Origin of the sequence: Borrelia sp. P9F1, from assembly GCF_030436115.1 — a bacterium.
Classification (GTDB): Bacteria; Spirochaetota; Spirochaetia; order Borreliales; family Borreliaceae; genus Borrelia.
This window is the reverse complement of the sequence record NZ_CP129407.1, coordinates 643,845-701,515: the sequence shown is the minus strand read 5'-3', so window position 1 is coordinate 701,515 and position 57,671 is coordinate 643,845. Positions and strand designations below refer to the sequence as shown.

The following is a 57,671-nucleotide window of genomic DNA, read 5'->3' as shown; positions in this document are numbered from 1 at the left end:
GAATCCCCCTGAATTGAAACATTTCCACCAGCAATAGCATAACTAATACTAGCTACCGACTTAATCTTGCCCTCCATGACCACAGCCAAGGCCTTTCCAATGTTCTTTTGAGTAAATCCAAAAAATTTTTCACTGCCTTCATTATCTAAGCTAAATGTAACCATATCCCTACCGGTTCTATGGTCACCTGAAACCCCAGCATCCCTAATGTGTGCACCATCAAAGGAATTTTCAACACTAGAGTCCACAACATAGTAGCGAACACTAGATTCATCATCAACACCATAAGAATCTTTAAAATACCAAGGAAAAATTTTCTTATTTTCACCAAGATTCATATTATCTTTAATCTCAGAAATAGAAAAAAGAGGCCCGGCTTTCAAGATTTTATCATTAAGCACAGAAGTACTCTCATCGTCAACAACATAAAAGTTTAAACTGCCTTTACCACTTAAAAGAGAATCAACACGACTCTCATCCCTTTCCCCTGGGATATCCAAGAAAATTCTACTACCACCTGCTTCTCTTATAATTTTAGGCTCTGTAAGCCCGAAAGTATCCACTCTCTCTTTCAATATTTGCATTGTACGCTCAATGGATTCTTCCCTTTCCAAAGAAGTCAAACTCCGCCCCAACTTTTTCTCAAGATCTGAATAATCAAGAGAGATAGTAATACTCATTCCCCCAGATAAATCAAGACCAAGCTGTATTATTCTACTCCTATCTCTCTTTACATTTTCATAACGTTTGTAAATTTCAAGACTGAGTTCCTCAATATCGGAATCTGACAAAAACCCATCTCGCAAAGCCTTAACACTTAAAGACCTAGGAAAAGTTCTCCCATAAACCTTGTAGTTTTTCTTTGCAACTGGTATTAAATGCCTCAAATCATCTGGAATATTCGCATCTGGATCCTTTCGGTATAACTCCTTAAGTCTAACAAGCGCATCAAAAGCCTCTTTCCTAGAATAATCCCTTAAGGCTTCCTTTGAATACGAACTAATTTTCTTATCTTCCCCTCCGGTAAAAAAATACCACCCCAAGGTAGGAGACACCAAAAGATACGAAAAAAACGTTACCATCACTATTAGTACAAATTTAGAGAGCTTACTCATCCTAACACACCTATCCTAATTGAGAATGTAATAATCAGGTCGAGATCCTACCGTTCTTAATTTTTATCTTCAACTTTTTCAGAAATAACTTTTTCGATTGAAGTTTTCACAAACCTCACGTCAGAAGCCGAATTCAGCTCGAGAACAACTTCAGCATCACTAATCTTTTTAACAACGCCAAAAATCCCACCCACTGTTAAAACCTTATCACCCTTTTTAAGGTTTTGTATCATTTCCTTTTTCTTCTTCTCTTCCCTACGTTGAGGAGATATTACTAAAAACCAAAATATAGCAACCACAGGAACAAAGACCAATAAACTCCTAAAAAAACTACTACTATGGCTAAATTCTTGTAATATAAACATAAAATCTCCTACCCCTTAGACATACACAACTCTTATCCTTGAAATATCATCCGGATACACTACTCCAAAGAGGAGCTTAAGCTCCTCTACTTTACTGTAATCAGACTTGCTGATCTTATTGTATCCCTCAATTAAATACTCAATAAGAGAACCATCATTTTCATAAAGAGCTTTACTAAAAGCACTCCTGTAAAGTCCAAGCTCAAAAAGCTCCTTAACACCCTTATCCTTGTGTTGCCTTAAAAGCTCTTTATCTATTATCGCCCTAGAGCCATCATACCCGATACAAAACACAAACTCACTTTCGCTCAAATCCAGCAACCCCTTAAAACAACACCGACATTGAAAAATACAAAATTAAGCCCAATCTACATCATTCCCATTCCAGGATCCATAGGGTACCCACCACCAGCACCACTCTTTTCTTCCTTAACTTCAGCAATAGCACATTCCGTTGTTAAGAGTAGTCCCGCAATTGAGGCTGCATTCTGAAGAGCACTTCTTGTAACCTTAGCAGGATCAATTATCCCACTATCAATCATATTTACCCACTTAAATCCAGCTGCATCAAAACCAAGTCCCTTCTTTTCAGTCTTAATCTGGTGAATATAAATAGAACCTTCAAACCCAGCATTAGAAATTATCTGTCTCATAGGCTCTTCAAGACTTCTCTTTACGATCTCAAACCCTTGCTTCTCCTCATAGCTAAGCTTACTTGTGTCAACAGTATCAAGATACATAGCCACCTCAATAAGAGTAGCACCACCGCCAGGAACAACACCCTCCTCAACAGCAGCGCGAGTAGCAGACAAAGCGTCCTCAACCCTATGTTTTTTCTCCTTAAGCTCTACCTCAGTAACAGCCCCAACATTAATAACAGCAACACCACCTACAAGTTTTGCAAGACGCTCTTGCAACTTCTCTCTATCGTATTCAGAACTTGTTTCTTCTATTTGCTTCTTAATAAGCTCTGCCCGCTCCTTTATTTGCTCTTTATTTCCAGTATTAATAATAGTAGTATTATCCTTATCTACCTTCACAGACTTAGCTTGCCCGAGTTGTTCAAGCTCAACGCTCTCAAGAGTAAGTCCCAATTCCTCACTAACAAGCACTCCCCCAGTAAGTATCGCAATATCCTCAAGCATAGCCTTTCGTCTATCTCCAAATCCAGGAGATTTAATCGCACAAACCTTCAAAGCCCCACGCACACTATTTAAAACAAGAGCAGCAAGAGCATCTCCCTCAATGTCCTCAGCAATAATTAACAAAGGTTTATTCGTATTTAAAACTTTTTCAAGAACAGGTAAAAGTTCCTTAATAGTACCAATCTTCTTTTCACATATCAAAATAAGAGCATCATCAAAGCTCACACTCATATTTTCCTTATTTGTAGAAAAGTAAGGAGAGAGATATCCTCTATCAAACTGCATACCCTCAACATAAGAAATCGTAGTATCAAAAGTCTTTGATTCCTCAACAGTAATAACTCCATCCTTTCCAACTCTATCCATCGCCTCAGCAATTTTCTCGCCTATAGAACTATCATTATTTGCAGAAATAGAAGCCACCTGCGCAATCTCTTCCTTGGTAGTAATTTTCTTTGCAGCCTTACGGATCTTGTCAGCAGCCAAAGATACAGCATGATCTATTCCCTTCTTTATTCCAATAGGATTAATGCCAGAAGAAACATTCTTAAGCCCCTCCCTAGCAATTGCATAAGCAAGCACAGTAGCAGTAGTAGTTCCATCTCCAGCTACGTCATTTGTCTTAATAGCAACCTCTTTTAAAAGCTGGGCACCCATATTCTCAAATGCATTTTCAAGCTCAATCTCACGAGCAACACTAACCCCATCCTTAGTAACCGTAGGAGACCCAAATTTCTTATCAATTAAAACATTTCTTCCCTTAGGCCCAAGAGTCACCTTTACAGCATTTGACAACTTCTCAATGCCGCTGAGTAAACTTTTCCTAGCATCTTCATTAAAATACATTTCCTTTGCCATAAATCTTACCCCTTTTTAAGTATCAAAATTAAATTTAAACCCAACACCGTAAATGTTAGCATAAACCTCATACATATCACCATAAGGATATAAAATTTTTTATTCATTAATCAAGACTCAAACCGCGGAAACTAACCAATAATTTACTGCTAAACAACTACCATTTACACTAATCTCATATATACTTATTATTAAGATCTTTATGTTGTTTAGAAAATTTAGAGGTTCAAATACCTACGTTGTGATTATCTCGATAACCACATTTGCTGAGAACAGGTTATATTCCATTTTATCAAACACAAGGTATCTAATTGAAAATAAAAAACTGAGCTATAAGATACACTGGACATTTCCGACATACTTTTTTGAAATTCTGAAATTAAATTCGGAATTAAATGAATGGTTTTTTAAAAGACTTAAAAATAATGAAGATATTTACATTCCAAGTACTTACAGTGGAAATCCTCATGAATACATGCTGCACGATGAGATCCATGTGGATCTATATTGGGCCTTAAAGAATCCATTCGGTAGTGGATATAAAGATTTATTTAAGAATAGTCCTCCTATGTTTTATATGTACAAGATGGAAAAACTAAGAAAAAAAGTGCTTGAACTATATAGAAAGCTTAATTTTAACTACATAGAAGGAGTGAGATACGCAAAAAATAAAAAAAAATATCTAGTTTTTTACAAAAATAATTGTCAATTTTTATCCGAAATTCAAGATCCTGGAATACATAAGAAGAACGTAAATACACTTCTTTACTTCCATGAAATTAAAGAAGTGTACAATAATCAAGAGTTAAAGAATTTCCTACTCTCCCTAAAAGGGCTGGATGCAAGCCTATATAGCATTAAGGTACAAAATCTAGAAGGAACCAAAATAGTTGCAGATTTGTTAGAAATTCCTGAGTTCAATTCACTAAGGGAACAAGCACTAATTCTACAATTCCAAAACAAAAGATTAAAGGAATATCAAATAAATGAAAATTCCTTAAAAGAATTTTTAACTAGTAAAAATTTTGAACAACACCCAAAAAACCCAGAGTCTGTTACAAGCAAAAACCTTGAATACAATATGGAAGGCAATTTTACGCTATCCCATTTGAAGTATAGTGTGAGATTTGAGGAAGGAAAACTTAACAAAATAAAACACAAGGAAAGACAAGTTGAATTTCTAGACTCTTGCAGAACTTACCTTAAAGTTTTATCAAAAAAGGACATCATCATAGAACCAACGATTGAAAGCTCATTCTCATTTTCAAATGATAAAATTCTAGGGGTTAGACAATATTTGAATTTCAACACAAAAGAAAAGTCGATAATTGATTTCTTCCTAGACGAAAATCTTGCAAGCTTTTTTATATCCATCAAAATAGTATGGCCTTCTGGTATAGCATTGGATGGCAAAACCCTAAAGACCGTCGACACAAATTATTTACTTGAATATTCAAGCTTAGAGATGCCCATCTTTGAAGTTGACAAAGAAACAAACCTAAAAATCACTGCAAGATACAATGACTATGACACTTATGAAAAAATTATTGAAACAAAAAGAGATACTAAAGGATATATTAACGGCACCGAATTTTTAATCTCTAAAGGAAGTGACCAGAGCAGCAATTTTTTTATTAGTTTTCTACATATTGAAAAATACATGATATACACAATTAATTACAAAATCGAAAAAATGAGTAATAAGAGATGGTTTATTTTAAACATAGGAGGATCTTACAATATGGTAAAAACCGAAGATTTGAGTAATTATTCTTTAAGTCTGAATTTATTATTACTCCCAATGAATAATAATTTTGATAATAAAATAAAGATAAATTCAAAAATAAAAAATCTACTCTTCTATCCAAACATACAAAATATGAAAATAAATAACCGACAGTAGTAAAATATTAATAAATCGTTATAAAATTATTCCATAAGGACGTTAAAGTACTTAATCTTACATTAATAAAAGGTTTATTATATGAACAATGACACAATGGAAGTGCATTCCACTTTAGAAAAGGTAGGTATTACCAATGACCCTATCCTGTTAAAGGCGTTAACAACAGAATTGGGAATGAAAGCTTCTCATTCAAGAAATAGAATAATTTTATACATAGCATCAAATCCAAAGGAATACTTTACAGCAAAAGAGATTTATAATAAATTGATAACGGAAATACCAAGCTTATCGAAAGCAACAGTATACAACACGCTCAACGTTTTAAAAGAACGCAACATTTTAAAAGATATAAAAACAACTGACCAAAAGGAAACAAGATTTTACCTAAGTTTGTCTTCTACAATAGCTCACTTTAAATGTAATAGATGCAATCAGGTCTATCCGATACAACTCGATGAGATTAAAGATATTTTGAAAGACAAACTTGGAGAGGAATGGAGAACTAAATCTATTGAAATTATTTATTCGGGAGCTTGCAACAACTGCTCTCAAAATTTGAGCGAAGAAAATGTAGACATTCTTTGCGATTCCAGCCACAAGGAAAACAATTTATGACCATAAAGAATGCTATTTTTGTTTTCATATTTTTACTTCTCCTAACACTAGTTAGCCCAAGGGTGAAGTTTAAGAATGAATTTATAAAGGTTAAGGTTCCTAATAAACTTGAAGAACTGGACCAGTACTTATTGATTGGCGAGTCCAAATTCAATTTAGAAGAAAACACAAAAAAAGAAATCATATGGCACGGAAACAAGGAACAAACAGAATACTCCGTTGTTTATTTTCATGGATTTGCATCATCTAAAAACGGAATTTACCCCGTTCCAAATAACATAGCCAAAGCTTTAAATGCGAATATTTTTTTTACAAGATTTAAAGGCCACGGAATTGACGAAAAAGATGCCTTCAAAGGTGTCCAAACTCAAGATTGGTTAAGAGATATTGATGAAGCTATTCAAATTGGAAAATTAATAGGAAAAAAATTAATAATTATTGGAACCTCAAACGGCGGAGCAGCTGCTATTTGGGCACTAGAAAATTATCCAAACGAAATACATTCTGCTACCCTAATATCTCCTAATATCTATCCTAAAGATAAGAGAACAAGCTTAATTTACTACCCTTGGGGGCGCCAACTTGCATATCTTGCAACGGGTGGATACAATAAGTTTGAAACAAAAGAGAGTAAGAAGATAGAGCATGAAGTGGTCAAAACTTTCCATACAGAGTGGCAACAAGTAGACTCAATAATCGCAATGATGGGACTTGTCAAGTTAATCAATTCGCATGGGTTTGCCAGGATAACAACCCCCATGATGATAATTTATCCTCCCAGAGACCCAACGGTAGATTCTAGTAAAATAAATCAGTTCATAAGCGAATATGGAGGATACAAGGAAGAAATACCAATTACCCTTGTTGAAAGCGATCACTCACACGTTCCGGTTGGAAACCACAGTCACAGGAGCGCCCAAAACACATCTTATTTCACAAAATATGTGGTTGCTTTTATTAAAAAAATAAAAAGCAAGTGATACAACACTTGCTTTTTATTTGCAAACTTTAATTACCAAGAATTTCTTCTATCTCATTCTTCAGCACACTTACCCCGGGTCCGTAAACCACCTGAATTCCATTACTCTTAATAATCACCTTCTTAGCCCCAGTACTGTCCAAAGTAGACTGTAAAACCTTCATAGGATCTTTTACGGTAACTCTAAGTCTTGTAGCACAACAATCAAGCTCAACAATGTTCTCAACACCCCCAAGACCTTCAATCACTTCAGATGCAACAGATTTCCCTTCTGATTCTCTAAAAGGAAGAGATACATCTCCAGACTCTAGCATATCTTCCCTTCCTGGAGTCTTATAATCGAATCTAGATATAAAGAAAGCGAAACTCAGATAATACAAGAAAAACCAAAAAACACCTACCACTGGAACTAATATCCAATTGGTCCTTGAATTCCCCTGTAAAATCCCAAAAAGAATAAAATCAATAAATCCCCCAGAAAAAGTCTGTCCTATTGTAATTTGCAAAATATGTGAAATCATAAATGCAAAACCATCAAATACAGCATGCATAACGTAAAGAAACGGCGCTACAAATAGAAAAGAAAACTCAAGAGGCTCTGTAATTCCTGTCAAAAAGGAAGTCAAGGCTGCTGATAGTAAAAGACCAAAAACTTTAGTTTTCTGACTAGGCTTTGCAAGTCGGTAAAGAGCAAAAGCAGCTCCGGGTAAGCCAAACATCATGGTAATAAACCTTCCACTCATAAAACGACTTGTTCCAACAAAAAATTTATCAGTACCCTGAGCAGCAAGTTCAGCAAAAAAAATGTTTTGTGTTCCCTCAACTAACCTACCATCCACAATTTCAGAGCCACCAATACCAGTTGTCCAGAAGGGTAAATAAAATATATGATGCAAGCCAAATGGACCAAGCATTCTTAAGAACACACCATAAATTAGAGTTCCAACATAACCTGTTGCTTCTACCAAACCACCCACTTTGCTAATACCAGACTGCATAAAAGGCCAAAAAATAAACATAAACACCGCTAGCAAAATGCTTGCAAAAGAAACCACTATCGGTATAAACCTAGAACCTGAAAAAAATCCAAGAACCCTTGGAAGCTCAACTTTATTTAACCTATTGTGAAGATAATAGGTTAATATTCCAACAACTACACCCCCAAAAACACCTGTCTCTAAAGTCTTAATCCCAAGTATTAGCCCTACAGCCCCACTTGAGAGGACCTCAGCTTTTCCTGACATATCAACTAAAATACCAACAGTAGCATTCATAACAAGATATCCAATAAAAGCCGCAAGCCCTGCAGTTCCCTTGTCTGATTTTGCAAGTCCAACAGCAACCCCAATCGCAAATATCGGAGCTAAATTCACAAAAATAATAGCCCCCGCTGTACTCATTATTTTAAAGGCTGCCTGCAAGAAAAATATGTCTAGAAAAGTATAGGCCCTAACCGTCGCCGGATTGGACAAAGCTCCTCCAATTCCTAAAAACAATCCCGATGCAGGGAGGATGGCAATAGGCAACATAAAAGAACGTCCAAATTTTTGAGCATTCTCAAAGAATTTCCCCATAAAAACTCCTATCTGTCTAAAAAGACACAAAAAACACTATAAATATTTTCAAAGTTCCACAACCTCATTTATTTTCAGGTTCCACAACTTCATTTATTTTTTCAACAAAACTTTTTGTAATCTCCATCGGCCTCGTAATCGCGCCTCCTACAACAACGAAAGAAACTCCCAGCTCAAAGCATCTCTTGGCCTTAAGAGGTGTATCAATCTTACCCTCAACTATTAATTTTGATTTAAAGTTAAACTCAAGCAATTTTTTTAAAAAGGAAAAGTCATCATCGGCAATATTTAACCCCTCAGTATCCTTTGTATACCCATGCAAAGTTGTACCAATAAAATCAAACCCAAGTTTATCGGCAATAACAGCTTCTTCCAAAGAGCCAATATCTGCCATTAGGGGTTGATTTGGATATTTATTCCTAATTCTATCAAAAAATTTAGCCAGTAAGATTCCATCCGGACGCTCTCTAAGAGTAGCATCAAGAGCAACAACATCAACGCCCTCACCACATAGTTCATCAATCTCCCTAATAGTAGGTGTAATAAAAACGGGAGAATTACCATAAACCCTTTTAATAATGCCTATTATTGGTAAATCAACTTCTGATTTTATTTTGCTAATATCTGAAATCCCATTGGCTCTAATTCCAACTGCCCCCCCCAACTTTGCTGCTAATGCCATCCTAGACATAATAAAACTACTATGCAATGGCTCACCCTCAAGTGCCTGACAAGAAACAATTAAACCCCTCCCAATCTCTCTATTAATACTCAACCTCCTACAACTAACTTCCTACAAAATTTAAATATTACCCATGCGTTCTACACAATTTTTTAAAAAGCACAATCCATTATAGATTTAAGAACAAAAAAATACAAAAAATTTTTAATTTTATTTGACACACTCATATTAAACTATAATTTAAACATGCCAAATAAAATAAACTGGTTTCCTGGACACATGAAAAGGGCTTTAAGGTTAATCAATGAGAACCTTAAAAGAACAAATATTGTATTAGAAATCCTTGATGCTAGAGCTCCGCTTAGTAGTAAAAATCCAATAACCGAGCAAATCATTAAAAATACAGGAAAGGAAAAAATAATACTTTTAAACAAGTCAGATCTTACAATTGAAAGAGAAATTTTAAAATGGGGGTCTTATTTTGCTTCCCTTGGTGATCACGTAATAATTAGCAATATTTACAAAAAAGGAATGAAGAAACAAATAATAGACAAAATTAAAAAAGTGGCAAGCGTGAAAAAGATTAGAACTTATACAGAAAAAATAAAAGTCTTAGTAATTGGAATTCCAAATGTTGGAAAATCATCAATAATGAATCTAATAGTAGGGAAAAAAAGCGCAAGCGTTGCAAATAAACCGGGACATACAAAAAATATACAAATCGTTAAAGCAAATGAAGAAATTAATATTTTTGATACACCAGGCTTATTATGGCACAACTTAGAAGACCAAGAAATTGCAAAAAAACTTGCAATCCTAGACATGATAAAAGAAGAAATAATAGACAGTATTGACCTTTCTCTCTACTTGCTTAAAGAAATGCACAATAATAACAAAAGTAACTTGTTAGATAGATATAAAATAATCTCAACGGATTCACTTCAAATCTTGGAAGAATTTGCAAGAGCAAGGGGGTTTATAAATAAAAAATGCAAAATAGACATACAAAGGGCATCAAAAACACTAATAAAAGAATATAGAGAAGGTAAATTTGGGAAAATAATACTCGACCTTAACATACCAAAACAACACTAAATTAAAATTATTTACATAAGAATTAATATAAAGTATAATCTGTCACTGTGCTGTTCGTTGGTGCATACGTAAAAAAGGAGGGTCCCATTAGTTGAATAATCTTATCCTAGAGATTAAGGACTTAAGTCATTACTACGCTGATGGTGGTAGTAAAACTCTAGATAAAATTAATTTAAAAGTTAAAAAAAATGAATTTATTACACTACTTGGTCCCTCAGGATGCGGGAAGACCACTCTCATTAAAATACTGGGAGGATTTTTAAGACAAAAGGAAGGCGAGGTCTACTTTTTATCAAGAGAAATTTCAGGAATTAGTCCTGATAAGAGAGAGCTTAATACTGTATTTCAAAATTATGCACTGTTTCCGCATATGAATGTTTTTGACAATATTGCATTCGGTCTTAGAATGAAGAAGATAAACAAAAATTTGATTAAGGAAAAAGTAAGGGCATCTCTTTCTTTGATTGGAATGCAAAAATACGCTTATAGAAACATTAATGAATTATCGGGAGGACAAAAACAAAGGGTTGCGATTGCAAGGGCAATAGTTATGGAACCTAAACTTTTGCTATTAGACGAACCACTCTCTGCACTCGATTTAAAGATGAGACAAGAGATGCAGAGGGAGCTTAAAAATATACAAAGAAAGCTTGGAATCACTTTTATTTATGTTACTCATGACCAAGAAGAAGCCTTAACAATGAGCGACAGAATAGTTGTGATGAATGAGGGAGCCATTCTTCAAATTGGAACTCCTGAGGAAATCTACAACGAACCTAATACAAAATTCGTGGCTGATTTTATTGGAGAAAGTAATATTTTTGACGGAACATACGAGGATGAGTTTGTTGTTAGTATGTTTGGAAAGAATTTTGAATGCCTTGACAAGGGGTTTCAAAATAAGGAACCGGTTGACCTCGTAATACGACCAGAAGATGTAAAGATACTTCCCAAAGGTAAGGGACACTTAAGTGGAGTTATAACTTCGGCAATATTTCAGGGTGTTCACTACGAAATGACACTAGAGATTGCAAAATATAACTGGTTAATCCAGAGTACAAAACTTACGAAAGTCGGAGAAGAAGTTGATATTTTCCTAGAACCTAATGACATTCATGTAATGGGTAAAGAGCAATAGTGATGAACAGAATAACATTGGGCATGTATATTATATTTTTATCAATCTTTGTTATAATCCCACTGCTCATAATCATAGCCCTTGGCTTCCTTAATGAGAATGACGAACTTACGTTTGCAAATTTTAACAGACTACTAGAACCAAGTTACTTAAGGATTTTTTCAAGAAGCACTAAACTCGCGTTAATTGCAACAATTTTCTGCATTATCATTGGGTACCCTACAGCATGGTTCATATCAATATCTAAGAAAAGTATTCAAAACATACTCATAATAATGATAATACTTCCTATGTGGGTTAATACCCTACTTAGAACTTACGCTTGGATAAGGATATTAGGAAGAAATGGAATTATTAATAACTTGCTTGAAACAATAGGACTTACCAGCATGGATTTGATATACAACGAGCAAGCTGTAACAATCGGTATGGTATATAATTTCCTGCCGTTTATGGTTTTACCTGTATATACAGGACTTTTAAAAATTAAGCCCGAATATATTGAAGGGGCAAGGGATCTTGGAGCAAGAATGTGGCAAATTTTACTATACGTAAAGGTGCCGTTGACATTATCTTATCTTGCAACAGGAATAATAATGGTATTTATTCCCTCAATTACAGTGTTTATCATCTCAGACTTGTTAGGTGGTTCTAAACAAATTTTAATTGGAAACTTAATCGAAAAACAATTCTTATTCGTAGAAGATTGGCATACTGGAGCTGCTATTTCTTTTATTGTTATGATAGTGATATTAATATTTAACCTCACAATACTTAAATTAATGCAAAAAAATAATGTAGAATAAGGAATCAATATGCTTAACATATTAAAAAACACTTTTTTATTCTTTACATTTGGGTTTATTTATGCCCCCATAATAATTTTAGTAGTTTACTCCTTCAATGCAGGTGACCATGGCTTTTTTTGGCAAGGATTTAGCTTGAAATGGTACAGAGAAGTTTTCGAATCACAGCAAATAAAAACCGTAATATACAACACTTTATCCGTAGCAGTAATATCATCTTTAGTATCTGTTGCAGTTGGTGTCCTGGGTGCCTATGGTATTTATAAAACTCAAAATAAAAGAATAAAAACAATCCTGCTATCAATCAATAAAATACCAATAATCAACCCTGATATTGTAACAGGCATCAGTTTGATGACATTTTACTCGGCTATAAAAGTACAGCTAGGATTCTCCACTATGTTAATGTCACACATAATGTTTTCAACACCTTATGTAGTAATAACCATTTTGCCCAAGCTATATTCACTTCCAGAAAATATCATTAATGCAGCTCGTGACCTTGGGGCTTCAGAGAGTCAAATATTTAAAAACATAATATTTCCAGAAATAATTGGAGGAGTAGCCACAGGCGGACTTATTGCATTTACATTATCCGTTGATGATTTCCTAATATCCTTCTTTACGACAGGACAAGGCTTTAACAATTTGTCAATACTTATAAATTCTTTAACGAAAAGAGGAATAAAGCCAATTATCAATGCAATTTCTTCTATTTTATTTTTCGTAATACTTAGTCTTTTATTTATTATTAACAAATTTGTAGGAATTAAAAAATTAACAACAGACACAGAAATTTAGATAAAAGGAGTTTTTTTTGAAAAAAATATTAATATTACTAGCTTTAATAGTTCTATCTTGCCATCCTGAAGAGAAAAAAGACACTCTCAACATCCTTAATTGGGCAGAATACATTGATGAAGACTTGCTAGCTCAATTTGAAAGAGACAATAATATCAAGATAAACTACGAAATCTTTAATAATAATGAAGAAATGATGGCAAAGTTTAACAGTACAAAGGGTTATTATGACATAATAGTACCCTCAGAGTATTTGATCGGAGAATTGGCAAGTGAAAATAGGATTGAAAAATTAGACCACTCAAGATTGCCAAATGTAAGAGATAATATTTTAGAAAAACTTAAAGATCTAGAGTATGACCCTGGAAACGCTTACTCCATACCTATGTTTTGGGGAGTGATGGGAATACTTTACAATAAGACAAAGGTTGATGTAAAAGACATGAATGGGTTTGATATCCTGTTTAATGAGAAATACAGAAAAGAAATTGCAATGCTAGATTCTCCAAAAGAAAATATTGGAGTTGCACTTAAACAACTTGGTTACTTATTTAATGAACACGACCTATCTAGAATAAGAGAAGCTGGAGAGATACTAAAAAAACAAAACTCCTTACTAGTAGGATATTTCTCAGATATTGCTGCAAAATCACTAATACTTAATGGAGAGGCGTCTATTCAACTAACATGGAGTGGAGAAGCTCAAGATGCCATGATAAAAGACGCAAATCTAGATTTTTATGCTCCTGAGGGAACAAATCTTTGGATTGATGTAATGGCGATTCCATCAGACGCACCCCACAAAGAACTTGCTTATAAATTCATAAACTTTCTTTATGAAAATGAAGCGTCCTACGCAAATTTTCAAGAAACGAGATATAATTCACCAAACAAAAATGTATTGAGCTGTTTAAAAGAAGAAGCCGTGCAAAATCCTGAAATGAAATTATACTTGGAAGAAAAATTTCTTCCAAAAGATTTTTCAAAATTGGAAGTATTTAAAACAGTACCTAGAGAAGTAAAAGAAGAACAACTAAGGATATATGTGGAACTAGCTTCCTAAAAAACATCTCATAGAGAAACAACCTTCTTCAAGGGTTGTTTCCTAGCTTCTAATGAAGCGCAAAATATGACTTTTTAAACTAACACCAATTATAGACAAAATGATGATAACGCCTAAAAAAGCTTGATAGAACAAAAATGAAATGATGTCAACGGGAGATATGGTTCCTTTTGCAAGATTTATTACACTTATCATGTGCATACCATATGGTAAGGCTCCTATTAAAGCACAAGAGGAAACAGAAAGCAAAGCCGAACATCGCTTAGGACATACCGAATTACTCTCAGATATTCCCCTAGCTACGGTTCCATTAACTAAAATCGCAAGACCACTATTTGCAAGAAACCCTGTAACCATAACTATCAAAAAAGTAATCGTAAATTCAGCGCTTCTCCTACACTTAGCTAAAAGCCTCACCTTATTTAAAACCCACTCAAATCCTCCGTGCTTAATAGCCATATAAGACATTCCTCCAGTAAGGATAACGAGAATAATCATGTCACTTAAATCCAACAGACCCCTATTGATATTTTTAGACATTGAAAGCAAAGTTAAATCGCCACAAAAAATACCAATACCACCAGCAATCAATATCCCAAGAAATAAAACCAAAAACACATCTACCCCTAGAAACGCAAAAACTATAACAAAAAGGTAAGGAAGAACCTTTAAATAACTAATATCCGTAAGATCACTTACAAAATTGACATTCTCAACAGACGAACCTACAATAGCAAACGCTACGGTTGCCATTGCGGCAGCAGGAATTGCAAACCAAGCTCCACTATTGAAAACATCTCTAATCTTAACTCCTTGCGTACGACTGGCGATAATGGTTGTATCTGATATTAAAGACATACTATCTCCAAAAGCACCTCCTCCAAGAACAGCGCCTGCAACCATTGGCAAAGGAATTCCGCTTTTATTTGCTATCTCAAGTCCGATTGGAGTAACAGCCACAACAGTACCCATAAAACTACCAGTTGAAGTAGAGAGAAAAAGGCATATTAAAAATATACCTGCCACCAATAAATTAGAAGGTATATATTTAAGTCCAATATTCGCTACAGTTTCAATACTACCTATCTGATTGCAAACAGAAGAGAAAGCACCTGAAATCATAAATATTAAATAAATAAATGTAATATCAAACTGTGCACATCCTTTAATAAATTCGTTTATCTTATCTGTAAACGACCCCTTAAATAAAAGAAATGCTGTAACAACACCCAACAACATCGCAACTATGGGTGGCATTTGATAAAAAGCCATCTTGACACCTTGAATTTCTAAGGCCACCCCCGTTCCAATGTATACAACAATAAAAACAAGAAAGGGAACAAGTCCTAAAAAACTTGGCATTACACATTTACTCGTGTCCATTAACACCTCCTATGTAATTTAAACTACATTAATTCCTAGAAAAAGACCAAGAAAATCCTTTAATATCAAGACCAACCATGGACAAAATCACAAAAAGTAGCAAAGATAAATGATAAATTAAAAACGATATAATACCCATAGGAGAAACAAGTCCATCAAAAAATCCTATTAAAATGATCATCTGAGCCCCATATGGAATAAAGCCCTGGGAAATACAAGAAAAAATATCTAAAAGGGAAGCACTCCTGCAAGAGGATATTTCATTCTTAACAGATATTTCTTTTGCAAATTTGCCACAAACAAGAATAGCAATCGTATTATTAGCCAGAAAAACATCAACCACAGAAGCAAGTGATGCTATTACGAACTCCGCAGAACGCTTACCTCGTATTAAAGTCTTAAGCTTAACTAAAACCCACTTAAACCCCCCATTTTTAATTACAACAAAAGACACCCCTCCTGTAAGGATTGAGAGGAAAATTAAGTCACCCATACTTAAAAATCCTTCACTGATTTTTTTCATCACGTATAAAAACTGCAAATTTTCGTAAAAAATGCTGACAATACCTACAAAGACGATACCTATAAATAAAACAAAAAAAACATTTAACCCCAGCAAAGATAAAACAATAACAGCAAGATAAGGAACTATTTTGACCAAGTCTACTGAACTACTCACCAGAGATTCCACATTAGCCAAATCACCTGAGAGAAAGTAAAATCCGAAAAAAGTAAATATGGCTGATGGGAATGCATAAACAAAACTAGCCTTAAAAACATCTGTAATACTACTACCCTGAGTACGACTTGACACAATAGTTGTATCTGATATTAAAGAAAGATTATCCCCAAATACAGCCCCACACATCACAGCAGCGGCCATTAAACTTAAATCAGCACCTATCTTATTCGCGATTTCAAAAGCAATAGGAGCAATCGCTACGATTGCCCCTACAGAAGTTCCTGCTGAGAAGGAAATAAAACAAGTAACTAAAAATATGCCTGAAACAACCCATTTGGAGCTTATATATCTAAGCCCAACATTGGCAACAGCTTCAACGCTGCCTATCTCTTTACAAAGATTAGAAAAAGCTCCTGCTAATAAAAAAATAAGACACATCAAAATTATGTCATACTGAGAAGCTCCCTCAACAAAACTATGAATTTTATCCTCTAATTTCCCCCGAAAACCCAAAAACCCCGTAATAGATGCAATAAACATCGCAACGCTTGCAGGAAACTGGTAAAAAGCCATTTCTACGCCCCTAAATTCCAAGTAGACACCAGTTCCTAGATAAATTACTACAAAAACAATAAAAGGCAACAGCCCTAAAAAATTTGGTCTAATCTTAAACTCAATATTCTTCATACAAAACACCCTTAAACAATAAACCACCTGCACCACACGTATATGTCACCGTGGATCTTCCACAAACAAACCAACACATTGTCGCTCACTAAAACCAGACTTTATTTAATGCAAAAAATTACAACACGCTGTCTTAAGTCTATCTCTATTTCTAGCATTAAAGGGCATGTAAATGTATATTTATATGCTTCGCCAAAAATGACCCTCTTCTAAAATCATATTTGCCTGACTTGGCCCCTCGGATCCGTAAAAATAACCCCAGTTCTTAACGCCCTCCCACTTATTAAGAATATCTGATACGAACTCCCAAGAACTATCAATTTCGTCATTACGAGCATATAAGGTTCTATCCCCTAAAAAAGCATCAAGGAGTAAACGCTCGTAAGATTCTCCAAAAAATTTACTAAATGAAGAGTGATAAGAAAATTCCATATTAGCTTCCTGCATTTCATAATTATATCCTGGTCGCTTAGTATTAAACTTAATCTCAATCCCATCTCTTGGTTGAATTCTGAAAATCAAAGCATTTGACATATTATTCGGAGTAGTGTTAAAGGGGGTGAAATCTGGTTTTTTAAACTGGATGTATATTTCCGAAAATTTCCTTGCAAGTGCTTTTCCTGTTCTAATGTAGAATGGAACGCCAGACCAGCGCCAATTATTAATAAATACCTTCATTGCCAAATAAGTTTCGGTATTTGAAGTCTTTAGAAATTCAGCTTCTTCCCTATATCCTTTCTTTAAAAGCCCTTGTACTCGAGAACTCAAATATTGTCCTTTAACAATATGATTTTCAATTTCATCTTTTTCAAATTTTTTCAAGCTCTTTAAAACCTTGACCTTTTCATCATGAATAAAATCTGAATCAAATCCAATAGGCGACTCCATCGCAACAAGACTTAAAAGCTGTAGGATATGATTTTGAAACATATCTTTCAAGGCACCAGCAGAGTCATAATACTCAAATCTACCATCAACGCCTACTTCTTCAGCAACTGTAATTTGAACAAAATCCACATAACGATTATTCCAAATGTTTTCAAAAATAGAATTTCCAAATCTAAATGTAAAAATATTTTGAACCGTTTCTTTGCCCAAATAGTGGTCTATTCTGTAAAGTTGATCCTCCTTGAAAACAGAATAAAGAAGTGAGTTTAGATACCTAGCTGTATCAAGACTACTGCCAAAAGGCTTCTCAAGCACTATTTTAGAACATGAAGGAATATCTGTTAGTGAATATGGCTTTAAGTTTTCTATTATTGCTTCATAAAACTCAGGAGAAGTTGACAAATAATATACTCTCTCTCTTGTTTTAACCAACAGATTAAACAATTCAAAGTAAGCTTCCTTTTCTTTAAAATCTCCTGCCAAATAAACGAAAAACCTCAAAAAATCGTCCACCAAGGTTAGTTCCTCTTCTTGCCACAAAGCATCCTTAATGTAGACTTTAAACTCCTCGTCATTAAAAATTCTACGAGAAAATCCAATAACCCTAAAATCGCTAATATAACCATCTTTATACAAATTAAAAAGGGAAGGAATAAGCTTCCTTCTTGACAAATTCCCCGTAACCCCAAATATTACAATATCGAAACCAGATACATTCTTTTGCATCACAAAATATCTCCAATGAACAAATTATACTATTATCGCCGGTCCAAAAACTAAGAAATACCCTGCATAAGAACAGTTACCCTTACTTTAAGTTCAAGTTAAACACATTTAATCGAAACATTATGTATTTATTAGAAACTAAATATTAACATAATGTATAATACATGGAATGGATAACATGTCCCTGTTTACAGACTTCTATGAACTTTCGATGATGAATGCTTATTTTGTAAAGGACATCAACCCGAGAGCGAAATTTGAAATGTTCTTCAGAAAAACCCCTTTTAAGAATGGATACATAATTTTAGCAGGGCTGCAAACATTGGTTAGGATCCTAGAGGAACTCCATTTTAAAGAAGAAGAAATTGAGTACTTGGAAACACTGAAACACTTTGATAAGAAATTTTTAAAATACCTAAAGACGCTTAAGCTAAACATAAAAATAATCTCAATCAAAGAAGGAAGAGTTGTCTTTCCTTCAGAACCAATATTAATTATTGAAGGAAACCTCATCGAGCTTTTGCTCATAGAGGGACTGGTACTAAACATCATAAATTTTGAAAGTCTCATTGCAACTAAAACAGCAAGGATTAAAGAAGCAGGCGCTCAAACTATAGCCGAATTTGGTCTTAGAAGAGCTCAAGGAATTAATGGAGCACTCTCAGCAAGTAAAGCCGCCTACATAGGAGGAGCTGACTTTACAAGCAATGTCCTTGCAGGATATAAATACAATATCCCTGTTACCGGCACAATGGCGCACAGTTGGGTGATGAGTTTCAAAAGTGAAGAAGAAGCTTTTTGGGAATACGCAAAAACATATCCAAATAACGTATGCTTGCTAATTGATACTTATGACACACTTAATAGTGGGCTTGAGAATGCAATTAAAGTTTTCAAATCACTGAAGAGAAAGGAGAATCAAAATTTTTCCGTCAGAATTGACAGTGGAGATCTTGAATACTTAAGCAAGGAAGTAAGAAGAAAACTTGATGAGAATGGCCTTTATGAAGTCAAAATCATTGTATCTAACGAACTTGATGAAGATATTATTATGTATCTCAACTCAATCAATGCTCCCATTGATTTTTGGGGAGTAGGGACTCGTCTGGTTACCGCACAAGGAGACCCTAGCCTCTCAGGAGTGTATAAAATGATATCAATTGACCAAAATGAGAGCTTTATTCCTAAAATGAAAATATCAAATAACATCGAAAAATCAACCCTACCCTCTCAGAAAAGAATCGTTAGAATATACTCTGATGAACAGATGATTTTTGACCTAATTTTTTTAAAAGAAGAAGAGGAAGAGATAAGAAAAATGTTAAATTTGAAACAAAAATTCACGATTCACCACCCTTTACAAGAAAACGTATTTAAAGCAATAAAATCCTATGAAAGCTTCGAATTCTTAATGGATACTAACTTTGAAACCAATAAAATTAATCAAATATCAGAAACGAGACTGGAAAATTTAAGGAACAGAGTTCAGAGTGATCTTAAAAAGATTGATCACACATACAGGAGAATAATAAACCCCCATGTATACAAAGTAAGTATCACAGAAAACTTAAGAAACTTGAGAAACAGACTAATTAAAGAAAGCAAAATTATATGAAATAATTTATGTATAAAATATACAAAACAAGCAAAGTTTGTGCAATCTATAATAAAATCCAAGAACTGATCAGAGATGATAATATTTTTAAAAAAGAGACCGTTATAATCTTAAATAGCGATATTCTTGAAGATGAAATTAAGAAATATTTAGCATCTCTGAATGGGGTCTCGCACAATCTAAACATAAAGCAAAATATAACGAAAACGATATACAATCTTTTGTTAGAAAATTGGAATGTAAGACACTTCCTAGAAAGTAGTACATTACTTCTTTATTCAGGAACAGAAAAGTTTATCCTCTACAACATACTAAAAGAGAATAAAATAAAAAACGTTAATCGATTCAAATCAATCAAAAACAGATATATTTTCGCATCAAAGGCAGTGGTCTTGTTTCACAAATACTACGATAAATTTTTTAAAATAATTGAAAATTGGAGACAGGACAAAGTCCTGTTTAAAGACAAAATCAACTTTCGATATGAATCAATGCAAAAGGAAATGTTTAAAAAACTATTTGAAAACCAAATCAACATCTTTGACTTATATGAACAAATGGAAAATGAAACAAAAGGATCCCCTAAAAACGTTGAAACAAAAAGAATAATAATCATTGGAGAAACAAGAGAAATTGACAAAAAAATGTTGTACTATTTGCAAAAAATTTTCAAACTTGACGTCCATGAACTAGTTTTAAAAGACGTAACTTATTACCAATCTGTTTTAATAGACGAGCTTCTTCCAACAAAAATAGAGAAACATAATTTGGAAGTACAAATAGAAAACGAAATTGACATTAACTTATTTGAAGAGAAAAATTTCTTAGCAAGCCTTAAAAATAGCATCATATCAAAAACTGCTCTAATAAGCCTAGACAAAAGTTTTAAAATAATAGAAGCAACAACACAAAGGCGAGAAGTAGAAATTTTGGTAAACAATATTTTGTACTCAACTCAAAACAGCAATTTAAAACTAAACGACATTGTAATAACCTGTCTTTCAAAAGAAATTGACATATACCTACCATACATAGAAGAATTTTTAAACAAATACGATGTTGATTTTAATGTACTAGATTCTAAAGACATTTCGAAAAGTAAAAGCGTAATGGCCTTAAAAAAATTAATGGGATTATTCACTTCAAACAAGGGTGCCATTAGCAACTTTAGTAGAAAAGAAATAATTGAATTCTTAAGTAGTTCAAAGGTTCTGAATAAATTCAATATATCAATAAATGAATTGCAAAACTTAATAACATTTAGTGACACCATGAATATTAATTTTGGAATGAATGACACACATAAAGAAAACTTATCATATGATAAAACCTTTTTAAATTCATGGGAAGATGGCTTTAACAGATTCTTAATGTCTGAAATTTTCGATGAAAAATATGAAAACGAAATTCTTCAAGAAAATGTAAGCTTTCAAGACCCAAATTCAATAGTACAACTGAAAACCATAATAAGCAGTTTGTATGAAGATATAACTTATTTTAAAGGTAGGGAATACACAATATATGAATGGGCAGAAATAATAGAAATATTTATAAATAAATATATTAAACTTGAAGATGACGACAAAATTGATGAATACATAAGAACAAGAGTACAATACCTCAAAAATTTTTCAAGAGATTTTAATGATAATCTTTACAAAGATTACATGGAAAAAATTAAGGATACAAAAGTCGAATTTGCTCTTTTTAAAATAATGTTTGAAGAAAGTTTAGAACAAAAATCATATCAATTAATGAATCAAAATATGGGAATACTTGTTGCTAGCTCTGATAAAATTGAATATCTACTGAAATCTGAAATCCACTTCCTAGGAGCTGACAAATTAAATTCAAACATAACCTTCGATAACATGAACCTACTAAATGAATACTATGATTATGCTAATGTAGAGCAAAACAACATCTCAAATTTAATCAACATAATCTTTGCAGCATCAAATAAATTTTATCTTTATTATTCACTAAGCAAATCTTTAAATCCAGACATTAACAAGCCCAAAGTAATACACAAAATAATAGATTACATAAAGGATATGGGACAAGAGATAGAAATTGAAACACACCCAAGAGAAAATTATGATTTTAAATATTTTAAAGAACAAAAAGCTAGCTACTTAATAAACTACGATACAAATGCCTTCTGCATTGCAGAATCACTAAAGAATGGTAATCATACAAAATTTATACAAAAAAGAGTTAAATTAAGGGGACCAATCTCTCTAGGAATAAAGGATATTAATAAAGCCATAACTAACCCATACAAACACTTTTATGAAAAAATACTAAACGTACACATTAAAGACATAAGCCAAATCAATGAAATCAAGGAAAAACAAGAAGAACAAATTGTGGATATTGTTAACTTTAGCTACAGTTTAATGAACGAATTTATATCAATACACGCATATATAAAAAATGAAATTAGCGAACATCAAATACTTGAAAGAATAGATAGCATAATTGCACATAAAATTCAAAAAGGGGTAGTTCCTATTAATTTCAAAAGAGAAATGATTAAGAAAGAATTTATATCAAAACTCAATGAGATAAAAAGTAGCATTGAAATAAACTTTCAAGAATTTTTTAAAATGGAAGCAATCGATACTACATTAAATAAAATAATACCTATTAGCTTTGAAGATGAAACATTAGAATTTAAATTAAATGGAAGCTTTCAAAACATATACAAGATCGATAATAGGTATTATTACTGCAATTTAGAAAAAAAAGAATACAGCACAGACACTATTGCCAGGAAAATAGACCTATACATACTAGGATTAATTTTAAAAAGCGAAGTTAAGGATATAAATTCAATTCAAGAAATCAAAATCTCTTATGAAACTGCTCAATTGTCACTTGATAATGCCTACGAGGGCACAGCAATAAACCTTGCAGAACTTGAAAACTTATTAAAACAAATTGCATATATCTCAAGCTATCCCACGCCCATCTACAAAGACTTAATAAATAAAAGCTTAAATAAAATAAAAGACATAAATGAATTTCCTACCGAGCTCGAATCACAAATAAGACGCACTCAAAAAAGCCTTGCTATTACAAAAAATATGGAATATTTCCTTGAACAAAAAGACATCACATGTTGCCCTTATTACAATAGATTTAAAGATACCAATCATTTAAACATAGATAAAAATTTAGAAAAACTACTAAAAGATTTTTATATTAAATTTATGAAAATTCAAAGTTAATTTTTATGCAAGAAATACTGAATAAAATTAAGCAAAATGAAAAGATACTAATTGAGGCATCGGCAGGAACTGGAAAAACATATACACTTGAACACACCATTACAAGCTTGCTAACAAACAAAATATATTCTCCAAGCGAGATACTGGTATTGACATTTACAAAAAAAGCAACAGAGGAAATGCGCTCCAGAATATTAAAGTCAATTGAGAATGCATACAAAAATTCCAAAACAGAAAAATTACTAAAAGAAATTTACACACAATCAAATAAAATTTTCATCTCAACGATACACAAATTTGCACTACACGCCCTTAATAATTTTCAAATTGAAACAGAAAATTTCTCTCAATATAGGGTAAAAGAGAGTTTTACATCAGAAATAGATGAAATAGTCTATGAACTTTTAAGAAAAACAGAGGTACTTAAAAAAGAATTAGCAATAAAGAATTATGAATTTGAAATCTTTAAATCCAATTTTGGAAACACAGACGAAATGCTTAGAAGCATAAGAAAGGCTTATAAAAGAGACAAGACAGAAGAACTTGGAAACTGGATAGAGAAACAAACTATTTTTCAAAGCATACTTGCCAATAAAGACAAACTAATTGAGAAATATAAACTAATAGTAGAAACGCTAAACACAATGAGTACGGAAGAAAAAAGAACTTTCCTTCATAAACATAATCAAGGAACTAAAATTTCAGAAATTAAATATAGAAACGAGGAAGATATAGTAAAAATAACAGAAATACTTATAAACAATCAATTTCTATACAAAATAATAACATCCAACATTAATAAAAATACTACTCTCTCGGATAAAGAAATATGGATTAAGAATTCTTTAATAGAGCTTAGTCATGAGACAAATACAGATAGGGAACAAAAACCAGACAAGAAAAAAATCCATAAGAGCAAACTTAGAAAATATATTAAATTGAGTGTTAAACATAAAATTCTTAAATATATAGAAAGAGAGCTTTCAAACGTTATTGATGCAACAAATACAATAGACCAAAAACACGTAATACTAAACTTTAAAAAGCACCTAAAGTCTTCTGACAAGACCTTATTGAATTCACTAAAAAATAAATACAAAATAATACTAATAGATGAAGCACAAGATTTAGATCTTTTGCAAATAGAAATATTTAAAATTCTCAACTCCTGTGGCATAAAGTTAGTGTTTATAGCCGATCCTAAACAAATAATTTATGCATTCAGAAATGCTGATGTTTCATTTTATAACCAAGGAATAAAGCATAAAACGAAGGAAGAGGCAAGAATAACCCTAGGAACAAACTATAGAACCAACAAAAAGTTAGTTGAACCTTTGAATATTATGTTTAGAAATATTTACAATAAAACATGGACGTCCAAAATTGAACAAATTGAATTTAATAGCTCAAAAACAGAACCCAAAAATGATAGCAATAACATTTTTATAAACAATAAAGAAATAGAAGGAATAAACATAATAGAGGGGGAAGAGAACACTATACAAAAAACAGCACTCACAATCAAATATTTGCTAACAAATGGGGAAATATGTGAAAATGGAGGACTTAGGAAAATCAAAGAGTCCGATATTACAATACTCTGTAGAACATCAAAAGAAATATATTTAATAGATAAGGCACTCCAAAGCGAAAACATTAAAACAAGCAAAACTGAAAGATCATTCTTTAAAACGAAAGAATTTGATGAGATATTTTACTTACTCAAATGTCTAGACAGAAATCAAGAATTTAAAACTTTAAACTATGTATTAATCAGCCAAATAATAAATCTTCCCTGGGAACTGTATCTAGCTTTAATGGAAAGAAATGAGCTCCACTACATAGAAGAATCCATTAGCGACATCATATACTTACTTGAGAATAAAGAAATAACACTAATAAAAGCAATAGATACAATCATATCAAACAAAGATTTTTGGATAAACTTGGCAAAAAATTTCAATAGTCCACCCTTTAGTGAATTTGCAATCACAAAAAAAAGCTATAGAGAAACACTCATAAATGAGGGGAAATTTGAGGAACTTAACAATCATGAGACAAGCCTAGATCTTGTTTCCAAAATTTACTACAAGGAAAAGACTGTAGAATCAGTAATATCTACACTAGAAGCCCATATAATAAACAAAGATTTTGAAGAAGATGAAGATAAGCTAGAAATCAAAGATAGTAAATCTATAGAAATACTCACAATTCACAAATCAAAAGGACTAAGCCTTAACATTGTGTTTCTAATAGGCGACTTGGAAGACAATAAAAATAAAACCTTACTCAAACCATCCGAACCATTCTATAAATTTTGTTCTGAAGACAGAATAGAGTACGATTTTCTCAAATTAAAAGAAAATCGAGAACTTGCTACACTTAAATTCTTAAACGAAGAAAAAAACCTTTTTTACGTAGGAACGACAAGGGCTCGCTTCGCACTATTTATTATCAATAAAGGAAAAGTAACGCAAATAATGCTAGCACTAGCAGAAACAAAAACAATCTACGGTATAAACCTGAACTTTAATGTACACGATTTATTGCAAATACATCAATTCAACAAACCAGACGCTGACTACAATGCAAACGCGACCTTAATCCCGCCGCCGCCAATAAATAAAAGTTTATTTAAAAAAGAAAACACACACAGCTACACAAGCCTCGCCGCAGTTCACAAATCAATATATCACACAAATAGAGACATAAAAGATGATGCAGATTATGCTAATGATGATCCCATTAAAGAAACACTTCCAAGGGGTAAAGATATTGGAAATATTTTGCATGCCATTATGGAAGATATAGATTTTAGCGTTGCAAAAGATACTTTTAAAAATTTTCAAGAAATGAACTTGAGTCTTATACAAAAAAAAATAAGATATTTCAATTCCAATCTAAACACATCTGAGATACAAGAAGCACTTTTACAGATGATTTACAATATATTGAGCATAAAAATTAAATTTATTGACGCAAGGTTATGCGATATTCAGGAATTACAAAAGGAAATGGAATTTTTAATTAAAATAGATAGCAAACCTAATGAAGAGAGGAATCTTTTTTTGAATTGCAAAAGTCTTAATTTAGATTTAAAAGACGGATACATTAAAGGCATAATTGATCTTACATTTAAAATTAACAATAAAGTGTATATTCTAGACTATAAAACAAATTATCTTGGACAAAGCATACAAGATTATGATCTAGAAAACTTAAAAAAAGTAATGAAACAAGAGCGCTATGACTTACAATACAAAATTTATGCACTGGGGTTAAAAAAAATACTCTTTAAGAACATGGATAAGTATGACAAAAACTTCGGGGGGATAATATACCTCTTTACAAGAGCATTTGGGAAGAGGACAGAAAATCAGTATGACTCTCAGGATGGAATCTATACGGCCCTGCCAAACTTTAAAGAATTAGACTTGGAACAGATAGTTACAACCTAAGTGGTTATAAGGAAAATATGAGAAATTATTTAGTCTTAAGAGAATTCTTAAAAGATAATAAAAGAAATTACTTAAATCCCGAACTTAAAATTTATGAAATAATTGAAACACTAAACATAAACATAGGAAATTATTACAAATCACATCTACTTATGGGCAACGTAAAAGACGGCATGTATGAGGAGCTTAATATATTTTTAATATTTTTATTCAATTATCTTTCTGAAGGGCACTTAAGAGCTAATATCAGTTTTCTAGTGTACAACATTACAAAAACAATAGAGAGTGCCTACCTTGAACTTGAAGAAGAGGACAAATTTTATAAAAAATCAATACAAATACTGGAAGAACTTAAACAATTTACAAAAATAACTAAAATCAACGAAATGATATTATGTTTAAAGCAACGCAATATAATAAAAGACCTTAATTTAAATGAAAAAATAACAACCCCCTTAATATTAGAAAACAATACTAATATCTACACTCAAAAAAATTTCAGGGAAGAAGAAGAGTTAATTAAAAAGATAGACGAAAGAATCAAAAATAGCAGAAGTAAAATTAGCGAGCAGACAGTACAACATATCATGACGAATTTAAATACTAAAGGTTTAAGCACAGAACAAGTAAGCTCAATTGAAAAATCTTTAAAAAGTAACTTTTTTATACTCAGCGGTGGTCCTGGTACAGGAAAAACAACAACTATCAGTTATATTCTAAAAGCAATCGATATTAATTTAGGGACTAAACAAAAAGTAGCTCTCATAGCGCCAACGGGAAAAGCAAGCCAAAAACTAAAATCAAGCTTAAAAGAAACATTTAAAAATCTTGAAACAGAATATGGCACGGTACATAAATTATTAAAAATTTCATTTATCAATAAAGGCTACAAATACAACGAAAAAAACCCTTTGGAATTTGACATAATCATAATTGATGAAGCATCCATGGTAGATGCAAGCACTTTTTTAAGATTGCTCAAGGCAATCCATATAAACACAAAACTTATAATAACAGGAGATAAAAATCAGCTTCCATCAATATCTGGGGGCAACGTGTATGCAAGCCTTGTTAAAATAAAAGACATAAATAATGAAAATGTAGAAATACTTAAAAAGAATTTCAGAAGCAATCATGAGATTAACCTACTAGCAGAAGCAATATACAAGGAAAATGAAGAGTTGATCTTTAATCAAATTAATAATAGTAACAGCATAATTTTAAAGGAAATAAACAAAATAAGCATAGAAAATGAACTACTCAATTACACAAAAACCCTATACAAGAAAACATCCAGCTTTAATCTTAAATTACTAACAGATGAAAAAATAGAATCAATTATTAGCATTTTAACCACCCAGACCATTTTATGCTCAAGAAATTTTGGGAAATTTGGAACAAAAAGAATAAATGAAAGCATAAAAATGCATCTAAAAAAAATTCATGGTAGTTTAGTTGGACAAATAATTCTTATTACTCAAAATGACTATAAAAATGATTTATTCAATGGAGAAAGAGGAATTCTCTTTAAAGAAAATTCTAAAATTTACGCTTTATTTAAAAGAGACGAAAATGAAAAATATAAAAAAATAAATTTTAATTTACTAAATAAATATGAACTTAGCTTTGCCACAACAATACATAAAAGCCAAGGTTCTGAATATGAAAATGTAGTAATCATAATAGAAAATCATCCCTTCTTAACAAAAGAACTACTCTATACCGCAATAACGAGAGCCAGGAAAAGCATAAAAATAATATCAAGCCAAGATATCATTAAGAATGTCAGCCGAAAAACGGTAGACAGAGATTCAAAAATACGGGAATACATACGTGCATTAAAACAAATTGACAAAGAAAAATAAAAACAATATACTTTTATGGTATTTGGGGGGTGTAGTTCAGTTGGTTAGAACGCCTGCCTGTCACGCAGGAGGTCGCGGGTTCAAGACCCGTCGCTCCCGGTATTTCGGGTCTCATTCACTTTCTTCTTTGCGTGGGTTGTTGTTCTGTGTTGTTGGAGTGTTTCCCGGAAAAATCTGCTTGATTTTAATTTTACTAAGAGCGTCTTTAACATCATCGAGGTTGCATAGCCGTCCCCTTGTTGCTGTGGCGGTGCCTGTCGCAACTCCGAATTTGAAAGAGTCATAGAAAGATTTCCCATTGCAATGCGCGTGCACGAATCCGGCAACAACAGAATCTCCTGCACCAATCGTACTGGGTGAATCAACTCTTGGAACGATAGCTGAATAAACATCTTGTGCGCCTACAAAAACAGCCCCTTCCCCTCCCATTGAAACTATAATATTTCCGACTCCCTCATCTATTAATTTATTCCCAGCCCTGATTATATCCTCAACAGAACTCAACTTAACACCTAAAAGTCCCTCAAGTTCCTTAATATTCGGCTTTATCAAAAAAGGTTTGAGTCCTACAGCCTCATGTAAAGCCATCCCACTGGTGTCAACAATTAACCTAACCTTGTCAGAAATATGCTTACCTATTTCATTATACGCTCTATCTCCAAGCGAACTTGGAATACTACCAGACATTATCAGCACACCATCATCTAATTGCTTCAATTTTGAAATCAAAAGGTCTAAGTCATTCTTAAGTACTACAGGCGAATTTCCGTTAATCTCTGTCTCTTCTTTATTCGACATCATTTTAATATTTACCCTAGTATGCTCTCTTATCCTCACAAAGTCATGCTTTATTCCTAGCAAATCAAGAGAGTGCTCTATGTAATTACCAGTAAATCCGCCCACAAACCCAAAAGCTATGCTTTCTGTACCAAAACTTTTAAGCACACTACTTACATTTATTCCTTTCCCGCCCGCAAAAAAGTCGCTCATAAGAGATCGATTAAGACATCCCTCACGAAACCTGTCTACAACTATCTTATAATCAACAGCAGGATTAAGAGTCAAAGTGTATATCAATCCAGCCTCCTCACAACTAGATAAAATCACTAAATCATTATATAGTTTATAACCACGTATTATAATGTACTACTCATGGTAAAGGAGTCTTCTATGAAGCATTTATTCTCTGAAAACCTAATATTATTGAACTACGAAGCTAAAAGCAAAGACGATGTGCTTGAAAAAATGGCAGCTATGCTTTGTGAAAGTGGATATCTGCAAGACAAGGAAACCTTTATAGACAATATAAGAAAACGAGAAGAAACAAATGGAACGGGCCTTGAAGAACACATTGCAATGCCACATGCAAAGGGTAGCTTCGTTAAAAGACACGGAATAGCCGTATTGCGAGTAACGGGCGATGGATTTGATTTTGACGCTTCTGATGCAAAACTTTCAAAATTATTCTTTATGATGGCTGTTCCTGAAGAAATTACCGGGAATGCTCATATTAAGGTAATATCTTCCCTTAATAACATATTCAACAATGATGCTTTAAGAGAAGAAATTATGACTATAAATGATACAAATAGGTTTTTAAACATCATTTTAAGTAGTGACGTAAATGACACACCCGATAAATCTAACTCTGCAAATTTTATCCTAGCCGTAACAGCTTGTCCTGTGGGAATTGCCCATACATACATGGCAGCTGACAGTCTGAGACGTGCTGCTGCTGCTCTAAATGTAGAGATAAAAGTAGAAACTCATGGCTCTAGTGGGGTTGACAATTCAATAACAGAAGAAGAAATAGCAAGAGCGAAGGGTATAATAATTGCTTCTGGGAAAACTGTCCAGAAGGAAAGATTTAATGGCAAACCATTAATTGAAGTTAGCGTGAAAGATGGCATACATAAAGCAAAAGAGCTTATTGAAAATATTCTTGAAAACAAAGCACAAATTTATGAAACCAAACTTGTGAAAGTAAAAAATGAGCATACTACAAAAACAAACGGAGCGTATAAACATCTAATGAACGGAGTATCATTTATGCTTCCATTTGTAGTCTCAGGAGGAATAATAATTACAATATCATTCATGTTTGGCATTAAAGCATTTGATCCTAATGATCCGAACTATAACGTGATAGCAGATATTTTGATGCAAATAGGTGGTAATAATGCCTTTTTCTTAATGATTCCAATACTTGCAGGCTACATTTCGTTCAGCATAGCAGAACGTCCTGGACTTGCTCCTGGTATGATTACAGGACTCATGATGAGTAAGGGGGATGCCGGTTTCCTTGGTGGAATATTGGCAGGCTTTATTGCAGGATATGTAACTCTGGGGGTAAAGTCAATAAGCCAAAAAACCATACCTCAAACTTTAAGTGGAATAAACCCTGTTTTAATCTATCCTTTCTTTTCAGTACTCATATCAGGGTTTTTAGTACATATCTTATTAACACCTATTGCATTTATTAATATATCAATAACAAATATGCTAAATACACTTAGTGGTACGAATATGGCACTACTTGGCGCCTTGTTAGGTGGAATGATGGCAATAGACATGGGAGGCCCCGTGAACAAAGCAGCATATGCATTCGGGATTGCGATGATAACCGCTCACAATTATATTCCCCACGCAAGCATAATGGCAGGCGGAATGATTCCCCCGCTTGGAGTAGCACTTGCAACCAGTATTTTCAGCAGTAAGTTCTCAAAAGAAGAGAAAGAAACTGGTAAAGTTTGCTATTTTTTAGGTGCATGTTTTATTACAGAAGGAGTAATTCCATTAGCAGCATCAGACCCTTTAAAGATTATACCTGCCTGCATACTGGGATCATCTATAGGAGGGTTTTTGTCTGCGCTATTTAAAGTAAAGCTCATGGCTCCGCATGGAGGAATTTTTATCCTCCCAATAGTCGCTAACCCCCTAATGTGGATAATATCTATCCTGATAGGAAGCATAGTAACGGCAATATCACTGGGGTTTATGAAAAGAGATGGGAGTTAATTCCCTTACTCTCTTCACAATAAAGGAATTTAATAAACTAATCTCAATCTTATTGGATTCTCTAGACTCAAACCCTTAACCATATCCAATTCAAATTCTAGGCTATTTAAACTAGTTTGCTTAAATCCGAACTGTTCTTGAATTTTTCTTGAAGTCTTTATCTTAATTTTAATGCTAGAGCTATCTATAAGCTCCCCCGCCTTACTAGTAAAATCTGACAAAAAGTAGACTAAAACATCTCTGTATTCTTTCTCAGTCATTGGAACTTCCTCTGATGGGAGAAGTGCTGCAAGAGCGTCATTTATTGATGCTTTATTATCGTTAATAATCTTTGTTACATTTTTTATATTAATGTCAATATCAATAATATTTTTGCCATTTTTGCTAGCCACCTTCAATAGTGGCATTGTTTCTTTTTCTAAATAATCTTTAAGAACTCTACTCAAGTTATCAAATTCAATAACAAGTTCAAGAGAATCACCCTTCTCTTTAATCTTTGAAAGCTTTAGACCCGAATCCTCCCCCAGATCTTGAAAATATTTTCTTATCTCATCTACAGGAAAAAGAGGCATTCTAGCTACTTCCTCGCCCCCAAGGGTGGCCACAAGCTCTCTTCTTATTTTTTCAAACTCCGGCTTAACGTTAAATACAACTGAAACTGTTCCACTCATATTGTTATTCAAATCAACTGTTGTACTTGCCGTACAAGAAATCAATATTAAGGATATGAGCAACAATTTACTAAAATTTTTCATTTAATCTCCTTTATATACATACCAACCATTATAATAATATATAAACTATAAAAACAATAAGCCGAAACAGTGGGAGGACGCCAACAATGAATGACCAAACCTTAGATATATCATATTTTCAAAATTTGTTAGATACAAGCCTAACTCCATATCATCTAGTAAATTACATTGAACAAAAACTAATACATTATCTTAATGCTAGGGAATTAAAACTTGATGATAAATGGAAATTAGAAACAGGATATTACTACATTAAAAAAGAAGGCACTTCTCTTATTGCATTTAATATCAATACGGATAAAAAACAGGAACCGTTCTTGATAGCAGGAGCGCACTCTGACAGCCCTGGATTAAAACTTAAAATAGAATCCACAAAGAATAAAGGAAATGTATTTTCAAATCACATTGAAGTTTATGGAGGACCGATCATTTCAACTTGGACTGACAGAGATTTAACTTTAGCAGGAGTTGTGTATTTCAATAAAGATGGAATGATTAATTCAGAACTAATAACGATTGAAAACATTGGCATTATACCAAATGTTGCAATTCACCTAAACCGCAAGGTTAATGAAGGATTTGCGTATGATACACACGAAAACATTGTAGTTATTACTAGCCTCCAGAAAAGCATTAAGAAGACAATCCTAGAAAGGATCAACATATTGGAGAAGGATTTTCTATCTTGTGATCTAATCTTTACAACATCTGAAACTTCTAAAATCATTGGTAGCGAAGGTGAATTTTTATCATCAAAAAATCTTGATAACAAATCTGGTTGTCATGCCGTTATGAATGCATTCGTGCACACAAACAACAGTAAAAATAAAGTGGCTGTGTTTTTCGATAATGAGGAAATTGGATCTTTAACTTCAAGAGGGGCTGATTCACAACTATTAACAGAAGTGTTAGAAAGAATTAATCATGCTTTAAATTTAGGAAGAGAAGAACACTTAATAAAGTTAAACAAGTCATTCCACATTTCAATGGATGCTGCGCATGGTGTTCATCCGGGATACACGGACAAACATGACCCAAAGTATGAAGTAAGCCTAGGGAAGGGTGTGACGATTAAAAGTAATGCTAATTTTAAGTATGCAACAACAGCAAGCGGATGTGCAAAGCTTAAATCATTGGCCATAAAAAATAACATTCAAGTTCAAGAAATAATATTGAAAGCAAATGTTAATGCCGGAACCACAATTGGACCCATTACAAACGCCCAAACGGGTATTGAAACCATAGACATTGGAACTCCAATGTGGGCAATGCACTCTTTAAGAGAAACAATCGCAATATCGGATCACATAGATGCAATAAAGTTACTTAGATCATTTTTTGAAAATTGGAATTAAATTCTGGGAATAATAAAAGAGATCATTGTAGTTGAAGGTAAAGATGATGCTAGGAGAATAAAAGAACTATTTGAGTGTACTGTAGTTGAAACTGGTGGATTTCATATTAAATCAGATACTATCAATGTGCTCAAGCGAGCGCTGGCAACAAATGGAATAATTATCTTCACTGATAGCGACAAGTCAGGAGATTTAATTAGGAAACAGATACTTAAGAGACTAAAATGTTCAAATCAGGACAACGTTAAGCATGCTCATCTTGAAAGTAAAAATAAAGAAGTTGAGCTGTCCTCTGGTCTTGAAATAATAAAAGCTTTAACAAAAGTAGCCACTTTTTCCAATAAAGAAGCTAAGGAGGGTATTACCTTAAATGATTTAATAGAACTCGGACTCACAGGAAGCCAATCTAGAGAAAGAAGAGAGAAGATACAAAGGCACTTCCAATTAGGAAATGGAAACAACAAAAGACTACTCGAAAGGATCAATTATTTTCAAATCAAAAGAGAAGAAATAGAAGAGATAACTCAACAAAAAACTCCCCCAGAAGGACTTGAACCTCCGACCTAGTGGTTAACAGCCACCCGCTCTACCACTGAGCTATAGGGGAACAAACACTAAAAGTATTATCCTAAATTGACTTTTTTTTGTCAATTAAATGGCCATTTTTTCTAGAAAATAGTGGATCTAGTCTTAAGAAAAGATTTTCAAAATAGCATCCGCAAGTATCTTGGAATCCTGATCTCTCAATTTGGCAAACCTGATTGCCCAAGCCTCCTCATCAAATGCCAAATTTCTAACTTCAACCAAAAATCTAGTCTTAACAATATTATTCTTCAGCACGTAAAGATTTTGTCCCTTAATATAGAAACTTCTCCTAAGTCCTTGTGTGATTTTTTCAATAACAGACTTAGAATGCAAATCCGAACTCTTACCTTCTTCATGTTGGTAATAAAACCCCATGCTCCGGGGTGCTCCTACACTATTATCGGCATGCAGGCTAACATACAGAATATCTTTCTCATCAATATTTTTATGCTTATTTACAAATTTATGAACAACGGATAGCCTTTTCTTTAATCCCTCCTGGGTTCCACTTATCCAAGAATCAACTGTGTCATTCTTATTTAAATCATAGTCATTATAAACTTCATTCTTAACATTGACAAATGTATTATTAGCAGACACGCTGTCTCTAATTAAATGATCGGGAGCTAAAATAGTAAGCTCAACGTTAGCTCCATACTCTTTAAGATACACATAAAGCCTCAAGGCAATATCATAAACATATTCGTCTTCAACAACAAAAATTTCATTACCAAGACCGTCTTTAGCCTTAACAATGGCACCAGGATCAAGGCCCCCATGGCCGGGATCAATAATTATTAATTTATTTTTAAGCTTATTATTCTTAACTGGTCTAGTCTTAACAAGACTTTCAAAACTTTTAAAAAGCTGACTTGCCTTCTTATAAGCATTAAGCGGAGAGCGCCAATCCTCCGAATAAAATTCACTCGGTTGGTTTATTTTTTTAGGTTTATACCAATAATAAAAATCTCCATTAACCTCAAATATCGGTATTTTAGGATCCAGAATCACTAAAGCACTTACATCAAAAAAATCTCTTCTACCTAAAACATTGGAAAAGTTTAAATCCAACTTTTTATTCTTAGCAGAAGGAACATTTGTAAGAGCTCTAACTTTACTCCCAGAGTCACTAATCTTTTCCACAGAATCTCTTGAACTTTTACTAGCAATATTGGATTCTTTTTGTTTATCGTAAATTTTAAGTTCTTGCTTATAAGAAATATTATTTCCACTTAAATTATTCCATCTCTTAAGTTCTTCAATCAGAACTCCATATTTACGTGCGATACTATAAAGAGTTTCCCCAACAGATACTTCATGTAGCATAAAATCCTTACTACTCTTTTTTAACTTCGGAATCACATCCCTAATGCTTGACAAACTCTCTCCAATAATCTTTGAAACCTCCAAAATGGAATCTGCCTTTAAGTTTATTGCTTTCTCCCCATTAAGATTAACGAGATGTTTGGGAGTCACACCGTAAATATATGCAATCTTACCAAGAGTTTCGCCCCTTTTTACATAATGAAAATTAATATTACCGGAGGCCTTCTTTAAGTATAATTTCTGCCCGATTATTAAATTTTGATCCTCTAAAGAATTTAACCTCATAATGTCTTCAGTACTAATATTAAAATCCAAAGCTAACTGGGAAAGCGAATCACCTCTCTTAACCACATATGGCCTCAAAAAATCAGGTTCACTTACGACTAGTTTAGAGGAAACCTTAACATGCCTAGAACTTAAATCATTCCAAGCAAGTAATTCCTTCTCTTTAATCCTATACTGATTTGCTATTGCCTCAACAGTATCATTCTCTTTTACAACATGAATTTTCGAACCAGAACTAACATTATTTCTAACACCAGGTTCTTCAACGCTCTTCTTAACAATTTTATGTTCCTCGGAGGGCCTTGGAATAATTAATACAAGCCCCAATCCAATACTGTCAGAACCAAGGTTATTTACTCTTTTAAGGTCTTTTATTGGAACCCTATACTTAAGAGAAATAGAATAAAGGGTATCCCCTTTAACCACCTCATGTTTAAAATTCGCATATAAACCTAGGGAACTTATGATCCACAAAAAAATACCAAGTTCTTTAATCTTAAAAATTAAATACTTAATATTTCTCCTTAACCCCAATATTTTGAACGGCATAATCGTAAATTATCCAATAAAAATCATACTTTTTGAAGAAAAAGGTATAGCGCTTAATTATATAGAAATGCCCATCATCAAAATACAAGTCAGCAGTGACTTTCCCCGTAGAATCTGTATAAGTCGTTTCAATAATAGAAAACTTACTAGGAACCCTTGATATGTCAGCACCATTACCACTCCATAAATATTCCTTATACTCCTCTAACATATTACTGGAACCCGACTTCAATTCTTGCTCATAAATGTATGCTTTATTTTGATCATTTAAAATAAAACTCTCAATATCAATATACAAGAAAAACTTTTCCTTCTTGCCAAGACGCAATGCCTCAAACAAATATTCAACAATCTTGTCAGGAGACAAATTTACTCTTTTTAAAACACCTTGTATCTCATGATTGGATGCGATATTGGAAAAATCTACCTTCTCTTCCACATCATCCACCCTAGGCTTTAAAAATAATGTAACAACATTAGATTCTATTCGTTTTTGCAAGTCCGAAATGTCTGGGAAGAACACACCCTTTATAAAATAAACTCCATCCTTATCAAATTGTACAAATTGATTTAAGCTCATAACTACAGAAAATTTTTCATTAGGTCTTAAAGTCAGCGTTCTAACAGGAATCGCAACATTCTTTGATCTATCCTTAACGTATTCAATAGGTCTCTTAACTCTCATGTTAGTAGTATCTGTAACATCGAAATCGAATCCAAAAGTATTAATGTCTCCCATTTCAAGAGCAATTAAATCATCAGATAAGTTAGCAAGTGAAACCTCAACAGAAATATTACTGTTAATACGATATATTGATTGATTAAAAAACTTTATCTTAAAATCAAGACCCTTGTAATCTCTAGAAAAAAGAACAACAGGAACATAAGCAAGGAACAAAAACAAAAATAACTTTCTAAATTCCATAAACTCCCCAAAAACCCCTTACATTATACGTAAAGAAACCGATAATAACTATAATATATAATATTATACTAAACTACAGGAACAAAAAGGTAAAAGATGGATATAGAAAAAGAATTAACTACCAGACTAAGTGATGGTTATGAGTTAGAAAAAGTAAAACAACTCTGCAAACAAAGAGCACCATTTACATTAGTAGGATATGAAGGTTTTTTTAAAGCCTTTTTAATAAATAAAATAAAAGAATACAGCAAGAACAAAAGTGTTATTCTGGTAGTTAAAGACGAAAATATATCAGACAAAATCAAATCCGATTTATTGCAAATCACAGATCAAGTATACGAACTAAATTACTTCAGTTCCCTTGCATACAAAGGAATTAGTTCAAAAAGTAAAGTCTTTAGCGAAAGAGTAAAATTTTTAATCAATTTTTATGAAAATAACCCTGGCATCTATCTTGTTGTAATAAAATCTCTTCTTGGTAAAATTCCTAGTAAAGAAAATCTATTTAAAAACATCTATAAAATTCAGAAAGAAAAGACAATCAACGTAAAGGCACTGGAAAAAACCCTTATAAAGCTAGGCTATGAACAAACGACAAGAGTCACACTACCCGGAGAATTTACCATAAAGGGAGAAGTGATAGACATATATTCATTTGTTAAAACAGAACCGGTAAGAATTTCCCTAAATTTTAACAAAATAGAAGAAATAAAAGCATTTAACCCCTTTACACAACTAAAAGAAGGAAATGAAATTTCTGAATTTGAAATCATACCTAGGAAAGAAATCATATGGAACGACTCAAACATAAACAAGCTAGGACAACAAGTAAAAGAAGATGAATACAAAGCATTATTTAAAGACATTAAGTCAAGACACAGTGCTAAATCAGAAGAACTTTTTTATTCATTAATAGGAGATACATACTTAACCCAGGAAATTGATAAAGATACTCCCATTATCAACTTCGAGCTCTCAAACTTTCAAGAAGAGACAAAAAAAATTTACAAAGAACATGAAAAGCTTTACAGTCAGGCAATAGAGACGGGAAACCAGACAATTGCACCAAAAAAAATTTTCATGAACTTAAAAGATTTAAAATTAAAAACTAATATTTTCTTTTCAAAACCCGAAAATATTCAAACAGAAGAATTCATAGAATTTCAAGTTGAAACTAATATTAGCTTTTTTTCAAACATCATACTTGCAAAAAATGAAATGACTAACTGGATAAAAAACGGATTTAGAGTAATAATCGCAGCAGAATCTGGATCACAAAGGGAAAAACTAAAATACCTATTCAAGGATCTTCCGAAGATAAAAATTGAAGTTCTAAAAATATCCAGTTCACTCATAATTAACAAAGCAAAAATAGCTATTATTCTTGAGTCTGACATATTTAACAGAAAACAAAAAATAAATAAAGATTTTGAATCATCAAAAACAAAGGTCATTGATTCATTTGTTGAGGTTGAAAAAAATAGTTATGTTGTACATATAAACCATGGCATTGGGATATTTAGACAGGTAAAGAGAATTAAAACAAGCCTCCTTGAAAAAGACTACATTGAGATTGAATATGCCGATAATGAAAAATTGTTTATTCCGATTGAGCAAACACATCTTATTCAAAAATATATTGGAAACAATATCCCAAGCATAAAGCTGGACAGTATTAGTTCAAAAACATGGGAAAAGAAAAAAGCTTATGCAAAAAAAAGGATTGAAGACATAGCAGATAAACTTGTTGCACTTTATTCAGAAAGAGAAAGCATTAAGGGATTTAAATATCCTCAAGATAACGAATGGCAATTATTATTTGAGTCAGAATTCCCATATGATGAAACTCCAGATCAATTGACTGCAATAGAAGAAATAAAAGAAGATATGATGAGCTTTAAAGTAATGGATAGACTTTTGTGTGGGGATGTTGGATTTGGCAAAACAGAGGTAGCAATGAGAGCTGCATTTAAAGCTGTAATGGGCAAGAAACAAGTGGCAATACTTGCTCCAACAACAATCCTAGCAGAACAACACTTTAACACATTTAAACGAAGATTCAAAAATTTCCCAATCAAAATTGAAATGATGAGCAGATTTATAAAAAAATCAACAGAAAGGGAAATTATTAAGAACTTAGCGATGGGAGAGATTGACATAATAATTGGAACACACAAAATATTATCCAAGAACCTAATATATAAAGATTTAGGACTCATCATAATTGATGAAGAACAGAGATTTGGAGTAAGAGAAAAAGAAAACTTAAAAGAAATAAAGATATCCGTGGATTGCCTTGCGTTATCAGCGACCCCCATTCCAAGATCTCTCCATATGTCATTAATTAAACTCAGGGACATATCCGTCTTGAAAATTCCACCCAAAAACAGAATTAAAATAGAAACTTACGTAGAAGAATTTAATGAAGCCTTAATTAAACATGCAATTGAACATGAACTTTCTCGCGATGGACAAGTCTTCTTCGTACATCATAACATTGAGGAGCTAGACTCAATAAAGGTAATTTTGGAAAAAATAATTCCCTATGCGAGAATTGCAATCATTCATGCAAAACTTACAGGCGATCAAATTGAAAACATTATGCACGATTTTATAAACAAGTCATATCAAATACTTCTAGCTACAACAATAATTGAAAATGGAATAGACATTGAAAACGCAAATACAATAATAATTAACAATGCTAATAGATTCGGACTCTCACAACTATACCAACTAAGAGGAAGAGTTGGAAGAAGTTCACAAAAAGCTTTTGCTTATCTTTTATATAAAGAAGGGTTAAGTTTAAATGAAAGTGCTGTTGAAAGACTACGTTCAATATCTGAATTTTCCGAACTTGGAGCTGGCTTTAAAATTGCAATGAAAGATATGGAAATAAGAGGTGTTGGGAATCTACTTGGAAGAGAGCAACATGGAGAAATTGAGTCAATTGGTCTAGACTGCTACTTAGGCATGCTACACAAGGCAATTGCACATCGAATGGGAAGGGGTTCTCAAGAAAGAGAGATCTCCGTTGAGATTAACTACAATGGGTTTATTCCCGATAGTTACACAGAAAATGAGCAGGACAAGATGTTAATCTACAAAAAAATCTCGGGCATTCAGAGTGAAGAAGAAAATAGAAAAATAAGAGCTGAGATTTATGACCGATTCGGCTCTATTCCTGAAGAACTAAACGTCCTACTTACGCTAGCAGAAATGAAAATACTTGCAAAAAAACTCAACATCTCAAGCCTTAAAGAGAGAAACAAATTGCTGGAAATTGAATATTTAAATACAGAACTCATTCCTGTTAAAAAAATAATGGAAATAATAAAAGGCAATCCTACCACATTAAAAATAAATCCAGAGTATAAAAACTCAATTTTCCTAAACTTAAACAACACTAGAGAGACAGACAAAATTAACTACATATACGAAAAACTTAACTTATTAGCAGGGATTAGAGAATGAAAATACTGGTACTTAATACAGGAAGTTCGTCATTAAAATTTACACTCTACGAGTACGCAAATAGGCAAGTGTTAGTATCTGGTGTGGTTGAAAAGATAAAAGAAAGAGAATCAATAACTAAGATTAAAACTAGATGCGGAGTGGAAGAGAAGAAAGGTGCTGGGATTAAATCACACGAAGAAGCATTAAGAAAGGTGGTCAAGACTTTAACAAACGAAGAATTAGCAATACTAGCCAGCCCAAATGAAATTTATGCAATAGGACATCGAATTGTCCATGGAGGCTCCAATTTTAAAAACTCAGTATTACTTAATAAAGATGTCCTAGCCGAGCTGGGGAAGATATCTCACCTTGCTCCTCTTCATAATCCAGCCGCCATTAAAGTCATAGAAGCAACACTTAAAATACTGCCGGATGCAAAACAGGTTTTATGCTTTGATACATCATGGCATCAAAGCATGAATGAGAGAGCATTTTTATACGCTACACCGTATTCTTGGTACAAAGACCACAACATTAGAAAATATGGATTTCATGGATTATCTTACTCATACATAACAGGAAGAGTTGCTACAATTCTTAAGAAAAACCGTGAAGATCTAAACTTAATAATACTGCATCTGGGTAATGGAGCCAGCATTAATGCTGTTAAAGGCGGCCTGTCATATGATACAAGCATGGGACTTACTCCACTTGAAGGGCTCGTTATGGGTACAAGATGTGGTGACATTGATCCTTCAATTATTCCTTTAATGAGTAGATTACTTAAGAAGACAACACAAGAGATAGAAGAGATTCTTAATAATGAAAGTGGTATGCTAGGGGTGTCTTGTAAATCGAATGACTTAAGAGATATTTGGAAAGAAGTGGAAAATGGTGATCATAATGCTAGACTTGCTGTTGAACTGATGGCATTTAGAATAAAAAAATACATTGGCTCTTACCTTGCAATTCTAGATTTTAACCTAGATGCAATCGTCTTCACAGCCGGTGTTGGCACCACAGACTATGGAATACGAGAACTAGCATTGAAAGGTTTTGAAAAAATAGGAATAGAAATAGACCTTAAGAAAAACAATCAAGCTTTCAGAAAAGACATAGAATCTGACATCTCAAGCGAAGGCAGTAAAGTAAAAATACTTGTACTGCCAACAAACGAAGAACTCTCTATTCTTGAGGATACTCATACACTATGCTCACAAGAAAACCCACTCTAGTTTTAATACAGATATTCTGATTTACAGCAAGGCTTTCTGTCTAACATCCTCAACTACTCCCACTCCCTTTACAAGCTCAAGTAAGGCAAAAGCGAACTCAAAGACCGTACCTACCCCCTTAGAGGTGATAAAGTTATTGCTAATAACAACATTTTCGTCCACAAATTCACCATCCATAACTCCATTTTCGAATCCCGGATAGCATGTAAATTTGTTCGCTCCCAAAAGCCCCTTAGCAGAAAGCACAACAGCTGGGGCAGCACAAATAGCTGCAATAAACTTACCCCCTAATTTCATATCCCTTAAAATCTTATCTAATTCTCTAGACTCAAAAAGATTGCTAGCACCCGGCATCCCCCCAGGAAGTATGACTAAATCAAAATCATCTGCACCACAATCTGACAATTTCTCGTCTGCCCAAAAGGAAACTCCTCTAGAACCCGTGACAGCCTTATCATCATTTAAACTGATAAGTTTAACATCAACGCCACCTCGTCTTAAAATATCAACTGGAACAACAGCCTCAATCTCCTCAAAGCCATCTGCAAGCATAACAGCTACTCTCATAACAAAAAACTCCTTGATTGATGCTGATGGAGGGACTTGAACCCACGACAACTCGGATATGAGCCGAGTGCTCTAACCAACTGAGCTACATCAGCTTACGGCCCTTAAAGTGTATAAATTCAAAAATGTTTTGTCAATACAACAACAATTGCATATACCATGAATGTCTCGCTCTTATCAAAAATTTCAGTATCAATAAATATAACAAGATTTAAATTCATAAAAGTAAAATTAAACTTGTATTAACCGACCTTAACGCCCCTAATAAAATAAGCATTTTTTATTTGAAAAAAATATAATAGAATTATGATTGATATATTTAACGGCAATGTGCATTGGGGAAATATGTAGACAGAATTACGGTCCTATTTTTTGATTTAAGTGTTATTAAAACAACAAAGCATGAATGTTAAGTAAAGCAATTAAGCAACATGCTACGCTTGAGCATCAAAAATAAAAATAAAATATTAGTATGATTTATATGAAAAAAATTGTTTGTATTTGTTTCTTTTTTATTAGTAATAGTTGCTTTTCATATGATTTTTGGCACACGGAAGCTAAGGAAAAATTAATAAACAAAATAGTCTACCAAATGAGCGACAAAGAACTACTAGGACAAATGTTTATGATAAGTTATCCGGGAGAGCAGATAACAAACTTTACTCTTAACTTTATTAAAGACAAAAATCTGGGCGGCATAAAAATCTTTGGATGGAATGCTGGAAGCCTGCCCATGTTAATAGATAGCATAAATAAAGCACAAGTAATGTCTCAAAGAAATAGATTTAAAATTCCCCTATTTATCGCTACAGACCAAGAGGGTGGATGGGCACAGCACATAAAACTAAAGACCTCAAAAACAATAGGAAACCTTGGTATCACGGCTACTCTCTCGCCAAATGATTCTTACCTCACGGGATATTACATAGCAGATGAATTAAGTCGCCTTGGAATCAATCTAAATTTTGCACCCATAGTTGACGTCTACACTCATGAAGACAACTTCATAATAGGGCCAAGAGCATACTCAAATGATCCACAAATAGTTGCTTTATTTGCTCTGGCATTTTATAAAGGACAAAAACAAGCTGGAGTGATCTCAACAGCAAAACATTTCCCGGGGCATGGAAATACAGTTGTTGATTCTCATACAAAAATGCCAATAATAAATTCAAATTTAGAAGAGATGCTCGAAAATGAACTATTGCCTTACAAAGTATTAATACAGGAAAATATTCCAGTAATAATGAGTGGACACCTGGCCTACCCAATGCTTACAAACGGCGAAGAGATACCCGCCTCATCATCAATTAAAATTTTAAAAGGAATTCTTAGGGAAAAATTAAAATATAATAATTTGATCGTAACAGATGATTTATTAATGAACGCCGTGAGACATAAAAATGAAAGTATCTATGATACGATTGAAAGGATTATCAGAACAGAAACAGATATTTTATTAATATCATTAAACGAAAATTTACAAAGCAACGCCTACAACAGACTCTTGGCCCTTATGAAAGAAGATAATGAGATAAGAGGAAATATTATTAAATCCAATAAAAGAATACTTAGAATCAAGTTAAAATATTTAAAAGAGGGGAAAAATAAAGTAAACATTTATCCAAACTACAAAAAGACACAAGAAATACCCACAAATGAGGCTAAAAAGTTTTTTGAGCAGAGTACATTAAGAGGAATAACAAAAATTAGGCTAGAAAAAAAAGTTTCAAGGCATAAGAAAACACTATTAGTATCACCCTACTACCAAATGGTTTCAGAAGGAAGAAAAATATTTCAAAACAGCTCCAGTTATTACTATGATTACTACCCCTTAAACGGTATTAACTACAATAAACTTCAGGAAATTAAAAAACTAATTGAAAAACACGAGCAAGTTATTTTCAATCTTTCAACTCCTGGTAGCCTTAATTACATAGAAAATTTAAAAGAATACAAAGACAAAATAAGCATTATTGTATCTCTTACACCTCAACACATCAAAAATCTAGACTGGATAGAGAACATAGTAGTAGTCTATGGCACAACAACACTAGCTTTTAAATCAGGGTTCTTAACTCTAACGAAAGAATTTAACCCAAAGGGAGTAATTCCTTTAACAAATCTTAATCCTTAAGTCCTTCCCTTATATATGAGATAATCTGATTTTCTAAAAGGTTTAAAGAGCTTATTTTGATCTTAAACCCACTGGCATGCTTATGTCCTCCTCCTCCAAAAGACTTAGCAAGCTCCCCAACATCAAAATATTCCCTAGACCGAAGTCCAGCTAAAATAGAACCATCTTCCGTCTCTTTTAAGATAACTAATATTTCATTATTTTCAACATTACTAAGCAATGCATAAAATAGCTCATTAACTCCACTAATATTAGTGTCTTTTTTTGCATCGAAAGGCAAAGCAGTAACTAAAACTTTTCCATCAAAATAATATTTAAGGTTGTTTAACATTGATCTCAGGATATCTATTGAAGATAAGCTCTTAACGGCCTCAATGTAACTATAAACATCCTTAAGACTTAACCCCTTAGAAACAAGCCTGGCTACCATTTCGAAAGGCTCAGGGTCACTGTTTGACAAAAACCTGAAAAACCCTGTGTCTGTGCAAAATCCAACCAGAATATACCAAGCCTCTTCTCTTGTAACATCATATCCAAATTTCCTAATTAATTTCTCAATCAAAAAAGTAGTTGAGGGTGCTAGGGGATCAATATAACTGGGAACATCTAACTTATCACCCGAAGCATGATGATCAATAACAAGGATAGGCATATCCTTTACATAAAAAACAAACTCATCTCCTATCCTGTCAAAAATGGAGCAATCTAAAATGATTACAGCATGATCTGAAGAGTCAATATTGGGCCATTGAGATAAAAACTTGTCCTTAAGAGGAATTATTTCTCTCCTGACAAAAGGCCCCTCATTAAGCATAATAGATTTCTTACCTATTCTAGATAAAAAAGAAGCTAAAGCTAAGGACGAACCAATACAATCAAAATCAGGGTCCTTATGCCCAATGATAATAAAATTATCGTATCTTTTAATAAATTCAATAGCAACTAACATAAACAAATATTAACAAAATTTTGATACAATTAAAAATTTGAAAGTTTTGTTCAAAATCATAAGTAAGTGTTATAATTAGGCAACATGAATAGAGGATGAGGTTTTTATTTGGATAGCAGTGATAAAGATCAGATTAGACAAGCGTTTCAGATGGCTGAAGTCGCGAGAAGTAATTCATATTCGCCTTACTCAAGCTTTAAAGTGGGAGCTTGCCTCAAGACTAGGGACAATTTATTTTTTCAAGGTTCAAACGTTGAAAATGCAAGCTTTGGTGCTACCTGCTGTGCAGAAAGGAGCGCTATTGTAAATATGGTATCGTCTGTTGGAACGCAAAAAATAGATTTCATGCTACTCTCAACAATTCCGGAAACCATTCCATGTGCAATATGCCTTCAGGTAATGTCAGAATTTTTCGACGAGGACACTAAGATATTCATAACAAATCCCCTCACATTCAATTCTAATCAGACTGCTCTGAAAACTTACGTACTCCGGGATTTACTCAGGATTCCATTTGACAAAGAAGAACTGTCAAGAATCTATCTTAAGGAGTAGCACACAGCTTAAGGGCTGTCTAGGAAGGTCAATTTAGTATACCAAGGGACACAATCTCGCTAGCTAGTTCTTTTAGCTTATTAGCATCTAGGGTTTCAGCAGAAGAGTCAAACACCTCTAATATGAGCTTTTTCTCGTAATCATTAAACTCGTATCCTACACTCTCCAGAGACAGAAAGCTAATCATTGGTAAAAATTTGTTAATAAAGGCATATATCCCCTCATCAGGCTCAAAATTTTCATAATAATAACTAAATACGCTCTCTAAAGATTTTTTATTAAAAATTTTAAAAAAATCATAAAAAACACCCTCAACAACCTTCACATTGTTGATTAAAATATCATCTGTAGATATAGCTTTTTTACATTTTTTAATAAAAAACTGCGCTTGTAACATAAATCTCCAAACTTGAAACATTAATAAATCCATTATTTAAAATATTAACAAATTCATTGAACATAAAAAAAAATGTTGCTATACTCACATGTAAAATTATGCAATAAAAGCAAGGGAAGGTGCAAGTATGGTTAAGGTCATTAATAACAAAAATATTAGCAAATATGTGAATTTAAATCTTAAAAGCCTAAAACAAGCTGAATTCTACATAGCTTATATAGAAAATCATGCTAAAGCCGTTTCGTACATTAAAGCAAAAACAAAAGATAGAGAAATCGAAGTTAAAGATTTTTATATCGATCCAAACTTTAAAGCAGAGGGAATAGAAAAAATAGTATTCAATAATTTAATTTATTATGGAAAAAAAAATAAACTTCAAAAAATTTCCTGCGAAATTGCTGAAGTAGAGGAAGATCTTAGAAGCTTAGGTTTTATAAGTAACAATAACGTATATAAAAAGGACTTAACACCTGAGATCAGAAAAGATAAGTTCATAATGGGGATTGGACTTGTCTCAGTACTAGCAGAAGTAGTTTCCATCGCCTCTAAACTTACCGTAGGAATACTTTTCAATTCCTTTGCACTTATAGCAGACGCTTTTCACGTCCTCTCAGATTTTGTGTTATCAGCAATTACCTACTTCAGTCTCAAAATTACAAATAAGCCTGAGACAATTTATTATCCTTACGGATATAAAAAAATGGAAAATTTAATATCATTTATCATAGGGATAATCATAATAGTAGCGGGGTTTACGATATTTTTAAACTCAACGGGCCTGAATAAATTAATTAGCCTTGGGGGCGAATCTGGATTCCACATTCATTACCATCCTACCCACCTTGAAGATCATGGGCATGGACACGACCACTTTCACGACCACGAACACAATCACTTCCATGACCACGAACATTCCCATTCACACAACCATCACGAAGAGGATAAGAATAATATACTTGAAATATTTTCAAATAAATCTTTTAAGAAAAGCATTTGGATACCATTAGTACCCTTTATATTTTTCATAGTAAAAATGGTCGAATATTTAGTAAAATTCCAGATTGGAAAAAGATATAATAACTACCTACTCTTAGCACTCTCATCAGCTGATAAAAACTGTATATTTTCCCACGGAGGTACTACATTAAGTTTATTACTTGCAAATTATGTGTGGACAGGTTTTGACAAAATCATATCTATATTTATTAGTTTTATAATCATTAAAGAAGGACTTCACGTAATACTAAAAAACGCTAATAAAATTCTCTCAAAACAAGACATAGATTTAAAAAGAGAGATAAAAGACACATTGAAAAATACCAAAATAAACTTGAAAGAACTCAATTTGTCTCATGAGGGGAATCATTTAAATCTTTATGCAAAATTAGATTTAAACCATGAGAGTGATTTAAAAAGCTTGATAAAACAAATAGAGACAACAAAAGAAATAATTAAAAAACAACACAAGGAAATATATGAAATGTACATTTTAATATGATGAAACAAAATGAATTGACACTTCAGATAAAGTTGTGTTAATATGCTAAGCTGTAAGACGCAGGGTAGAGCAGTTGGTAGCTCGTCGGGCTCATAACCCGAAGGTCATAGGTTCGAGTCCTATCCCTGCTATGTTAATTTTAATACATGGAGAATGAATGAATAGGAAGAGTATAGCCAAGGGTAAGATGGTTAGGCGATTTGGTGTTAATATATTTGAACAGCCTAAGTACGATAAACTACTGAAGAGGAAGCCTAGTCCACCGGGAATGCATGGAAAATCTAGGAAGGGGAAGGTCACTGAGTATGGGAAGCAGTTGGTAGAGAAACAGAAGGTTAAGTTTACTTATGGGGTAAGCGAGAGACAGCTGACTAATATTTTTAGGGAGGCAAAGCGACATCACGGAGTTACGGGACACAACCTTTTGGCTTTGCTTGAGAGAAGAATTGATAATGTTGTGTATCGGGCCGGGTTTGCTATTTCAAGAGCTCATGCTAGACAAATAGTTTCGCATGGGGTGATCATACTTAATGGAAGAAGGGTTACAATACCGTCTATTACTTTAAGAACGAGCGATGAGTTACGGGTAAAGGAAAAGGATAGCCTGAAAAAACTGATTAGATCTAATATAGAAAAGACATCGACCCTTCGAAATCTTCCAACTTGGATAGAAGTGAACGCTGATGCTTTGCAAGTGAAGGTCACACGCCCTCCGGCGAGGGACGAAATACCTACCCTCGCTAATGAGCAAATGGTTGTTGAGTATTATTCTAAGAGGGCATGAGGCTTTGCGTTTTACTCGCTTGTGTTACTTACCCTTCTTTCTGCCTTTAGTAAAACCTTTCCCGAAGCTAGCTTTGGGGAAGGTTGAAGATCCGGCCCTGCCTGGATTCTTAGTAGGACCCTGTGCGTTAAACGACGCTCTGCTCCCCGAAGGTCTCCTGACTCCGTCTTTCATACAACCCCTCCTTAGTGAGCCTAATTATAGCAAATTTTAGATAATTTTTAAATAATCAAAAACTTCTTCCAAATGGGACACATACTTAACGCACATGCTGTTTCTAATCTCATCAGGAAGCTTAACATAGTCTCGCTTATTGTCCTTAGGAATTATAACTTTGCTTATGCCACTCCTGTAAGCTGCAAGTACTTTTTCCTTAATACCTCCCACAGGAAGAATGGCCCCCTTAAGAGTAACTTCTCCTGTCATTGCAAGATCCAAAGAAATCTTTTTCTCAGATAGTATGGAAGCTATTGCTGTTGCAATAGTGACTCCAGCCGAGGGCCCGTCTTTTGGCGTAGCACCCTCTGGAAAATGTAAATGAATTTCAGGAATCTCATTTATATCAAAGTTAAGCTTAGACGAATAAGTTTTCACCACAGAATAAGCAAGTTGAGCACTCTCTTTCATAACAGATCCAAGACTACCTGTTAAAATAACATCCCCTTTCTTTTCAAATTTAATAGCTTCAACAGGAAGTACAGCACCTCCATAGTTTGTCCAAGCAAGACCATAAACAAATCCAGGAGAATCAATCTTAATTAAATTCAAGTTGTACTCACGATCCACATAGACATGAAAATTATTCATATTAATTATCTTATAAATACCAGGAATATCAGGATCGTGCGTAAAAATTGAATTATTTTCATGTATTAAGGAACTAGGAAAATAAAAATTACCCTCAATTATATCTTCTCTAGAATAAGCATGAAGCAATTCCCTTACAACCATTCTAAACAAATTAGTCAAAGCCCTCTTAAGTTCTCTAACGCCAGACTCCATGGTGTATTTTTTGATTATGTGCAAAATAACATCATCTTCTATTTTTATATAGACCTTACTCAAAAAACTTTCCCTGATTATACTCGGCACTAAAAATTTTTTTGCAATTTCTAATTTTTCAATATAAGAATACCCTTCTATTTTAATGATTTCCATTCTATCAAGAAGAGGTTTAGAAATTCCATGAATGGAATTAGCTGTTGCAATAAATAACACATTAGAAAGATCATAAGGAATCTCTAAATAATGATCAACAAATTTGGAATTCTGTTCCGCATCCAATACTTCCAAAAGAGCGGCCTCTGGGTTCCCTCTATAAGAATTATCAATCTTATCTATCTCGTCAAGTAAAATTACAGGATTAGATTTGCCCGCCACTTTAATTGCGTTAATAAAAACCCCTGGGAGAGCCCCAACATAAGTTCTTCTATGTCCTCTAATCTCTGCTGCGTCCCTTATCCCCCCAAGAGAAATTTTTGCAAATTTCCTAGAAAGAGAGGTGGCAACAGATAGGGCAATGGAAGTCTTTCCGGTACCAGGAGGCCCTACAAGGCATAAAATAGGTGCTTGAATTCTAGAATTAATATGATAAACAGCTAAAAAATTAATTATTTTCTCTTTAGCTTCATTCATCCCATAGTGTCCATTTTTTAAAACAAATTCAATATCACCTAAAGAGTTATCCATAACAGTATCTTCATTCCAAGGCAGCTCAAGCAACAAATCAACATAACTTCTAACAATATTGACATCGGGAGAATTTGAGCTCATGGAGGACAGCCTAGATATTTCCTTCTCGATTCTTGGTTTAATATCTTCAGGAATTTTCTTAGAATTCAATTTATCAAGATATTCGGCCTCGTCTTTCCCCAATCTTTTCTGTATTTCTTTCATTTGTTCATTTAAAAAATACTCTATTTGCCCCTTATTAAGCCTATCGTTAACTTTAGACTTAATATCTTTCTTAAGACTTAAAAGATCAATCTCAATGTTTAAATTTACAATTAATTTCTCCATTCTAATTTGCACATCCAATTCTTGTAAAAGCTCCAACTTTACACCGTATTCCAACTTAGCATTATAGGCTAACACATCAACAAGTTTAGTAGGCTTATCAAAAAAATTGATACTATCATTGCCATCATCCAATTCTTTAGCAGAAAGACAAGACCTGTATGTTTCATAAGTTTCTCTTAAGAACTTAGAATAAATAAAAAATTTGCTACTAAATTCACTCTCATCAGGAATAAAATCAACCTTAGCCCTAAAATAAGTACTCTTCTTAATAAGACTTCTTATAATAACCCTATCTTGGCATTCGACTAAAACTTTTATTGAATCTTTAGCAACATTTACAACCTGAATGATCTTACTATAAGTACCAACAGAGCACACATTTTTTAAACTAATCTTTTCAGAAGTATTAGATTTAGGATTATTAACATAGACAAACAAAACCAGCCTACTCTCTAACATAGCCTGATAAATAGCACTAACAGCAACACTATCGTAAAAAGTGGTCCATAAAGTCACGCCTGGGAAAAAAACACTTTGTCCTAAAAAAACAACCGGAATATCCTCTTTTCTAGCACTAATTAGACTTAGAATTGATTTCATAAAGTTCTTTCGGCCAAACCTTATTGACCTGTTTCCCCGTCAGAATTAATGGTTCAATATTTTTACTCAAAACAGACTCTTTAGTAACAATAACTTTTTTTGCTGGCTTAATCGAAGGTACCTCAAACATCGTATGTTTAAGCAACTCTTCTAAAATAGAACGCAGACCTCTTGCACCCGTATTCTTACTCATTGCCTCCTCAGCAATAGCATCAATTGCATCCTTTTCAAATACAAGATCGACATTATCCATTTTAAACATATGATGATATTGCTTTAAAATAGAATTATCAGGTTCAATTAATATTTTAATCAAATCTTGTTTTCCTAGCCCCTCAAGATAAGAATGCACAGGAAGCCTACCCACAAACTCCGGAATGAGTCCAAATTTAACTAAATCTTCCATCTCTAAATATTTTAAAAAATTATCCCCTTCAATCTCTTTTTTATCAGCAGATGAAAATCCAATAGCGCTTTTGTTAATTCTTTTCTGAATAATCTTTTCAAGTCCTACAAAAGCCCCACCGCATATGAAAAGTATATCCTGCGTATTAATTTCAATAGTATCCTCATAAGGATGTTTCCTGCCTCCCCTTGGTGGTACATTAGCAACAGTACCCTCAATGATTTTCAGCAAAGCCTGCTGAACCCCTTCCCCAGACACATCCCTAGTGATTGAGACATTCTCACCCTTCTTGGCAATCTTATCTATCTCGTCTATATAAATAATACCTCTCTCCGCAAACCCTATATCTCCCTGTGCAGCATGAATAAGCTTAAGTAAAATATTCTCAACATCCTCACCCACATAACCAGCCTCAGTAAGCGTTGTAGCGTCCACAATAGTAAAAGGAACATTCATCTCATCAGCCAACTTCTTAGCAAGCAAAGTTTTTCCACTCCCAGTAGGCCCAACAATCAATATATTAGATTTTTCAAGCTCAATTCCACCCTCAATCGCACTACCTCTAAATATTCTCTTATAATGATTATAAACAGCCACAGACAAAACCTTCTTTGCATCTTCCTGTCCAATAACATATTTATCAAGATGATTTTTTAGTTGTTTAGGAGATGGAAGTTCTTCATATGACTTACTATTCACAAATCTACCAGCCTCTTCTTGAAAAAGATTGTAACACCCCCTAGAACATTCAAAGCAAATAGTAACAGATTTCGTTGTAATCATTTTCTCCTTTTCGGCCCTAACACGACCACAAAAAGAGCATTCCTCAATCTTTTGATTCTTATTTCTTGCCATATAACACGTTATCCAAAATTAATTCCTCTCCAAAATATTGTCAATAATTCCGTAAACAAGAGCATCACTCGGTGTCATAAAGTAATCTCTTTCAATATCAAGAGATAATTTCTTCCTAGAAACCCCCAGTCTACTAGACATAATATCTATTATCAATCCCTTAAGCCTTATGATTTCATTTGCCTGTATGCTAATATCACTAGCCTGTCCCCCTATTCCTCCCCAAGGCTGATGAATCATTATTCTTGAATATGACAGTGATTCCCTTTTTCCCTTAGTGCCCCCTGCAAGCAAAAACGCAGCCATTGAAGCTGCCTGCCCAATACAAATAGTTCTAACATCCGGCTTGATATACTGCATAGTATCGTAAATTGCAAGCCCCGCAGTTATACTGCCCCCCGGAGAATTTATATAAACATGTACATCCCTGTCAGAATTCTCAGATTCCAAAAAAAGAAGCTGTGCAATAACCGTATCTGCCTTAACATCGCTAATCTCACCGCTTAAAAAAATTATCCTATCCCTTAATAATCTTGAATATATATCAAAGACCCGTTCATAATTCCCCGTGTGCTCCACAACAGTAGGGACTAAATTATACATATACTCTCGTGTCATTACTCACCCATTTCACTATTTAAAAAATCTTTGAAAGAAATTTTTTTAGCTCTAATTTCTTTGACATTTTTTAAAATCTTACTCCTAACCTTTTGGCTCTTAACTTCATCCTTCAAAATCTGTATTAAATCTCTCTCTTCATAAAATTTTCGAATCTCTGCCAATTTCATCCTTGTATTTTCAGCCTGTCTAGCCAACTCCAAATCCAAATCAGCATCCGTAACTTCCTCGCTATCATCAGCTACAATCTTTTGCAAAATTAACCTAGACTTTAAATTCTTAAGCAATTTTTCCTTAAAAACATCATCCGAACTTTCTAATTCACTTAAAGAACTTCTAGCCTGATCAACACTGATCTTACTCTGCTCTGAAAATTTACTTAAAGCATTGTTAAGCTCAGCTTCAAGCATGGAAGGAGGAATTTCTATACTCAACTTCTCTGCAATCCCAAACAAAAATTTTGAAAGTTTAAGAGCCTCCTTCTTCTCCTCTACAAGTTTTAACATATCTACTCTTATGCGTTCCTTAAGTTCTTCTAGCGTATTAAGACTATCATTAACATCTTTTGCAAAATCATCATCAAGCTCAGGAACATCACGTCTTTTAACGTCTGCAACAGTAATCTTCAATTTTTTAACAGAACCCGCAAGCTCCCTAAACCTATATCCCTCATCATAACTTTTCTCTACGACCCTCTCCTCGCCCCTCTTCATTCCAATGATATCTTCATCAAACCCATAATAATTATTAGAATCCCCCACAGTGAAGACAAAATCTTGTCTTCTAGTCGATAATATCTCTCCCAAAGAATCATCAAGCTCAACAAAATCAACCTTAACAATACTACCCTTCTTAACGCTACCTTTATCCTCAACAACAATCGAGTTCTCTGCCTGTAATTGCTTAAGACCGTCTTCAACATCAGAATCAGAAATAATAACTTCAGGCACTTCTACAACAATATCAGCAATATCTGGTACTTCAAATTCAGGATAAGCCTCATACGCAACAGTAAACTCAAAATCCTTCTCAAAATCTACATCTAACTTCTCTTCCAATATTTTAGGAGTAGCATAAGCCAACGGTTTATAAACGACACTCTTGAAAAGATCTTCCAAAGACTCACGGATAACCTTCTCCACAGTCAAAGCCCTTAAATTATCAGAATATTTACTCTCAATAACACCAAAAGGCACTTTCCCCACCCTAAACCCCTGTACTCTGAGGCGAGAAGAATAATCCCTTAAAAACTCATCATATTTACCTTTAACAAAATCCCTAGAAACTCTAACAACAGCCTCTACCCTAGAGTCCGAAAGCAACCTCACGTCCTTACTTAATATCACACAATTCCTCTAAAAAAACAAACTATAGCAATAAACACTTAAGCGAAAGACGGGATTTGAACCCGCGACTTTCACCTTGGCAAGGTGACACTCTACCCCTGAGTTACTTTCGCATTTCTTGCAGAAGGTGGGAGTCGAACCCACACGCCAAAGGCACTAGATCCTAAGTCTAGCGTGTCTGCCAGTTTCACCACTCCTGCATTCCTAGGTAGTATACAAAACTTAAAAAGCTTTTTCAAGCACAAACACCCTACATTTCGCACCCAGCAGGACTCGAACCTGCAACCCTTGGATTCGAAGTCCAATGCTCTATCCAATTGAGCTATGAGTGCATCACAAACCCAAGGTGATTGACGGGGATTGAACCCGCGACAGCCGGAACCACAATCCGGTGCTCTACCAACTGAGCTACAACCACCAATTACATTTAAATTACACGCAACTTCATTTTATATACATTTAAAATGTAAGTCAACAAAACTACGTACCCATCCCCGAGTAAAATAAACAAAAAGCCTACATACTGTCTAAACTAGTCTTTAAAAAATTATAAACTCTAATAGTTGACTCAATATTGACTCTCTCTCTTGGCGTATGGGGAGCCTCAATCCAGGGACCAATAGTAACTGAATCTATTCCTCCAAATTTTGAAGATATTATTCCAGTCTCAAGGCCAGCATGAATCACAATAGTTCTTGGGTCCTCTAAATACATACCTTTGTACACACTCTTAAGATGATTTACAAGCTTACTATCCTTATTCGAATTCCATGCGGGATAATCATATACTATTTCAAATCTAGCTCCTGCAAGCCCACTAATTGCCCTTAAATGACTAAAAACATATTCTTTCTCGATGTCTAACAACGACCTTATTGTAAAGACAAACTGATATTCATCATTCAATTTCAACAAACTAGCAAAATTTAAAGAGGTTCTAATAAGCCTATTTCCATAATCTTCAACCTTCTGAACCCCGTGTAAGAAGGCCATACCCATATTTAAAATCTTATCTTGATCCACGTTTTCTAGAGCAATTCCTGAAAAACTAACCTTCTTTAGCTTAATCTTGAAATCACAATCAAGAGTATACATTCTCTTTACCTTAAGCTTGAATGATCCTAATTCCTTCTCTAGGGAAACATAATCTTCAGGATCGATTAATATGAAAGATTTTGCTTCCCTAGGAATTGCATTGCTTTTATCCCCCCCAGAGATATATTCAACATCAAAATCTATCCTTGATCTGAGTTCACTTAAAGCAAAAAACATCAATTTTAAAGAGTTTCCTAAATCAATATGAATATCTGCCCCAGAATGCCCCCCTTTAAGCCCAGTGAACAGAATCTCAACTCCCACATTTTTTTTACTCACTCTATATTTTGGTTTAAAATTAATATTAACAAGGCGAGAACCAGCACATCCGACGAGGAAATAACCCTCTTCCTCTCCATCAAGATTAATTAACATCTTCCCACTACATAAACTGGGATCAAGCCCAATGGCTCCTATTAGCCCTATCTCCTCATCAACAGTAAATAGAAGTTCTAATTCAGGATGTCTGAAGCTATTAGCCTCACTCATAATAGCAAGCATCATAGCAACTCCAATCCCATCATCAGCACCAAGAGTAGTACCCGATGCTACCAAATATCCATCATTTTCAATTATATGAATAGGATCTTTCTTAAAATCATGAACAACATCCTCATTTTTCTCACAAACCATGTCCGTGTGGGCTTGAAGAATAATAGGCTCTGAATTTACAATACCATTAGACTTAACCTTGACCACAATATTACCTATGCTGTCTTTCTTGAGAGGATACCCAAATTTTTTAGCCTCATTTTTAATATAATTGTTAATCCCTTCTACATTCTTTGAACACCTAGGTATTTGAGATATTCTTCTGAAATAATCAATTACAATATGTTCCATATTTACTCCTTGATTAAAAAAGTTAATAGAAATTCCATACTAGATACATTTGCTTGGTAAAACTACTTCATAATACTAAAATGCAATCTAGAATGCAAAATCTAAACTTATGAGAAACGATCTTGATTACTAAAATCATTCATACTTAGACTTAAAAACTTTTCTGGAACCTCTGAAACAGATTTTGAAGGAATTTGTTCAGGTATTTGTTTATCTTGTTTCCTTTTAATGGCCATCGTACGCTTAAGAGATTCCCTAGATTCAGTAAATGCAACATAAAAGCATGTCTTCCTTCTTCTAATTTATCCTCATCCACAGCAAAAACCACATCGTCAAATTCAAGTCACTTAGCCGCATGCACAGTCATCAAACTAACATTAATGTTTTTATCTTTAAATCAGAACATATTTTTATCTGTTTGAATGTTTCTCGCTAAACTCCGCATTATCTTTTTCGGTAAAACTAAAACCAGATGATAATATCTAATACGTCCTAAATTTACGCTTTAGGATGCAACTCCAATTCTTCATTTAATATCTCTTTGGGACTCAAGATGAGATCGTCAAAATCAAAGAAATCGTAAAGATAAGATCCAAAACTTCTTTCTAAGCAATGTCACTCACGAAAAGATAAGTCATTCTATAAGCAACAACTCCTGCCTTTTCAACTCCAACACCGATAATTGTCAAAGGGGACGCATCAATAGTGGTAACAGCTTTGTACTAAACTAATAAGCTTACCTGACCTGATCATTAAGCAAAATTAAAAAACCTTGACATCATCTGGATATTCCACCACAACTCTAAAGTTTTCAGGATAAGCAAAAATCTTCCT

The 57,671-nt window shown here is 33.5% G+C and carries 43 protein-coding genes and 8 tRNA genes (2 of these 51 cut by a window edge); 23 read left to right on the top strand and 28 right to left on the bottom strand.

Annotated elements, in window-relative coordinates:
• The 4 genes in view from secD to groL are tightly spaced (at most 56 nt apart) and all read right to left on the bottom strand, a layout consistent with a single transcriptional unit that may run on beyond the window.
• Positions 1-1,115, bottom strand: the 5' portion of a protein-coding gene (gene secD, locus QYZ68_RS03360) for a protein translocase subunit SecD (RefSeq protein ID WP_301384161.1). The gene continues 646 nt to the left of window position 1, outside the view; 1,115 of the gene's 1,761 nt are visible here — the first part of the coding sequence; it begins with the start codon at positions 1,113-1,115; its stop codon lies beyond the left edge, outside the window.
• A gap of 56 nt (positions 1,116-1,171) precedes the next feature.
• Positions 1,172-1,480: a preprotein translocase subunit YajC gene (gene yajC, locus QYZ68_RS03355; protein WP_301384160.1), complete on the bottom strand. Its 309-nt coding sequence runs from the start codon at positions 1,478-1,480 to the stop codon at positions 1,172-1,174.
• Positions 1,481-1,495: 15 nt separating this feature from the next.
• A complete protein-coding gene (locus QYZ68_RS03350) occupies positions 1,496-1,792 on the bottom strand; it encodes a hypothetical protein (protein ID WP_301384159.1) in 297 nt (98 codons plus the stop codon).
• Positions 1,793-1,848: 56 nt separating this feature from the next.
• Positions 1,849-3,483, bottom strand: a complete 1,635-nt coding sequence (gene groL / locus QYZ68_RS03345) for a chaperonin GroEL (RefSeq protein ID WP_301384158.1) — start codon at positions 3,481-3,483, stop codon at positions 1,849-1,851.
• 202 nt (positions 3,484-3,685) lie between these two features.
• Here groL and QYZ68_RS03340 point away from each other — a divergent pair, with 202 nt between their 5' ends.
• The 3 genes from QYZ68_RS03340 (at position 3,686) to QYZ68_RS03330 (ending at position 6,984) form a co-directional block, all read left to right on the top strand.
• A complete protein-coding gene (locus tag QYZ68_RS03340; protein ID WP_476390624.1) occupies positions 3,686-5,386 on the top strand; it encodes a histidine kinase in 1,701 nt (566 codons plus the stop codon).
• 81 nt (positions 5,387-5,467) lie between these two features.
• Positions 5,468-6,004 carry a ferric uptake regulation protein gene (locus QYZ68_RS03335; RefSeq protein WP_301384157.1) on the top strand — a complete coding sequence of 179 codons (537 nt, stop codon included), beginning with the start codon at positions 5,468-5,470 and terminating at the stop codon, positions 6,002-6,004.
• Positions 6,001-6,984: an alpha/beta hydrolase gene (locus QYZ68_RS03330; protein WP_301384156.1), complete on the top strand. Its 984-nt coding sequence runs from the start codon at positions 6,001-6,003 to the stop codon at positions 6,982-6,984. The genes QYZ68_RS03335 and QYZ68_RS03330 overlap by 4 nt, the downstream gene beginning before the upstream one ends.
• 28 nt (positions 6,985-7,012) lie before the next feature.
• Here QYZ68_RS03330 and QYZ68_RS03325 read toward each other — a convergent pair whose 3' ends face one another.
• Together QYZ68_RS03325 and QYZ68_RS03320 are read right to left on the bottom strand one after the other, a co-directional pair.
• On the bottom strand, positions 7,013-8,557 hold the full coding sequence (locus QYZ68_RS03325; protein ID WP_301384155.1) for a PTS transporter subunit EIIC: 1,545 nt from the start codon (positions 8,555-8,557) through the stop codon (positions 7,013-7,015).
• A 64-nt stretch (positions 8,558-8,621) separates the two neighbouring features.
• The gene (locus QYZ68_RS03320; RefSeq protein ID WP_476390640.1) at positions 8,622-9,326 is read right to left on the bottom strand and encodes a putative N-acetylmannosamine-6-phosphate 2-epimerase; all 705 of its coding nucleotides are present in this window, start codon (positions 9,324-9,326) and stop codon (positions 8,622-8,624) included.
• A gap of 159 nt (positions 9,327-9,485) precedes the next feature.
• Here QYZ68_RS03320 and ylqF point away from each other — a divergent pair, with 159 nt between their 5' ends.
• The 5 genes from ylqF to QYZ68_RS03295 all read left to right on the top strand — a co-directional run bounded on the left by ylqF (position 9,486) and on the right by QYZ68_RS03295 (position 14,142).
• Positions 9,486-10,334: a ribosome biogenesis GTPase YlqF gene (gene ylqF, locus QYZ68_RS03315; protein WP_301384153.1), complete on the top strand. Its 849-nt coding sequence runs from the start codon at positions 9,486-9,488 to the stop codon at positions 10,332-10,334.
• Between the two features lie 91 nt (positions 10,335-10,425).
• The gene (locus QYZ68_RS03310) at positions 10,426-11,472 is read left to right on the top strand and encodes an ABC transporter ATP-binding protein (RefSeq protein ID WP_301384152.1); all 1,047 of its coding nucleotides are present in this window, start codon (positions 10,426-10,428) and stop codon (positions 11,470-11,472) included.
• Positions 11,473-11,474: 2 nt separating this feature from the next.
• A complete protein-coding gene (locus tag QYZ68_RS03305; RefSeq protein WP_301384151.1) occupies positions 11,475-12,278 on the top strand; it encodes an ABC transporter permease in 804 nt (267 codons plus the stop codon).
• A 9-nt stretch (positions 12,279-12,287) separates the two neighbouring features.
• Entirely contained in the window at positions 12,288-13,079 is a 792-nt protein-coding gene (locus QYZ68_RS03300) for an ABC transporter permease (RefSeq protein WP_301384150.1), read from the top strand.
• Between the two features lie 16 nt (positions 13,080-13,095).
• The gene (locus tag QYZ68_RS03295; RefSeq protein WP_301384149.1) at positions 13,096-14,142 is read left to right on the top strand and encodes an ABC transporter substrate-binding protein; all 1,047 of its coding nucleotides are present in this window, start codon (positions 13,096-13,098) and stop codon (positions 14,140-14,142) included.
• 42 nt (positions 14,143-14,184) lie between these two features.
• On the opposite strand, the gene QYZ68_RS03290 is transcribed toward QYZ68_RS03295, so the two are convergent.
• From QYZ68_RS03290 to zwf, 3 genes are all read right to left on the bottom strand, one after another.
• Positions 14,185-15,525, bottom strand: coding sequence for a Na+/H+ antiporter NhaC family protein (locus QYZ68_RS03290; protein WP_301384148.1), 1,341 nt, complete (start codon positions 15,523-15,525; stop codon positions 14,185-14,187).
• A gap of 28 nt (positions 15,526-15,553) precedes the next feature.
• Positions 15,554-16,894: a Na+/H+ antiporter NhaC family protein gene (locus QYZ68_RS03285; protein WP_301384147.1), complete on the bottom strand. Its 1,341-nt coding sequence runs from the start codon at positions 16,892-16,894 to the stop codon at positions 15,554-15,556.
• Between the two features lie 180 nt (positions 16,895-17,074).
• Positions 17,075-18,508, bottom strand: coding sequence for a glucose-6-phosphate dehydrogenase (gene zwf, locus QYZ68_RS03280; protein ID WP_476390623.1), 1,434 nt, complete (start codon positions 18,506-18,508; stop codon positions 17,075-17,077).
• Between the two features lie 169 nt (positions 18,509-18,677).
• On the opposite strand from zwf, the gene QYZ68_RS03275 reads away from it, so the two are divergent.
• From QYZ68_RS03275 to QYZ68_RS03255, 5 genes are all read left to right on the top strand, one after another.
• Positions 18,678-20,123 carry a nicotinate phosphoribosyltransferase gene (locus QYZ68_RS03275; RefSeq protein WP_301384145.1) on the top strand — a complete coding sequence of 482 codons (1,446 nt, stop codon included), beginning with the start codon at positions 18,678-18,680 and terminating at the stop codon, positions 20,121-20,123.
• 8 nt (positions 20,124-20,131) lie between these two features.
• Positions 20,132-23,356, top strand: coding sequence for a PD-(D/E)XK nuclease family protein (locus QYZ68_RS03270; protein WP_301384144.1), 3,225 nt, complete (start codon positions 20,132-20,134; stop codon positions 23,354-23,356).
• A gap of 5 nt (positions 23,357-23,361) precedes the next feature.
• Positions 23,362-26,814 (top strand): exodeoxyribonuclease V subunit beta, encoded by a 3,453-nt coding sequence (gene recB, locus QYZ68_RS03265; protein WP_301384143.1) that lies wholly within the window; start codon positions 23,362-23,364, stop codon positions 26,812-26,814.
• Between the two features lie 17 nt (positions 26,815-26,831).
• Complete coding sequence (gene recD, locus QYZ68_RS03260) at positions 26,832-28,679, top strand: exodeoxyribonuclease V subunit alpha (RefSeq protein WP_301384142.1); 1,848 nt, start codon at positions 26,832-26,834, stop codon at positions 28,677-28,679.
• A 25-nt stretch (positions 28,680-28,704) separates the two neighbouring features.
• Positions 28,705-28,778: transfer RNA gene (locus tag QYZ68_RS03255), tRNA-Asp, on the top strand.
• Positions 28,779-28,790: 12 nt separating this feature from the next.
• On the opposite strand, the gene pfkB is transcribed toward QYZ68_RS03255, so the two are convergent.
• Positions 28,791-29,756 carry a 1-phosphofructokinase gene (gene pfkB / locus QYZ68_RS03250; RefSeq protein ID WP_301384141.1) on the bottom strand — a complete coding sequence of 322 codons (966 nt, stop codon included), beginning with the start codon at positions 29,754-29,756 and terminating at the stop codon, positions 28,791-28,793.
• 93 nt (positions 29,757-29,849) lie between these two features.
• Between pfkB and QYZ68_RS03245 the strand changes: the two genes are divergently transcribed.
• Positions 29,850-31,697 carry a fructose-specific PTS transporter subunit EIIC gene (locus tag QYZ68_RS03245; protein ID WP_301384140.1) on the top strand — a complete coding sequence of 616 codons (1,848 nt, stop codon included), beginning with the start codon at positions 29,850-29,852 and terminating at the stop codon, positions 31,695-31,697.
• A gap of 29 nt (positions 31,698-31,726) precedes the next feature.
• Here QYZ68_RS03245 and QYZ68_RS03240 read toward each other — a convergent pair whose 3' ends face one another.
• Complete coding sequence (locus QYZ68_RS03240) at positions 31,727-32,452, bottom strand: hypothetical protein (protein ID WP_301384139.1); 726 nt, start codon at positions 32,450-32,452, stop codon at positions 31,727-31,729.
• An 86-nt stretch (positions 32,453-32,538) separates the two neighbouring features.
• On the opposite strand from QYZ68_RS03240, the gene QYZ68_RS03235 reads away from it, so the two are divergent.
• Both QYZ68_RS03235 and rnmV read left to right on the top strand, forming a co-directional pair.
• The gene (locus QYZ68_RS03235; protein ID WP_301384138.1) at positions 32,539-33,807 is read left to right on the top strand and encodes a M18 family aminopeptidase; all 1,269 of its coding nucleotides are present in this window, start codon (positions 32,539-32,541) and stop codon (positions 33,805-33,807) included.
• The gene (gene rnmV / locus QYZ68_RS03230; protein ID WP_367317280.1) at positions 33,808-34,374 is read left to right on the top strand and encodes a ribonuclease M5; all 567 of its coding nucleotides are present in this window, start codon (positions 33,808-33,810) and stop codon (positions 34,372-34,374) included.
• Here the strand turns inward: rnmV and QYZ68_RS03225 are convergent.
• The 3 genes from QYZ68_RS03225 to QYZ68_RS03215 all read right to left on the bottom strand — a co-directional run bounded on the left by QYZ68_RS03225 (position 34,343) and on the right by QYZ68_RS03215 (position 37,477).
• Positions 34,343-34,414 (bottom strand) — tRNA-Asn (locus QYZ68_RS03225). The two genes, rnmV and QYZ68_RS03225, sit on opposite strands and share 32 nt — an antisense overlap.
• Positions 34,415-34,497: 83 nt before the next feature.
• Entirely contained in the window at positions 34,498-36,552 is a 2,055-nt protein-coding gene (locus QYZ68_RS03220) for a LysM peptidoglycan-binding domain-containing protein (protein ID WP_301384137.1), read from the bottom strand.
• Positions 36,515-37,477 (bottom strand): hypothetical protein, encoded by a 963-nt coding sequence (locus QYZ68_RS03215; RefSeq protein WP_301384136.1) that lies wholly within the window; start codon positions 37,475-37,477, stop codon positions 36,515-36,517. The genes QYZ68_RS03220 and QYZ68_RS03215 overlap by 38 nt, the downstream gene beginning before the upstream one ends.
• Positions 37,478-37,573: 96 nt before the next feature.
• Between QYZ68_RS03215 and mfd the strand changes: the two genes are divergently transcribed.
• Together mfd and QYZ68_RS03205 are read left to right on the top strand one after the other, a co-directional pair.
• Entirely contained in the window at positions 37,574-40,951 is a 3,378-nt protein-coding gene (mfd, locus tag QYZ68_RS03210; RefSeq protein WP_301384135.1) for a transcription-repair coupling factor, read from the top strand.
• Positions 40,948-42,168 (top strand): acetate kinase, encoded by a 1,221-nt coding sequence (locus QYZ68_RS03205; RefSeq protein WP_301384134.1) that lies wholly within the window; start codon positions 40,948-40,950, stop codon positions 42,166-42,168. Before mfd ends, QYZ68_RS03205 begins: the two co-directional genes overlap by 4 nt.
• Positions 42,169-42,189: 21 nt before the next feature.
• Here the strand turns inward: QYZ68_RS03205 and QYZ68_RS03200 are convergent, their stop codons facing one another.
• Positions 42,190-42,735 carry a DJ-1 family glyoxalase III gene (locus QYZ68_RS03200; protein WP_301384133.1) on the bottom strand — a complete coding sequence of 182 codons (546 nt, stop codon included), beginning with the start codon at positions 42,733-42,735 and terminating at the stop codon, positions 42,190-42,192.
• Positions 42,736-42,756: 21 nt separating this feature from the next.
• Positions 42,757-42,830, bottom strand: a tRNA-Met gene (locus tag QYZ68_RS03195).
• Positions 42,831-43,327: 497 nt separating this feature from the next.
• On the opposite strand from QYZ68_RS03195, the gene QYZ68_RS03190 reads away from it, so the two are divergent.
• On the top strand, positions 43,328-44,872 hold the full coding sequence (locus QYZ68_RS03190) for a glycoside hydrolase family 3 N-terminal domain-containing protein (RefSeq protein WP_301384132.1): 1,545 nt from the start codon (positions 43,328-43,330) through the stop codon (positions 44,870-44,872).
• On the opposite strand, the gene QYZ68_RS03185 is transcribed toward QYZ68_RS03190, so the two are convergent.
• Positions 44,862-45,821, bottom strand: a complete 960-nt coding sequence (locus QYZ68_RS03185) for a DHH family phosphoesterase (protein WP_301384131.1) — start codon at positions 45,819-45,821, stop codon at positions 44,862-44,864. The genes QYZ68_RS03190 and QYZ68_RS03185 overlap by 11 nt on opposite strands.
• A 108-nt stretch (positions 45,822-45,929) precedes the next feature.
• Here QYZ68_RS03185 and cdd point away from each other — a divergent pair, with 108 nt between their 5' ends.
• Positions 45,930-46,376 carry a cytidine deaminase gene (gene cdd / locus QYZ68_RS03180; RefSeq protein WP_301384129.1) on the top strand — a complete coding sequence of 149 codons (447 nt, stop codon included), beginning with the start codon at positions 45,930-45,932 and terminating at the stop codon, positions 46,374-46,376.
• Positions 46,377-46,404: 28 nt separating this feature from the next.
• On the opposite strand, the gene QYZ68_RS03175 is transcribed toward cdd, so the two are convergent.
• Entirely contained in the window at positions 46,405-46,773 is a 369-nt protein-coding gene (locus tag QYZ68_RS03175; protein WP_301384128.1) for a hypothetical protein, read from the bottom strand.
• Positions 46,774-46,900: 127 nt separating this feature from the next.
• Between QYZ68_RS03175 and QYZ68_RS03170 the strand changes: the two genes are divergently transcribed.
• The 3 genes from QYZ68_RS03170 to rpsD all read left to right on the top strand — a co-directional run bounded on the left by QYZ68_RS03170 (position 46,901) and on the right by rpsD (position 49,055).
• Positions 46,901-48,271 (top strand): cation efflux transmembrane domain-containing protein, encoded by a 1,371-nt coding sequence (locus QYZ68_RS03170; protein ID WP_301384127.1) that lies wholly within the window; start codon positions 46,901-46,903, stop codon positions 48,269-48,271.
• A gap of 58 nt (positions 48,272-48,329) precedes the next feature.
• Positions 48,330-48,402 (top strand) — tRNA-Met (locus tag QYZ68_RS03165).
• Between the two features lie 26 nt (positions 48,403-48,428).
• Positions 48,429-49,055 carry a 30S ribosomal protein S4 gene (gene rpsD / locus QYZ68_RS03160; RefSeq protein WP_301384125.1) on the top strand — a complete coding sequence of 209 codons (627 nt, stop codon included), beginning with the start codon at positions 48,429-48,431 and terminating at the stop codon, positions 49,053-49,055.
• A 210-nt stretch (positions 49,056-49,265) separates the two neighbouring features.
• Here rpsD and lon read toward each other — a convergent pair whose 3' ends face one another.
• The 10 genes from lon to QYZ68_RS03110 form a co-directional block, all read right to left on the bottom strand.
• Positions 49,266-51,674, bottom strand: coding sequence for an endopeptidase La (gene lon / locus QYZ68_RS03155; RefSeq protein WP_301384124.1), 2,409 nt, complete (start codon positions 51,672-51,674; stop codon positions 49,266-49,268).
• Entirely contained in the window at positions 51,649-52,935 is a 1,287-nt protein-coding gene (gene clpX / locus QYZ68_RS03150) for an ATP-dependent protease ATP-binding subunit ClpX (protein ID WP_301384122.1), read from the bottom strand. The genes lon and clpX overlap by 26 nt, the downstream gene beginning before the upstream one ends.
• Positions 52,936-52,953: 18 nt before the next feature.
• On the bottom strand, positions 52,954-53,538 hold the full coding sequence (gene clpP / locus QYZ68_RS03145) for an ATP-dependent Clp endopeptidase proteolytic subunit ClpP (protein WP_301384121.1): 585 nt from the start codon (positions 53,536-53,538) through the stop codon (positions 52,954-52,956).
• 14 nt (positions 53,539-53,552) lie between these two features.
• Positions 53,553-54,899 carry a trigger factor gene (tig, locus tag QYZ68_RS03140; protein ID WP_301384119.1) on the bottom strand — a complete coding sequence of 449 codons (1,347 nt, stop codon included), beginning with the start codon at positions 54,897-54,899 and terminating at the stop codon, positions 53,553-53,555.
• A gap of 41 nt (positions 54,900-54,940) precedes the next feature.
• Positions 54,941-55,012 (bottom strand) — tRNA-Gly (locus QYZ68_RS03135).
• A 6-nt stretch (positions 55,013-55,018) separates the two neighbouring features.
• Positions 55,019-55,099: transfer RNA gene (locus QYZ68_RS03130), tRNA-Leu, on the bottom strand.
• 58 nt (positions 55,100-55,157) lie between these two features.
• A tRNA-Arg gene (locus QYZ68_RS03125) sits at positions 55,158-55,231 on the bottom strand.
• 12 nt (positions 55,232-55,243) lie between these two features.
• Positions 55,244-55,318, bottom strand: a tRNA-His gene (locus QYZ68_RS03120).
• A gap of 97 nt (positions 55,319-55,415) precedes the next feature.
• Positions 55,416-56,837 carry a beta-Ala-His dipeptidase gene (pepD, locus tag QYZ68_RS03115; protein WP_301384118.1) on the bottom strand — a complete coding sequence of 474 codons (1,422 nt, stop codon included), beginning with the start codon at positions 56,835-56,837 and terminating at the stop codon, positions 55,416-55,418.
• A 762-nt stretch (positions 56,838-57,599) separates the two neighbouring features.
• Positions 57,600-57,671 carry the end of a chemotaxis protein CheD gene (locus QYZ68_RS03110; protein ID WP_301384116.1) on the bottom strand. The gene runs 420 nt beyond the window's last position, so 72 of the gene's 492 nt are visible here — the last part of the coding sequence; its start codon lies beyond the right edge, outside the window — the gene reads right to left on this strand; its stop codon occupies positions 57,600-57,602.

Bases quoted from the DNA above. Each gene is read 5' to 3' on its own strand.
- yajC (WP_301384160.1), bottom strand. From the start codon at position 1,480: ATGTTTATATTACAAGAATTTAGCCATAGTAGTAGTTTTTTTAGGAGT.
- groL (WP_301384158.1), bottom strand. From the start codon at position 3,483: ATGGCAAAGGAAATGTATTTTAATGAAGATGCTAGGAAAAGTTTACTC.
- QYZ68_RS03340 (WP_476390624.1), top strand. From the start codon at position 3,686: ATGTTGTTTAGAAAATTTAGAGGTTCAAATACCTACGTTGTGATTATC.
- QYZ68_RS03335 (WP_301384157.1), top strand. From the start codon at position 5,468: ATGAACAATGACACAATGGAAGTGCATTCCACTTTAGAAAAGGTAGGT.
- QYZ68_RS03330 (WP_301384156.1), top strand. From the start codon at position 6,001: ATGACCATAAAGAATGCTATTTTTGTTTTCATATTTTTACTTCTCCTA.
- QYZ68_RS03325 (WP_301384155.1), bottom strand. From the start codon at position 8,557: ATGGGGAAATTCTTTGAGAATGCTCAAAAATTTGGACGTTCTTTTATG.
- ylqF (WP_301384153.1), top strand. From the start codon at position 9,486: ATGCCAAATAAAATAAACTGGTTTCCTGGACACATGAAAAGGGCTTTA.
- QYZ68_RS03305 (WP_301384151.1), top strand. From the start codon at position 11,475: ATGAACAGAATAACATTGGGCATGTATATTATATTTTTATCAATCTTT.
- QYZ68_RS03300 (WP_301384150.1), top strand. From the start codon at position 12,288: ATGCTTAACATATTAAAAAACACTTTTTTATTCTTTACATTTGGGTTT.
- QYZ68_RS03290 (WP_301384148.1), bottom strand. From the start codon at position 15,525: ATGGACACGAGTAAATGTGTAATGCCAAGTTTTTTAGGACTTGTTCCC.
- QYZ68_RS03285 (WP_301384147.1), bottom strand. From the start codon at position 16,894: ATGAAGAATATTGAGTTTAAGATTAGACCAAATTTTTTAGGGCTGTTG.
- zwf (WP_476390623.1), bottom strand. From the start codon at position 18,508: ATGCAAAAGAATGTATCTGGTTTCGATATTGTAATATTTGGGGTTACG.
- QYZ68_RS03275 (WP_301384145.1), top strand. From the start codon at position 18,678: ATGGATAACATGTCCCTGTTTACAGACTTCTATGAACTTTCGATGATG.
- QYZ68_RS03270 (WP_301384144.1), top strand. From the start codon at position 20,132: ATGTATAAAATATACAAAACAAGCAAAGTTTGTGCAATCTATAATAAA.
- recB (WP_301384143.1), top strand. From the start codon at position 23,362: ATGCAAGAAATACTGAATAAAATTAAGCAAAATGAAAAGATACTAATT.
- recD (WP_301384142.1), top strand. From the start codon at position 26,832: ATGAGAAATTATTTAGTCTTAAGAGAATTCTTAAAAGATAATAAAAGA.
- QYZ68_RS03245 (WP_301384140.1), top strand. From the start codon at position 29,850: ATGAAGCATTTATTCTCTGAAAACCTAATATTATTGAACTACGAAGCT.
- QYZ68_RS03240 (WP_301384139.1), bottom strand. From the start codon at position 32,452: ATGAAAAATTTTAGTAAATTGTTGCTCATATCCTTAATATTGATTTCT.
- QYZ68_RS03235 (WP_301384138.1), top strand. From the start codon at position 32,539: ATGAATGACCAAACCTTAGATATATCATATTTTCAAAATTTGTTAGAT.
- QYZ68_RS03220 (WP_301384137.1), bottom strand. From the start codon at position 36,552: ATGCCGTTCAAAATATTGGGGTTAAGGAGAAATATTAAGTATTTAATT.
- QYZ68_RS03215 (WP_301384136.1), bottom strand. From the start codon at position 37,477: ATGGAATTTAGAAAGTTATTTTTGTTTTTGTTCCTTGCTTATGTTCCT.
- mfd (WP_301384135.1), top strand. From the start codon at position 37,574: ATGGATATAGAAAAAGAATTAACTACCAGACTAAGTGATGGTTATGAG.
- QYZ68_RS03205 (WP_301384134.1), top strand. From the start codon at position 40,948: ATGAAAATACTGGTACTTAATACAGGAAGTTCGTCATTAAAATTTACA.
- QYZ68_RS03200 (WP_301384133.1), bottom strand. From the start codon at position 42,735: ATGAGAGTAGCTGTTATGCTTGCAGATGGCTTTGAGGAGATTGAGGCT.
- QYZ68_RS03190 (WP_301384132.1), top strand. From the start codon at position 43,328: ATGAGCGACAAAGAACTACTAGGACAAATGTTTATGATAAGTTATCCG.
- QYZ68_RS03185 (WP_301384131.1), bottom strand. From the start codon at position 45,821: ATGTTAGTTGCTATTGAATTTATTAAAAGATACGATAATTTTATTATC.
- QYZ68_RS03175 (WP_301384128.1), bottom strand. From the start codon at position 46,773: ATGTTACAAGCGCAGTTTTTTATTAAAAAATGTAAAAAAGCTATATCT.
- QYZ68_RS03170 (WP_301384127.1), top strand. From the start codon at position 46,901: ATGGTTAAGGTCATTAATAACAAAAATATTAGCAAATATGTGAATTTA.
- rpsD (WP_301384125.1), top strand. From the start codon at position 48,429: ATGAATAGGAAGAGTATAGCCAAGGGTAAGATGGTTAGGCGATTTGGT.
- lon (WP_301384124.1), bottom strand. From the start codon at position 51,674: ATGAAATCAATTCTAAGTCTAATTAGTGCTAGAAAAGAGGATATTCCG.
- clpX (WP_301384122.1), bottom strand. From the start codon at position 52,935: ATGGCAAGAAATAAGAATCAAAAGATTGAGGAATGCTCTTTTTGTGGT.
- clpP (WP_301384121.1), bottom strand. From the start codon at position 53,538: ATGTATAATTTAGTCCCTACTGTTGTGGAGCACACGGGGAATTATGAA.
- pepD (WP_301384118.1), bottom strand. From the start codon at position 56,837: ATGGAACATATTGTAATTGATTATTTCAGAAGAATATCTCAAATACCT.